This is a genomic window from Actinomycetospora aurantiaca (assembly GCF_037401875.1).
Taxonomy (GTDB): domain Bacteria; phylum Actinomycetota; class Actinomycetes; order Mycobacteriales; family Pseudonocardiaceae; genus Actinomycetospora; species Actinomycetospora aurantiaca.
In genome coordinates, this window is record NZ_JBBEGN010000009.1 from 57,672 (window position 1) to 112,532 (window position 54,861).

Here is a 54,861-nt window from a genome sequence, read left to right on the forward strand (position 1 = left end):
CTGAAGGTCCCGCCCGGCAGCTCCGCGGGCCGCACCCTGCGCGTCCGCGGGCGCGGGGTGAAGCGCAAGGACCGCGGCGCCGGCGACCTGCTGGTCACCCTGGAACTCGCCGTCCCCGCACGGTTGTCGTCGGAGGCGAGCGACGCGCTCGACGCCTACGCCCGCGCCACTGCCGACCACGACCCGCGCGCCCACCTCACCGAGCGGGCCGACCGGTCGCCCACGGACAAGGAAGCGGCGTCATGACCGCGGGGGACGCGGGCTCGGAGCACGCCCGTCGTGCCCCGCGCGCCGACTCGGCGATCCCCGGCCTGCCGCCGTGGGCCGACGAGGACACCCCCGTCTTCGTCATCTCCATCGCGGCCGAGTTCTCCGGCATGCACGCGCAGACGCTGCGCTCCTACGACCGCATCGGGCTCGTCAGCCCCGGTCGGGCCAGCGGCGGCGGGCGACGCTACTCGGTCCGCGACATCGCGCTGCTCCGCGAGGTCCAGCGGCTCTCCCAGGAGGAGGGCGTCAACCTCGCCGGGATCAAGCGGATCATCGAGCTGGAGCGCGAGGTCGACCAGCTCACGGACCGGCTCGCGGAGCTGACCGACGAGCTCGCACGCAGCCAGGCCCGCCTCCAGGCACTCACCGAGCAGGCCGGGCGCCCCGGGGACCTGCTCCCGGCCCGGCGGACGCAGTCGGTGGTGGTGTGGCAGCCGGCGCGCCGTCGGCGCGCGGCGCCCGACGACCCCGACCGGGAGTCATGAGCCGTCGTCGTCGGTGAAGGGGTCGTAGTGGATGCGGTCCAGCGGTGTGCCGTCGGCGAGCAGCGCGGCGACGCTCGCCCGGATCATCGCGGGCGACCCGGCCACGACGACGTCGTGCTCGAGCCAGGGGCCCGAGCGGCTCATCGCGTCGACGACCGAGCCCGGCGCCAGCGCGGTGTCGAACGGGTCGGACTCGCAGGCGCCCACGATCGCGAGCCACGGCTCGCCGCCGGCGAGGTCCGCGAACCGGTCCAGCGTGTGCAGGTCCTCCGGGGTCCGTCCCCCCACCATCACGGTGGTGGGCCGGACGTCGACGCCCGCTGCGGCGTGCCCGACGAGGTCCTCGCAGATCGCCAGGGCGACGGAGGCGCCGGTGCCGCCGACCACGACGAGCAGTTCGCGCTCGGCACCGGGGTCGACCACCGGTCCGCCCTCGGCCGGTCCGATGCGCCAGCGCTCGCCGCTGCGGCTGTGCGCCACGACCGACCGGCTGACCCAGCCGCCCTCGACCGCCCGCACGTGGAACTCGAGGCGGCCGTCCGCGCGCGGCGCACCCGCCGGCGTGAGGCGTCGCCACAGGCACGGCCGCTGCGGGACCTCCACCGACACGGACTGCCCGGCCCGGTGGGCGACCGGGGAGTCCGGTTCCACCTCGACGACCGCGAGGTCCCAGCTCAGGCGCCGGTGCGACACGACCGTGGCGCCGACGACGCCGGGCAGCTCCGCGGCCGCGGCGCGGGCCGGGCCGGCGGCGAGGGAGAACGCCCGCACCCACGCGTCGTCCGCGCCGGGTGCCCACAGGTCGCCGGCGAACTCGCGCACCGCGCCCACGAGCGCGACGCCGAGCGGCTCGTCGGCGGTGTCGTCGAGCTCGAGGGCCCGCAGTTCGCGGGCCAGGGCGGCGACCGCGGCGTCGAGCTCACCGGGCCGGTCGACGGCCGCCATGGCGGCGACCGTGCTGCGCAGCAGGCGTCGGGCGGCCGGGTCGGCCTGCGCCGGGAAGTGGGTGCGCAGGCCCGGCGCGAGGCTGAACAGCAGGGCGCCGAACCAGTGCGCGACCTCGGCCTCGGACGCCGCGAGCCGCGACCACACGGCGCGCACGGCCTCGGCGGCCCGCACGACGACGAGGTCGGCCGCCGGCACGGCCGACAGGGGCGTCGTGGGGGGCGGCACCGTGACCGGGGCGGCCAAGACGGTGGTGGGCGGTGCCGTCGGGGCGGCGGGGATCACGGTGGTGGCCGTGGAGTCTCTGGCGGGCGCCGTGGGTCGGTTCGTGGTGGGCACCAGCCGGAGCAGGCGCCCGGGCCGCGCGCCGCTCGGGCCGATCGGCTCGGCCGGTTCCGCCGACATGCCGACTCCTTCCGTGCCCCCGGCCAGGTCCCGTCCCTCGCCCGGGTCCGGAGCATCATGACAGAGCGTGCCGAGAGGCGGCGAACTGGCGCCGATTCGTCACCGAGTGTGCTGACGGCGCGGGACGAATCGGAGATAGCTCGACAGACTTGAGCGGAATACACTCAAGGTTTCGCCAGGTTGACCTCCACGAGAGTCACGACCACCCGTACCGCTCCTCCCCAGAAAGGCTCCCGATGGACTTCTCGCCGACGACGCGGACCCAGCAGGCGGTGTCCGCCGCGGTCCGCGCCGCCACCGCGTCCGGGCACCCCCAGGTGTCGCCGGCGCACCTCCTCGTCGCCCTGCTCGATCAGACCGACGGCATCACCCTGCCGCTGCTGCGCGCCGTGTCGGCCGACCCGGACGCCGTGCGCGGGGAGTCCGAGCGGCTGATCGCGTCGATGCCGAGCGCCACCGGCTCCGGGGTCTCGGCCCCGCAGTTCGACGGCGACTCGGCCCGGGTCCTCGCGCACGCCCAGCAGCTCGCGGCCGACATGGGCGACGAGTACGTGTCCACCGAGCACCTGCTGGTCGGCATCGCCGCCGCGGGCGGCCGGACGGCGGGCGTCCTCACCCGCCACGGCGCGACGCCGGAGGCGCTGCAGGAGGCGTTCGGCAAGGTCCGGGGCTCGACGCGGATCACCTCGCCCGACCCGGAGGGCACCTTCCAGGCCCTGGAGAAGTACGGCCAGGACCTCACCGAGCGGGCCCGCTCCGGCGCGCTCGACCCCGTCGTCGGCCGCGACGCCGAGATCCGGCGCGTCGTGCAGGTGCTGTCGCGGCGCACGAAGAACAACCCGGTGCTGATCGGCGAACCCGGCGTCGGGAAGACCGCGATCGTCGAGGGCCTGGCGCAGCGCATCGTCGCCGGTGACGTCCCCGAGTCGCTGCGCGACAAGCGCGTCGTCGCGCTGGACCTCGGGTCGATGGTCGCGGGCGCGAAGTACCGCGGCGAGTTCGAGGAGCGGCTCAAGGCCGTCCTCGGCGAGATCACCGACTCCGCGGGTCAGGTGATCACCTTCATCGACGAGCTGCACACGATCGTCGGAGCGGGCGCCACCGGCGAGTCCGCGATGGACGCCGGCAACATGATCAAGCCGATGCTGGCGCGCGGCGAGCTGCGGATGGTCGGCGCCACGACGCTGGACGAGTACCGCAAGCACATCGAGTCCGACCCGGCGCTGGAGCGCCGCTTCCAGCAGGTCCTCGTCGGCGAGCCCTCGGTGGAGGACACCGTCGGCATCCTGCGCGGGCTCAAGGAGCGCTACGAGGTGCACCACGGCGTGCGCATCACCGACGCCGCGCTCGTCGCCGCCGCCGCGCTGTCCGACCGGTACATCACCGCCCGGTTCCTGCCCGACAAGGCGATCGACCTGGTCGACGAGGCCGCCTCGCACCTGCGGATGGAGATCGACTCGCGGCCGGTGGAGATCGACGAGGTGGAGCGCGCGGTCCGCCGCCTCGAGATCGAGGAGATGGCGCTGGCCAAGGAGTCCGACGCCGCGTCCGCCGAGCGGCTCGGTGCCCTGCGCGCCGAGCTCGCCGAGAAGCGCGAGGAGCTGTCCGCGCTCACCGCCCGGTGGCAGGGCGAGAAGGACTCCATCAACTCGATCCGCGACCTCAAGGAGCGGCTGGAGTCGTTGCGCGGCGAGGCCGACCGGGCCGAGCGCGACGGCGACTACGAGACCGTCGCCCGCCTGCGCTACCGGGACATCCCCGCCGTCGAGAAGCAGTTCGCCGAGGCGGAGGCCGCCACGACGGCCGCCGGACCGGTCATGCTCAAGGAGGAGGTCGGACCGGACGACGTCGCGGACGTCGTGTCCGCGTGGACCGGCATCCCGGCGGGCCGCCTGCTCGAGGGCGAGACGGCGAAGCTGCTGCGCATGGAGGACGAGCTCGCCGCCCGGGTCGTCGGGCAGTCCGAGGCCGTCCGGGCGGTGTCGGACGCGGTGCGCCGCACGCGGGCCGGCATCGCCGACCCCGACCGTCCCACCGGCTCGTTCCTGTTCCTCGGTCCCACCGGCGTCGGCAAGACCGAGCTGGCGAAGGCGCTCGCGGCGTTCCTGTTCGACGACGAGCGGGCGATGATCCGCATCGACATGAGCGAGTACGGCGAGAAGCACTCCGTCGCGCGGCTCGTCGGGGCGCCCCCCGGCTACGTCGGCTACGACCAGGGCGGCCAGCTCACCGAGGCCGTGCGGCGCCGCCCGTACGCGGTGGTGCTGCTCGACGAGGTCGAGAAGGCCCACCCGGACGTGTTCGACGTGCTCCTGCAGGTGCTCGACGACGGGCGCCTGACCGACGGCCAGGGCCGGACCGTCGACTTCCGCAACACCATCCTCGTGCTGACCTCCAACCTCGGCTCCGCGGCGCTGATGGACTCCGCGCTCGACGACGCCGGGCGGCGCGAGAAGGTGATGGAGGTCGTCAAGCGGTCGTTCAAGCCGGAGTTCCTCAACCGGCTCGACGACGTGGTGGTGTTCCACGCGCTGTCCACCGAGGAGCTCACCTCCATCGTCGACATCCAGATCCAGCGGCTGGCCACCCGCCTGTCCGGGCGCCGGCTCACGCTGGACGTCACGGACGCCGCGAAGGAGTGGCTGGCCCTGCAGGGATTCGACCCGCTCTACGGCGCCCGGCCGCTGCGCCGGCTGGTGCAGTCCGCGATCGGCGACCAGCTCGCCCAGGAACTGCTGGGCGGCGAGGTCCGCGAGGGCGACACCGTCCGGGTGGACCTCGACAAGGACGCCGAGCACGGGACGGGCGCGCTGACGGTCACGCGGGCCTGACGGCTCGGCCCCGCTGAGCGAAGGGCCTTTTCGGTCGGGTAGACGGGCGAAGGGCGCCCACCGCCGGTCCGGCACCGGATGAGCGAAGGGCCCCTCCGATCGAGTAGATCGACCGGAGGGGCCCTTCGCTCGTTCCCAGGGTCAGGCCGCGACCGGCTCGCCTGCCGGCACCGGCTCGTCGTCGGGGGAGGCGGTGATGGGCGGGACGGAGCGCAGCGCCCAGAGGGCGACCCCGGAGAGGACGAGGAAGACGACGCCGCCGACGCCCGCCGTCGTGGCGAGCCCGACGGTGAAGGCGTCGCGGGCGGCGTCGAGCACGCCCGGGTCGCCGGTGCGCGTCGCGGCCTCGAGGCTCTGGCGGGCGGCGTCCGCCGTCGACGGCGGGACGCCGGCCGGGAGGGTGATGGTCGAGCGGTAGACGACGGCGGCGAGGCTGCCGAGGGTCGCGACGCCGAGCGCGATCCCCATCTCGCCGCTGGTCTCCGACAGGGCCCCGGCGCTGCCGGCCTTCTCCGCGGGCACCGACCCGACGACCAGGTCGGTGCCGAGCGCGGCCGGAGCGGCGACGCCCATCGACGTCACCAGGAACGCGCCGACCAGCAGCCACGGCGAACTGCCCACCTCGAGCGTGGTCAGCGCCAGCAGACCGCACCCGGCCAGGGCCAGCCCGCCCGCGATCACGGTCGCCGGGCGCAGCCGGCCCGCCAGACGAGGGGCGGCGTTGGTCGCGACGATCATCGCGAGCTGCAGCGGCGCCAGGATCAGCCCCGCCTGGAGCACCGTTAGCCCGGCGACCAGCTGGAACCACTGCGTCGCCAGCAGGAACGTCCCCGCCATCACGACCCCGCCGGCGAGATTCAGCCCGAGCGCCCCGGACACCGCGCGGCGGCGGAACAGGCGCAGGTCCAGCAGGGGGTCGTCCAGGCGCAGCTGCCGCCGCACGAACGCCACCCCGACGGCGGTCCCGACGACGAGCGCCGCGAGCGGGCCGGGGGCCGGACCCGCCGTCGCGAACTCCTTGAGGGCGTAGACGACGGGCAGGACCGTCCCGAGCGACAGCGCGACGCTGACCAGGTCGATCCGGCCGGCCCCGTCGTCGCGGGCCTCGGGCAGCAGCAGCGGGCCCGCGACCAGCAGCACCGCCATCACCGGCACCCCGAGCAGGAACGCCGCGCCCCACCAGAACGCCTCGAGCAGCAGCCCCCCGGCCAGCGGACCGACGGTCATGCCGCCCATGAAGCAGCTCATCCAGATCGCGATCGCCGACGCGCGGGCGCGCGGGTCGGGGAACATCGTGCTGATCAGGGCGAGCGTCGAGGGCATCAGCGTCGCCCCGGCGATGCCCAGCACGGCGCGGGCGGCGATCAGCGTGGCGGCGGAGTCGGCGAAGGCCGCGACCACGGAGGCCACCGCGAACGCCGCGCCGCCGATCAGCAGCAGCCGTCGGCGGCCGATGCGGTCGCCGAGGGTGCCCATCGTGACCAGGAACCCGGCGATCATGAAGCCGTAGACGTCCATCGCCCAGAGCTGCTCGGTCGGCCCGAGGTCGAGGTCCGCGCTCATCGCCGGCAGCGCGAGGTAGAGCACGCTCATGTCGAGCGAGAGCAGCAGGGTCGGCAGGGCCAGGACGGCGAGCCCGGTCCACGCTCGTCGGTTCGCCATGGTCCCGAAAACTAACAGACAAGTACTGATTCAGGAACAACGTCGATGAGAGGGCCCTCATCGCGGTCTCCCGGAGCCCTCACCGCCGGTCCCGAGAGTGGTTCTCGAGGGCGGGCGAGGTGCCCGCCCCGATCACCGGGAGACCTGCCATGACCCGCACCCGCCTGCTCGTCCTCGGCGCCGCCGCCGCCGGCGTCGTCCTGCTGTCCGGCTGCGCCGGCGGTGACGACGCCCCGCTGCCGGCCGGCGTCGCCGTCCCGGGCATCACCGAGATGTCCGCGGACACGCCGATCGCGCCGCCGGCCCCCGTGGTGCCGCCGGCCCCGCTCGGGGACGACGACCTGGATGACCGCTGGGACGACGACCGGGACGACGACCGGGACGACGACCGGGACGACCTGGACGACCGCGACGACGACCTGGACGACGACCTGGACGACCGGGACGACGACGCGGACGACCGCTGGGACGACTGACAGCAATGCGTCACTGCTCGCACCCAGTGCCAGGGAAGGCGGCACCGTCACGAGGGGCCGCGACGATGTGGCTTCTCTGGCGTCCAGTGCAAGCAGCGACGCATTGCTGGCATCCGGCGGGTGCCAGGGCCGCTCAGACGAGCCGGTACCCCATCCCGCGGACGGTGGCGATCCGGTCGGCGCCGATCTTGCGGCGCAGGTAGCGGACGTAGACGTCGACGACGTTGGAGCCCGGGTCGAAGTCGTAGCCCCAGACCCGGGAGAGCAGCTGCTCGCGGGAGAGCACCTGCCCGGGGTGGCGCAGGAACGTCTCGGCCAGCACGTACTCGCGCGCCGAGAGGTCCACGGTCACCCCGTCCACCGTCGCCTGCCGCGTCCGCACGTCCAGCGACAGCGAGCCGTGCCGCAGCACCGTCACCTCGCCCGACGAGTCGGCCAGCCGCCGGCGCACCCGCGCCAGCAGCTCCTCGAAGCGGAACGGCTTGGCCATGTAGTCGTCCGCGCCGCCCTCGAGGCCGGCGACCGTGTCGGTGATCGAGTCGCGGGCGGTCAGCACGATCACGGGGAGCCGCGACCCGGAGCCGCGCAGCTCCGACAGCACCCCGAAGCCGTCCATCCCGGGCAGCCCGATGTCGAGGACCAGCAGGTCGAAGTGCCCGGAGAGGGCCTGGTCGCGGGCGGCCACGCCGTCGCCGACGGTCGTGCAGGCGAACCCCGCGCCCCGCAGGCCCTTCTCGACGAACGACGCGATCCGGGGCTCGTCCTCGGCGATCAGGATGCTGCTCACGACCACTCCGCCCGGAACGGGATGACGAGGGTGAAGGTGGCGCCGGGACCGCTCTCGCCGGGCCGGCCCGCGCCGACCCCGTCGGACAGTGCGACGCGGCCGCCGTGCGCCGCGGCGATGGCGCCGACGACGGCGAGGCCGAGTCCCGCGCCCTCGGACCGCCGCGCCCCGCCCCCGCGGGCGAAGCGGGCGAAGATGCGGTCCCGGTCGGCGTCCGCCACCCCGATCCCGGTGTCGGAGACCCGGAGCTCGAGCACTCCGCCGCTCATCGCGGCCCCGAGGACGATGCGGTCGGCCGGCACGGTGTGGGCGACGGCGTTGTCGGCCAGCGCCAGCAGTGCCTGGGTGATCCGCTGCGCGTCGAGGGCCTGGACGAGGCCGCCGACGGACTTCACGACCCCCCAGTGGCGGTCGCCGAGCCCCCGGGCCTTGGCCAGCGTCTCCTCGACCAGTGCGTCGACGTCGGTCGGCTCCGGGCGCACGAAGGCCGGTTGCTCGGCCTTCGCGAGCACGAGGAGGTCGGCGACGATGCGGTTCATCCGCTCCAGCTCGTCGTCGACCAGCGCGAGGGCCTCGCGGACGTCCGCGGGGTCGCCGGGGTCGACGACGTCGAGGTGGCCCCGCACGATCGTGATCGGGGTCCGCAGCTCGTGGCCCGCGTCGTCGACGAAGCGCCGCTGCTCCGTGGCGCCCGCCTCGAGCCGGTCGAGCATCGCGTTGACCGCGCTCACCAGGTCCCCCATCTCGTCGCGGCCGGTCTCGACCCGGATGCGGGCGGACAGGTCGGTCTCGGTGATCGCCCGGGCCGTGCGGGCGACCGAGCGCACCGGCGCCAGGATCCGGCCCGCCACGAACCACGCCCCGCCGGCCGCGAGCAGGGCCGTGACCGCGCCGACCCCGACCATGAGCAGCGCGGCGTCGTCCGCCGCCTCCCGCTCCTGGTCGGCGAAGTACGCGGCCACGAGTACCCCGCGGCCCGGGGCGCCGGTCAGCGTCACGGGGACGGCGAGGTAGCGCACCTCGCCGGCGGCACTGGCGTAGGTACCGGCCGTCGGCTCGGTGACGGGCCCGACGAGCGCGGTGAACGCCGGGTCGGCGGACAGCAGGACCGGGCTCGCCTGCCGGCTCTGGAACCGGAACACCCCGTCGACGTAGCCGAGGAACTTCTCGTTCGGCCGCGCGAGGTTGTAGGTGATCGCGGTCTGCAGGACCGCGTCGACCGTCCCGAACGGCGTTCCCGACGACGGGTCCCGGCCCGAGGCCGTGAGCGCGGTGAACTCGTCGACCTCGGTGCGCAGCGCCGCGTCCATCCGCGTGTCGGTCTCGGCGACGGAGAGCCGCCAGGTCACGAGCGTGACCACCGCGAGGCTCGCCAGCACCACGAGCAGGACCCAGGCGACGATCCGGAGGCGGGCGGAGAGCCGCCCGCCCCGGGACTCAGTTGTCGTCGTCCGGTCCGTCGTCGTCGGGCCCGTCGGGACCGTCGTCATCCTGGTCCTGCCCCGCGGGGGGCGGCGCCACCGTGCCGCTGTCGTCCTCGTCGTCCGCCGGGGCCCCGGGCACCGCCGAGGGCACCGAGACCGGCGCCGGCAGGGGCGGGGCGCTCGAGGTGTCGCACGCGGCGAGCCCGGCGAGCGAGGCGAGCAGCAGGGCGGCGGCGAGGCGGGAGCGCATGGTCGGAATCCTCGGCCTCGTCGATGAGCCCTCGATGACGGGCCGATGAGAGGACTCTCATCCGGAGGTCTCGGTGACCCGGCCCGCCTCGACGTGCCAGTGCCGCGTGGTGCGGACGGTGTCGAGCATCCGGCGGTCGTGGGTGACCAGCAGGACGGTGCCGGGGAACGACTCGAGCGCGGACTCCAGCTGCTCGATCGCCGGGAGGTCGAGGTGGTTGGTGGGCTCGTCGAGGACCAGCAGGTTCACGCCGCGGGCCTGCAGCAGGGCCAGGGCGGCGCGGGTGCGCTCCCCGGGCGAGAGCGAGTCGGCCGGACGGTGCACGTGCTCGGCGCCCAGCCCGAACTTCGCCAGCAGCGTCCGCACCTCGGACGTCGGCCAGCGGTCGACCTCCGGCTCCCGGGAGAACGCGTCGAGCAACGTGCCGGAGGCGAACGAGGAGCGGGCCTGGTCCACCTCCCCGACGACGACCGAGGAGCCCAGCTGCGCCGACCCGGCGTCGGGAACGACCCGGCCGAGCAGCAGGCCGAGCAGGGTGGACTTGCCCGCCCCGTTGGCGCCGGTGACGACGACGCGGTCGGCCTGGTCGAGCTGCAGCGTCACCGGGCCGAGGGTGAAGTCGCCCCGCCGCACGACCGCGTCCGACAGCGACGCCACCACCGTGCCGGAGCGGGGCGCGGTCGCGATCGTCATCCGGAGCTCCCACTCCTTGCGGGGCTCCTCGACGACCTCCAGGCGCTCGATCCTCCGCTGCGACTGCGCGACCTTCGACGCCTGCTTCTCGGTGGACTCCGCGCGGACCTTGCGGGCGTTCTTGTCGTTGTCGGAGCGCCCCGCGCCCTTGCGCCGGGCATTGCGCACGCCGTGCTCGAGCCAGTTGCGCTGGGTCTGCATGCGGCTCTCGAGCGCGGACCGCTTGTCGGCGTACTCCTCGTAGGCCTCGCGGGCGTGCCGGCGGGCCACGGCGCGCTCGGCGAGGTAGGCGTCGTACCCGCCGCCGTATAACGCCACCTGCTGCTGGGCGAGGTCGAGCTCGAGGACGCCGGTGACGGTGCGGGCGAGGAACTCGCGGTCGTGGCTGACCAGCACGGTCGGGGCGCGCAGCTCGGTCACGAAGCGCTCGAGGCGGGTGAGCCCCGCGAGGTCGAGGTCGTTCGTGGGCTCGTCGAGCAGGAACACGTCGAAGCGGGCGAGCAGCAGCGCGGCGAGGTTGACCCGGGCGGCCTGGCCACCGGAGAGCGTCGTCATCGGGGTGTCCAGCCCGAGCGCGAGCCCGAGGTCGTCGGCCACCTCGGGCACCCGGTCGGCCAGGTCGGCGGCGCCCAGGTCGAGCCAGCGTTCGAGAGCCACGGAGTAGCGCTCGCCGTCACCACCGGCCTCGAGCTCCGCCGTGGCCGCGTCCAGCTCGGCCTGCGCGGCGGCGACCCCGGTCCGGCGGGCGAGGAACCCCTCGACGGTCTCGCCCGCCCGGGGTGCGGGTTCCTGGGGCAGGTGACCGACGGTGGCGGTGGGCGGGGAGAGCTCGACCGTCCCGGCGTCCGGCGTCTCGAGCCCGGCGAGGACGCGCAGGAGCGTGGACTTGCCGGCGCCGTTCGCCCCGACGAGCCCGACGACCTCGCCCGCGGAGACGGTGAGGTCGGCGCCGGCGAACACGGTGCGCGCGCCGTGGACGGCCGAGACGTCGCGCGCGACGAGGGTGGCGTGCACCGAGCCGAGCCTAGCCCCGAGAAAGGCCCGGTCACTCCGAGTGTCCTCCCCCATCGGGGTGGGGCACGGGCCTACGCTCGGCGGGTGCCTGCCTGGATCTGGTTCGTCGTGGCGCTGGTCGCCGCAGCCGGCGGTGCGCTGCTGCTCTGGTACGACCGCGCCCGCCCGGAACGCCGGGGGAACGACCGGCAGGAGTGGGCGGCGTCCAAGGGCTGGGAGTTCACCGACGCGCTGTCCTCGCCCCCGCACGCGTGGCGCTACGGGACGCTGCGCGGCGACGGGCCGCGCCAGGCCTACGACGTCGCGAAGGGCGCCGTGCCCGGTCCCGGCGGGCGCCGGCTGGGCTGCATCTTCGACCAGGAGCAGGACGGGCGGACCGTGGCGACGATCGCCGCGGTGCGCGGCACCGTCGCGGTGCCGGTCGCGATCGAGCTGCGGCTGCCGGAGTCGCCCCGCCCGGACGACGACGAGCTCGACAACCTCGGGCAGGTCGGGCGCCGCTACGCGTTCGTCTCGAACGCGATGGAGGGCCGGCGGCTGCTGACCCGCGGGGTCACCGACGCCGCGGACCGGGTCGGCGCCGACGTGCCGCTGGTGTGGGCCGAGGACACCTGGGTGCTCGCGTCGATCGAGCCGGAGGCCGACCCGGACCGGGTCGAGGGGCTGATCGAGTCGCTCGTCGAGGTGTCGGCGGCGATCAAGGAGGCCGTCGAGGGCAGGGACAGCGGAGTCGGCGGAGTCGGCGGTCCGGGCGGAGCGGGCGGCACCGGCCGGCCGGAGCCCGAGCAGGACGACGCCCCCACCACCGTCGTCGGGTCCCGGGAGTCCGGGCGGCGCGAGCCGGAGCGGGCGGTCCCGCCGGTCGGCAGCCCCGCGGACGAGTCCCGCACCGAGACCGTCGAGCGCGAGGACGACGACGCGCCGACCACCGTGGTCGGGCGGCCGGGAGCCGGGCGCCGCGACACGGACCGCCCGGACCGCCCCGACGCTTCTGACGACGATCTCGACGAGGACTTCGACGAGGACCTCGAGCGCTTCGCCGCGGGCGACGACGACACGAGCCCGTACACCCGGTCCGGCGCCGCGACCCACCGCGACCGGCCCGCCGACATCCCGTACGACCTGGAGAGCGACGACCCGGAACCCGACCGGGGCCCCGGCCGGGACGAGCCGCGCTCCTCGCAGGGGAGCACGTGGCGCAGCGGGAAGTTCCGCGGGCGGTGAGCGGCACCGCCCTCGTGACCGGGGCGAGCTCGGGCCTGGGCGCCGAGTTCGCCGTCCAGCTCGCCGCCGCGGGCTACGACCTCGTGCTGGTGGCCCGCGACGAGGCCCGGCTGCAGGCGCTGGCCGACCGCCTCGGCGGCGCGGAGGTGCTGGTCGCCGACCTCGCCGACCCGGCGTCGCGGCTCGCCGTGGAGCAGCGGCTGGCCGCGGACGAGCGCCCGGTGGACCTGCTGGTGAACAACGCCGGCTACGGGACCGCGGGCGAGTTCGTCGACACCGACCTCGACGTGCTCGCAGCGAACCACGAGGTCAACGTGACCACCGTGCTCCGCCTGACGCGGGTCGCCCTGCCCGGGATGATCGCGCGCGGGAGGGGCGGCGTCCTCAACGTCTCCAGCGTCGCGGGCTTCCTGCCCGGCCGCGGCTCGGTGTACGGCGCGGGCAAGGCGTACGTGACGACGCTGTCGCAGAGCCTCGCGCGCACGGTCGCGGGCACCGGGGTGCACGTCATGGCGCTCTGTCCGGGTTACGTGAAGACCGAGTTCCACCAGCGCTTCGGGCAGGCCCGGACCGGGCCGGCGTTCGCGTGGATGGAGCCGGACTACGTCGTCCGCGTCGCGCTCGCGGACTTCGCCGCCGCGCGCGCCGTGTCGATCCCGCACCCGCTCTACAAGGGCATCGTGGCACTCGCCCGGGTGGCGCCGCTCGGCCTGGTGCGCCGCATCGCGCGGCGCAGCGCGTCCGGCCGCGGCTGAGAACCGGACGTCGGGGACGGACCCGGACGAACCGGTCGCGGGCGTTTGACCAGCGCGTTCGTGCTGGACAGGATGCGCCGGTGAACGCGACGGGGGCCGGCCGGACGCCCCGGGTGTCGGTGGTCGTCCCGCTGTACCAGAAGGAGCGGTACATCGGACGGACCGTCGCGAGCGTCCTCGCGCAGACGTTCGCCGACCTCGAGCTGGTGGTCCTCGACAACGCCTGCACGGACGGGTCGGCCGACGTCGTCCGGTCGTTCGACGACCCGCGGGTGCGCCTGGAGCGCAACGCCGCGACCGTGCCCGCCCCGGAGAACTTCCGGCGCGCGGTGGCCCTCGCGCGGGCGCCGCTGGTCAAGGTGGTCAACGCGGACGACCTGATCTACCCGTCCGCCCTCGCCGAGCAGGTCGCGGTGCTCGACGCCGAGCCGGACGTCCCGCTCGTGTCGTGCCGGCACGACCTGGTGGACGACGACGACGTCGTCCTGTCCCGCGACCGCGCGCTGCGGACCCCCGACCTCGTCGGGCGGCAGGACGCGACCACGGTCGTCCGGCGGATCGTCCGGCACCGCGGCAGTCCCCTGGGCGTCCCCGGCAACATGCTGTTCCGGCGGGCGGCGTACGACGCGGTCGGCGGTTTCCCGGACAACCCGTACGCGCTCGACGTCGCCCTGGCCGCCCGGCTGGTCGAGCAGGGCGGGTTCTACGGGCTGCCGCGCACGCTCTCGGCGTTCCGCCTGGCCACCGGGTCGGTCACCTCGACGGCGTTCCGGCGCAACATCGCTCTGCAGCACGCGTTCCTGCGGGAGCTGCGGGCCCGGCACGCGGACGTGATCCGGCCCCGGGACGTCGCGCTCGGGCTGCTGCGCGAGCCGGTGACGACGCTGCGGCAGCGCCTCATGGCCGCGGCCTCGTCGGACCCCTCCAGCCGCACCCACCGGTGGATGCGCCACGCGGTGGACCCGCGTGGCCCCGCGGTGCGGACCTGAGAGCCACGACCACAATGGCGGGCATGTCGTCGTCGCACGCCCCGCTGCCCGGAGCCCCCGCCGACCGCGCCGTCGCCACCGTCGGGGGCGGCCCCGACGTCGACGGGCCGGCCCGGGCCCGGCTCGCCGGGCTCGCGCGCGAGCTCGCCGTCGTGCACGGGCGGGTGGTGCTGTCGTCGGGCCGCGAGGCCGACTACTACGTCGACATGCGGCGGATCAGCCTCCACCACGAGGCCGCGCCGCTGATCGGGCGCCTGCTGCGGGAGATGACCGCGGACTGGACCTACGACGCCGCGGGCGGGCTGACGATGGGCGCCGACCCCGTCGGGGCCGCGATCATGCATGCGCCGGGCCGCCCGATCGACGCCTTCGTGGTCCGCAAGGAGGCCAAGGGCCACGGCATGCAGCGGCGCGTCGAGGGCCCGGACGTCGCCGGCCGGCGGGTGCTGGTCGTCGAGGACACCTCGACCACGGGCGGCAGCCCGGTGACCGCGCTGGACGCGCTGCGGGAGGCCGGCGCGGAGGTGGTCGGCGTCGCGACGATCGTCGACCGGGCCACCGGCGCGGCCGAGGTGATCCAGGCGCGCGGCGTGCCCTACCGTGCGCTGCTCGGGCTCGCGGACCTGGGCCTGGAGTGACCGGGCCGGGTCCCGACGACGACGGGCCCGGCCCGACCGAGTGGACGGCGGGCGCCCCGGAGGTGGGGGTCGGGCCGTGGGAGGGACCGTGGCCGACCGACCCGCACTACGACCCGGAGCTACTCGAGCACGGCGACCGCCGCAACGTCGTCGACCGCTACCGCTACTGGCGGCGGGAGGCGGTCGTCGCGGACCTCGACACCCGCCGGCACCCGTTCCACGTGGCCATCGAGAACCTCCGCCACGACGCGAACATCGGGACGATCGTGCGCACGGCGAACGCGTTCCTGGCCGCCGCGGTGCACGTCGTCGGCCGGCGACGGTGGAACCGGCGGGGAGCGATGGTCACCGACCGGTACCAGCACATCGTGCACCACCCGGACGTCGACGACCTCGTGACGTGGGCCCGCGGTGAGAGCCTCGTCGTCGTGGCGGTGGACAACGGTCCGGGCGCGGAGCCCCTCGAGTCCACACGGCTGCCACGCGCCTGCGTCCTGCTGTTCGGGCAGGAGGGCACCGGGCTGTCCGCCGAGGCGGTCGCGGGCGCCGACCTGGTCGTCTCGATCGCCCAGTTCGGCTCCACCCGCTCGATCAACGCGGGCGTCGCCGCCGGGATCGCGATGCACGCGTGGATCCGCGAGCACGCGACCTGACGTCAGGCGCCGGGACGGCGGATCTGCTGGGTGGGGGCGTCCTCGTTCGCGCCGTCGAGGGTCTGCTCCGCGAGCCCCTGGGCGCCCAGCTTCTTCTCCCGCCGGGCCTGGATCAGCTCGACCAGGATCGGGATCAGCGAGATCACGACGACGAGGATCAGCATCGCCTCGATGTTGTCCTTGACGAACTCGAACTGCCCGAGCACCGCGCCGAGCAGGGTCACCCCGGCGGCCCACAGCACGGCGCCGATCGCCGAGAAGGTCATGAACCGCTTCGCGTCCATCCGCCCGACGCCGGCCATGACCGTGATGAACGTGCGGACGATCGGCACGAAGCGGCCGAGCACGATGGCCCGGTTGCCGTACTTGTCGAAGAACTTCTGCGTGCGGTCGACGTTCTCCCGCTTGAACAGCCGCGAGTCGGGCTTGTCGAAGATGGCGGGCCCGGCCTTGTGGCCGATCCCGTACCCGACGACGTTGCCCGCGAAGGCCGCCACCACGAGCACCACGCAGACCAGCCACAGCGGGGTGTCGATCAACCCGGTGGTCACGGCGAGGCCGGTGATGAACAGCAGCGAGTCACCCGGCAGGAAGAACCCGATCAGCAGGCCGCACTCGGCGAAGAGGATCAGCGCCACGCCCAGCAGGGCCCACGGCCCGAGGCTGGAGATGATGTACTGCGGATCCAGCCACTGCGGGCCCAGGGCGACGACCGTGGTCGCGTCGGCGAGCGTCACGCCTCATCACGGTACTGGGCGCGCCCCGGCGATTCGTGTGCACCCGGGCGATCCGCCCACCGGTGTCACGGACGATGACGCACGGTGCCCGGCCGGTCAGGCCGGGAGCAGCAGGGAGAGCACCCCGATCGCGGCGCCGACCGACCCGCCGGCCAGCAGCGACACGACCGCCCACCAGGTCACGGTGGCGGCGCTCCAGGTGCCCGGTCCGTCCACGGGCGGGGCCGCCACGGGGGCGGGGCGCGGGCCCTGCGGGTACGCGGAGTAGGCGGCGTGGGCGGAGAAGGGTCCCGACGGCGGGCCGGGCCGGGCCCCGGCCGGCCCCTGCGGGGGGTACGCCGGGCGCGGGGGGCCGGGCCGGGCGCCGGGCGGGGGGAACGCGGTGCTGCCCGACCGCGGTGCCGGGACGTCCGCCCGGACCGGGGAGCGGGTGGTCGGGGGGTCGGCGGGCGCGTCCTGGTGCTTCCGGCGGCCGAGCGGGCGGAACCGGCGCGAGCGGCCGCCCGCGGGGTCGGCGGGGGCCTGGCCGGGGGACTCCGACGTCGGCGGGACGGCGCGCGGCGTCGACACGCCGCCCGCCGCGTGGGCCCGCAGCGCCTCGGACAGCAGCCGCTCGTCATCCATCGCGGGCGATCGTAACCATGCGCTCCGGCCCGGCCCCAGGGGTCGACACCCCTGGGCGCGGCGGGCGGCCCGCCTCAGGGCGGGGTCAGGGGGCCCCGCCCACGATCTTCGAGATCGCGTCCAGGCCGCGGCTGGCGGTGGACTTCACGGTGCCGCGGCTGATCCCGGTGGCCTCGGCGATCTCGGCCTCGGAGAGCCCGCCGTAGTAGCGCAGGACCAGGACCTCGCGCTGGCGGCGCGGGAGCTGCCCCAGCGCCGAGACCACGGCCTGGTGCTCCGCGGAGAGCATCGCCAGCGACTCCGCCGACCGCGCGTCGGCGGTGTGGGGCGGGGTGTACTCCCGCGCGGTGCGCCGCCGGCGCAGCACCGAGCGCGACCCGTTGACGACCGCGGTGCGCAGGTAGCCCAGCGCCGCGTTCTCGTCGCGCAGCCGGGTCCAGTGCCGGTGCAGGCCCGTGAACGCCTCCTGGACGACGTCCTCCGCGGTCGCCGGGTCGTCCACCAGCAGGATCGCGAGCCGCACGAACCGCATCCGGTGCTCGCGGTAGAGGTCCTCGAGGGTGCGCGGGCCGTCGGCGGCGGGCTCGGAGGGCGGGGGCGCGGCCGGGAGGAGACCGGGGGGCGGTGGGCCCGGCGCGGGGCGCGGGGCGGGCGGGTGCGTCGGCCCGGGCGGACCGATCGGCGGGCGGGAGCCGGCGCGCGTCTGCTCGCCGCGGGCGGGCGGGGCGGCGGGGTGCACGACCGACGCCTCGGCCCCGGTCATGGCGTCGAGCGCCCGCAGGCTGCCCAGTGTGCGTTCGATCGCACTCTCGACCGGCTCGACCACGCCTCCGACGATAGACCAGCCCTCCGACACCCCGTCCCGGTCCCGCACCCGGAAAACGGGACACCACATCCGCTTCGACCGGGGCACCGCCGAACGGGGGAGATCGGTCACGTCCGGCGCGGACCTCGGGAGGCAGCGGACACCCGAGGTGGACGGGCATACTGCGGGCCGCGAGCGGGGTCCCCAGTACCGCCGACGACACGAACCGCACCAGGGAGCCACCTCATGCCGATCGCGACCCCCGAGGTCTACACCGAGATGCTCGACCGGGCGAAGGCGAACCGCTTCGCGTACCCGGCGATCAACTGCACCTCGTCGGAGACGATCAACGCCGCGCTGCGCGGGTTCGCGGAGGCCGAGAGCGACGGCATCATCCAGTTCTCCACCGGCGGGTCGGAGTTCGGGTCCGGGCAGTCGGTCAAGGACATGGTGGTGGGCGCGAGCGCGCTGGCCGAGTTCGCCCACGTCGTCGCCGAGCAGTACTCGATCAACGTCGCGCTGCACACCGACCACTGCCCGAAGGACAAGCTGGACGGCTTCGTGCGCCCGCTGATCGCCCTCTCGCAGGAGCGCGTGGACGCCGGGCGGAACCCGCTGTTCCAGTCGCACATGTGGGACGGCTCCGCGGTCGAGCTGCACGAGAACCTCGAGATCGCCCAGGAGCTCCTGGAGAAGGCCGCCAAGGCGAAGATCATCCTGGAGATCGAGATCGGCGTGGTCGGCGGCGAGGAGGACGGCGTCGCCAACGACATCAACGACAAGCTCTACACCGCCCCCGGCGACTACGAGCACACCGTCGACGCGCTCGGCGCCGGCGAGAAGGGCCGCTACCTGCTCGCGGCGACCTTCGGCAACGTGCACGGCGTCTACAAGCCGGGCAACGTCAAGCTCCGCCCGTCGGTGCTCAAGGAGGGCCAGGAGGTCGCGGCGCGCAAGCTCGGGCTCTCCGAGGACTCGAAGCCGTTCGACCTGGTCTTCCACGGCGGCTCGGGCTCGCTGCTCGAGGAGATCCACGAGGCGCTGGACTACGGCGTGGTCAAGATGAACGTCGACACCGACACCCAGTACGCCTTCACCCGCCCGATCGCCGGGCACATGTTCTCGAACTACGAGGGCGTGCTGAAGGTCGACGGCGAGGTCGGGGACAAGAAGGTCTACGACCCGCGCTCCTACCTCAAGGCGGCCGAGAAGGGCATGGCCGAGCGCGTCGTCACCGCGTGCGAGAACCTCCGCTCGACGGGGCAGTCGCTGGCGAAGTAGGCCCCCTCCCGGTGTCAGCAGTGCGGCCATGCTGACACCGGACGTCACATTCGTGGGTGGTACGACGGCGGGCGGGGCGGGCTCGGGGGCGGCGGGGACAATCGGGGTCATGACGATCCCGACCGGTCCCTCCGCCGGGCACGGCCACAACCTGCTCGGTCCCCAGCCCACGCTCCTGCCCGCCGACCCCGGCCCGGACGACCGGCTCGCCGCCGGGGAGGACCCGGCCGCCGTCGCCGCGGACCACCCGACGTCGAGCGCGGCGTGGGCCACGCTGGGCGAGCAGGCGCTGGCCGAGGGCCGGACGATCGCCGCGTACGCCTACGCGCGCACCGGCTACCACCGCGGGCTGGACCAGCTCCGCCGCAACGGGTGGAAGGGCTTCGGCCCGGTGCCGTGGGACCACCGGCCCAACCAGGGCTTCCTGCGTGCCGTCGCCGTGCTCGCCCGGGCGGCGGCGACGATCGGCGAGGTGGACGAGGCCGCGCGGTGCCGCGACCTGCTCGACGACTGCGACCCGGAGGCGGCGCCCGCCCTGGGCGTCGAGTAGACGCCGCCGTGACCGGGACGGACGGGTCGTTCGTGCATGTCGAGGCCACGAACGGGTCGTTCGTCCCGGGCAGGGGGCCCGCGTGAGCCGGATCCGCGACCTCGTCGAGACCCGGCGACGGCGGCTGCGCGACGCGGCGCTCCCGGTCGTGCAGTGCGCCCTCGCCGCCGGGGCGGCGTTCGCGATCGCGCGGCACGTGGTCGGCCACGAGCTGCCGTTCTTCGCCCCGATCGCCTGCGTGCTCGTCCTCGGCATCTCGGTGACCAACCGGCTGCGCCGCAGCGTGGAGCTGGCCCTCGGGGTGTCGGTCGGGGTCGGCGTGGGCGACGGGATCGTGCTCGTCATCGGCAGCGGCTGGTGGCAGATCGCGGTGGTGGTCGCGCTGGCCCTGCTGGTCGCGCTGCTGTTCGACGTGGGTGCGCTGCTGCTCAACCAGGCCGCGGTGTCGGCGGTGCTCGTGGCGACGCTGCAGCCGCCCGGGACCTCGGCCGCCTTCTCCCGGTGGATCGACACCCTGGTCGGGGCGGCGCTCGGCCTGGCGGTCGCCGCGCTCCTGCCGTCGAACCCGCTGACCGCCGCGCGCCGCACCGTCGACACCCTGCTCGCGGAGCTGGAGGAGGCCCTGCGCGGGGCGGCCGAGAGCATCGAGGCGGCCGACCCGGCGACCGGCGCGCGGGTGCTGGAGCGGATCCGCGCGAGCCAGCGGGCGGTCGACGCGTTCGACAGCGCCGTCGACGCCGGCTACGAGATCACCGTGATCGCCCCCGGACGGCGGCGGCACCGCGGCGAGCTCTCCCGGCTGCGCACGGCGACCGGCCCACTGGATCTGGCCGTGCGCAACGCCCGGGTGCTGGTGCGCCGGGCGGTGTCGGCCGTGACCGACGGCGAGGAGGTGTCCACGACGGTTGCGCCCACGCTGAGGTCGCTGGCCGACGCGGTCGGTCTGCTGCGGGTCGACCTGGCGGGCGGGCACCCGCTCGGTGCGGCCGAGGTGGCGGTGCTCGACGTCGCGGCCCGGCTCCCGCGCCGCGGCGGCGGGTTCTCCGCGGACGTGGTGGTCGCGCAGATGCGCTCGATCGTCACGGACCTGCTGTGCGGCGTCGGGATGGACCGCGAGTCCGCACGGTCCGCGGCGTCCGCCAGCCGGCGCTGAGCGCTACGACGCCTTCGGCAGCGGGCGGTCGACCACGTCGACGACGTCGACGACGTCGGCGGGGGTGAGGTCGACGACCAGCGGCTCGACCGCCTTCAGGTGACGCTCCGCGACGGGGCGTGACTCGAGGCGCAGCGGCGGACGCACCGGACGGCGTCGCGCGCCGACGTCGAGGACGCGGGACTCGAAGCGCTCCAGGAGGACGGCCGCGACCAGCAGGAGCAGGGGGATGAGCACCGCGACCAGCATGAACAGACCGTACCCCCCGCGTGAGTGACCTGAACCTGATCCATTCCAGGTCGGTCCGAACGTCGTACTCACCGCTACGGCAGGTGTGCCACAGCTCACGGCGGACGCCCACCGACGACGCCGCACGTTTCCCGGACGTTCACCGACCGTCACCGGCGGACGAGGTGGAAGTCCTCGGTGTGCCGGTACCAGCTCCGCCGTTCCAGGGGCCGCGCGTCGTCCACGCCGTCCCGGGAGGCCGCCGCCGCGGTGCCCGGGCGGATGCCCACGGTCGCCGCGCGGCCGAACGTGACGCGCTCCTCCGGTCGCCGCAGCCGGCGACGGCGCGTCACCGTCACCGCCACCCCGCCGCCCCCGGGTCCGAGGCCCCCGCGGGTCGCCGCGTCCGCGTCCGGCCGCACCGCCAACCCGGCGGCCTCCCCGCGGACGAGTTCGTGCTCGTCGCAGTAGGCGACCCCGGAGAACGGACCGACGCGGTGCACGCCCGCGACCACGCCGCCGCGGTCGTCGCGGATCAGCGGGGCGGGCCCGGCGTCACCGTCGAGGGCGAGCTCGAGGGCCGAGGTGCCGGTCGGCAGCCCCCATACGTCCGCGGCCGCCGAGGACGGGGCCGGCACGAACCCGACCGGGAGGTCCAGCCGCTCCCGGCGCAGCAGGCGCACGAGGACGGCGGCGAGGTCGGCGTCGGTCCCGGCGACCACGAGCCGAGCGGCGTCGTCGAGCAGCGGGTCGACCTCCGCGCGGGTCGGCGGGCCGGCGCAGGCGACCACGGCCGCCGTCGGGAAGGGGCCCGGGAGCACGGCGTCGCCGCAGGTCAGTACCACGATGCCGTCCGGGGGTGCGCGGCGGTCGGACATCGACGACTACCCTTCCGGTGCACGGGGCGGACTCGTGCGGGAACCAGCACGCGACCCCAGGGAGTCTCACATGCCCGCGATCGTCCTCATCGGTGCCCAGTGGGGTGACGAGGGCAAGGGCAAGGCCACCGACATCCTCGGCGGCGAGGTCGACTGGGTGGTCCGCTACCAGGGCGGCAACAATGCGGGCCACACCGTCGTGCTCCCGGACGGCCAGAAGTTCGCGCTGCACCTGATCCCGAGCGGCATCCTCAGCCCGGGCGTGACCAACGTGATCGGCAACGGCGTGGTGGTCGACCCGGCCGTGCTGCTCGAGGAGCTCGCCGGGCTCGAGGCCACCGGCGTGGACACCTCGAAGCTGCTGATCTCGACCGACGCGCACTTGATCATGCCGTACCACGTGGCCATGGACAAGGTCACCGAGCGCTTCCTGGGCAAGTCGAAGATCGGGACGACGGGACGCGGGATCGGGCCCGCCTACCAGGACAAGGTCGCCCGCGTCGGTGTGCGCGTGCAGGACCTGCTGGACGAGAAGATCCTCCGGCAGAAGGTCGAGGCGGCGCTGGACCTGAAGAACCAGGTCCTGGTGAAGGTCTACAACCGCCGCGCGCTCGACCCCGACGAGGTCGCCGACCAGGTGCTCGCCTGGTCCGAGGGCTTCTCCCACCGCATCGCCGACACCCGCCTCGCCCTGAACCAGGCGCTCGAGCGCGGGGAGACGGTGCTGCTCGAGGGCTCGCAGGGGACGCTGCTCGACGTCGACCACGGCACCTATCCGTACGTGACCTCGTCGAACCCGACGGCGGGCGGCGCCTCCGCCGGCTCGGGCATCGGGCCGACCCGCATCGACCGCGTGATCGGGATCCTCAAGGCCTACACCACCCGCGTCGGGTCCGGCCCGTTCCCGACGGAGCTGCACGACGCCGACGGCGAGTACCTGCGCAAGCAGGGCGGGGAGTTCGGGGTGACGACGGGTCGGTCGCGGCGCTGCGGCTGGTTCGACGCGGTGATCGCCCGCTACGCGACCCGGGTCAACGGCCTCACCGACATCTTCCTGACGAAGCTGGACGTCCTGTCGAGCCTGCCCGAGGTGCCGATCTGCGTCGGCTACGAGATCGACGGGCAGCGGGTCGACGACATGCCGATGACGCAGTCCGACCTGCACCACGCGAAGCCGGTGTACGAGCGCATGCCCGGGTGGTTCGAGGACATCTCGGCGTGCCGGGACTTCGCCGACCTGCCGCAGGCCGCGCGGGACTACGTCGAGCGGATCGAGGAGCTCTCCCTGGCGCCGGTGTCGGCGATCGGGGTCGGGCCGGGTCGCGACGAGACGATCACGCGACGTACTTCGGTGGTGTGACGCGCTCACGTAGCCTGGTCAGGTGGGCGCCTGTGAACACCTCATCGCATCGAAGGACCTCGACGCGCCGGTGCCGCAGGTCGAACGGGGCACGCCCGGCCTGATCTGCCCGGACTGCCGCGACGCCGGGTACGAGGTCTGGGCGCACCTGCGCATGTGCCTGACCTGCGGGCACGTCGGGTGCTGCGACTCCAGCCCCTACCGGCACGCCTCGTCGCACTTCACCGAGTCCGGGCACGCCGTCATGGAGTCGTTCGAGCCGGGCGAGTCGTGGCGCTGGTGCTACCTGGACCGCCGGCTCCTCCCTTAGGGAGTCAGGTCACGGGCGCACGGCGCCCATCGCGGCCAGCATCGTGGCGAGGTTGTCCTCGAGGTGCGCGCGGACCGCGGCGCGGACGCGCTCCGGGTCGCGTGAGCGGGCGGCGTCGACCAGCTCGTCGTGGGCGTGGGCCCGGTGGCGCGCGAACGACTCCGGCGCCTCGACGGGGTCGAAGACGAGCCGGGTGTACCGCTCCGAGGCGTCCCAGAGCGGGGTGAGCGTCCGCCGGTCCCAGGCGCTCGCCGCCGGCTCGATGAGGGCCGCGTGGAAGTCGCGGTGCGGCTGCCAGAACGCCTCGGAGGGCACCTGGCCGAACGTCGCGCGCACCATGCGGGCGAGCGCGTCGACCTCGTCGTCGGTGCGGTCGGGCGCCGAGAGCGCGGCCAGCTCCGGCTCGAGTGTGGTGCGCAGGCGGTAGATCGCGCGGAGGTCGTCCGGGTCGAGCGGCGTCACGATGGCGCTGCGCGAGGGGCTCAGGACGATGAGCCCCTGGGCCTCGAGCTGGCGCAGGGCCTCGCGGACGGGGACGTGACTGACGCCGAGTTGCTCGGTGAGCGCGGGGACGGTGAACGGCTGCCCGGGCGGGAGCTCGCCGCTGAGGATCGACCGCCGGATCTCGTGCAGCACGAGGTCCACCGCGGACGCCTTGCGCGAGGCCACCGACTGCACGCCGCGCACCGGTCCGGTCCCCCTGGTCACCGTCACGGGGCTACGGTAACGCACATTGACATCTTATAACTTAGCCTTCTACGTTCGTGGTGCCGGTCACGTCGACGTGACCAGAGAGGACACCTGACGTGCGCATCGCCAACCGGGCCGGTCGGCTCGTCCTGCTCGATCCCGCGGCCTCCCCGGAGGAGCCCCGCGGCGTCGACGTCGAGCAGGCGAGCGCGGGCCGCTTCACCGCCGATCCCCAGGCCGTCTACCCCCGCTGGTCGGAGTTCCGCGCGTGGGCCGCCACGGCGTCCTTCGCCGGGGCCGAGCCGGTGGACGCGGACGCGCTCGACGCCGTCGTCCCGCGGCCGCCGCAGGTCTTCGCGGTCGGGCTGAACTACCGCGACCACGCGGCCGAGTCCGGCATGGACCTGCCGACCCGGCCGCTGGTCTTCACCAAGTACGCCTCGAGCTTCACCGGCCCGCGCGGGGACATCGCGCTCCCGGACGGGAAGGTCGACTGGGAGGTCGAGCTGGTCGCCGTGATCGGGACCGGGGGACGGCACGTCCCGGCCGCCCAGGGGTGGGACCACGTCGCCGGCCTCGCCGTCGGGCAGGACGTCTCCGAGCGGGTCACGCAGTTCGCGGTCCCGCCCGCGCAGTTCGGGATGGGCAAGTCGTTCCCCGGCTTCTCCCCGGTCGGGCCGGAGCTCGTCACCGTCGACGAGGTGCGGGCCGCCGGCCTCGACCCCGACGACCTCGAGCTGGGCTGCCTCGTCAACGGCGAGAGCATGCAGAAGGGCCGCACCGGCGAGATGGTGTTCTCCGTCCCGGCCCTGATCGCGGAGCTCTCCGCGATCGTGACCCTGCTCCCCGGCGACGTCGTCTTCACCGGGACCCCGGCCGGCATCGGGGCCGGCATGACCCCGCCGCGGTTCCTCGCCGACGGCGACGAACTGGACACCTGGTGCACCGGCATCGGCCGGATGCACCACCGCTTCGTGGCCGGGGAGGCCCGGTCATGACGATCCTCGAGGCGGCCGACCGGGCGGGGACCTTCGTCGGCCACGCGTTCGCCGAGCACACCGTGGACCTCGGCGAGGTCCGGATGAACTACGCGGTGGCGGGCGAGGCGTCGTCACCGGCGCTGCTGCTGATCCCGGGGCAGTCCGAGTCGTGGTGGGGCTACGAGGCCGCGATGGAGCTGCTCGCCCCGCACTTCCACGTGCACGCCGTCGACCTGCGCGGTCAGGGACGCTCGACGTGGACGCCGGGCCGGTACACGCTCGACCTGTTCGGCTCGGACCTCGTCCGGTTCATCGACCTCGTGATCGGCCGCGCGACGATCGTCAGCGGGATGTCGTCGGGCGGGGTCCTGTCGGCGTGGCTGTCGGCGTACGCGAAGCCGGGCCAGGTCCGGGCCGCGGTCTGGGAGGACCCGCCGCTGTTCGCGAGCGAGGTCGCACCCGCCGTCGGGCCGGGGATCGGCGAGGCGATCGGGCCGGTGTTCGCCGCGTGGAACGCCTGGCTGGGCGACCAGTGGTCGATCGGGGACTGGCCCGGGCTGCTCGCCGCGATGCCGACGGCGGTCCCCGTCGAGATCCTGCGCCACCTCGCCACCATGATCCCGCCCGACCCGGACGCCGACCCCGCGGCCGGGCCGCCGCAGAACCTGCGCGAGTACGACCCGGAGTGGGGCCGGGCCTTCGTCTCCGGCACCGCCACCGCGTCGTGCGACCACGTGACGATGCTGGAGCAGGTCCGCGTCCCCGTGCTGTTCACCCACCACTTCCGCACCGTCGAGGCCGGACGGCTGGTGGGGGCCTCCTCCGACGACCAGGCGCGCCGGGCGCGCGAGATCGTCGAGGCCGCCGGCGGGCGGATCGACTACCGCTCCTTCCCGGACACGCCGCACTCGATGCACGAGCACGCCCCGAAGCAGTACCTCGAGACCGTCCTCGACTGGGTCGCGTCTCTCGACCGCCAGGAGAAGCCATGACCGACCACCGCGGCGTCCCGATCATCCCGCCGAAGCTGCACCACGCGACCTTCCTGACCCTCAAGCTCGACGAGATGGTCCGCTGGTACGGGCTGGTCTGCGGCCTCCAGCCGGTGCACTACGCCGAGACCGCGGCGTGGCTGACCAACGACGAGGCGAACCACCGCATCGCCCTCATCGCGCACCCCGCCATCACCCGCCCCGAGAACAAGTCGACCAGCGCCGGGCTGCACCACACCGCGTTCGAGTACGCGACGTTCGGGCAGTGGCTGGACAACTACGTCCGGCTGCGCGACCACGGCGTCACCCCGTTCATGTGCCTGGACCACGGCCTGACGATGTCGATGTACTACGCCGACCCCGAGGGCAACGGCGTGGAGATCCAGTACGACTGCTTCGGCGACTGGGCCGCCTCCAAGGAGTGGATGTGGTCGGCCCGCGAGTTCGCCGAGAACCCGATCGGGGAGTGGTTCGACGCCGACAAGATCGTCGAGGCGCGGGCCCAGGGGCTGTCGGCGGAGGAGATCCACGAGGGTGCGCGGGCCGGCAAGTACCGGCCCGAGAACCCGCCGGCGGACGTGCTGCTGCCCGAGGCCTACTGAATGCCCTCGACGCAGGTGCTCGTGGCGGGCGGCGGGCCGGTCGGGCTCTGCGCCGCGATCGAGCTGGGTCGACGCGGCATCCGGTGCGTCGTGGTCGAACCCCGCGCGACGGTGTCGCACGCCCGCCCCCGGTGCAAGACCGTCAACGTCCGCACCATGGAGCACCTGCGGCGGTGGGGCGTGGCCGACCGGCTGCGTGCCCGCGCCCCGCTCTCGCCCGCGTTCTCCACCGACGTCGTGTTCTGCACCTCGCTGGTCGGCCACGAGCTGTCCCGCTTCACCGGCGTCCTCGGCCTGGCCCCGCAGGGCGACCGGTTCCCGGAGGTCGGGCAGCAGGCCCCGCAGTTCGTCCTCGAGGAACTGCTGCGCGAGATCGTCGACGAGCTCGACGGCGTCGAGCTGCTCACCGACCGCCGCGTCGTCGACGTGGAGCAGACGCCCGACGCGGTGACCGTGCAGGTCGCGGACCCGGCCGGCGCGACGGTGGCGGTCACCGCGGACTTCGTCGTCGGCTGCGACGGCCCGCGCAGCGTGGTGCGCGACCGGATCGGGGCGGCCTACGTCGGCGAGCGGGCGCTGCGGCCGAACTACGGGATGGTGTTCCGGGCGCCCGGGCTCTCCGCGCGGGTGCGGCACGGGCCGGCGGTGCAGTACTGGACGGTGAACGCGGACGCCCCCGCGCTCCTCGGCCCGCTCGACCGGGACGACACCTGGTGGATGATCGCCTTCGGCGTCGACCGGGAGACCGGCGAGCGGGCGGGCCCGGCCCTCGTCGACGCGGCCGTCGGGGCGCCGGTCGGCGCCACGGTGCTCTCGACCGACCCGTGGACCGCGCGGATGCAGCTGGTCGACGCCCTGCGCGTCGGCCGCGTGTTCCTGGCCGGCGACGCCGCGCACCTGAACCCGCCCTTCGGCGGGCACGGCCTCAACACCGGCATCGGGGACTCCGTCGACCTGGGGTGGAAGCTGGCCGCCGTGCTGCAGGGCTGGGGCGGGCCGGACCTGCTCGCGAGCTACGAGGCCGAGCGCCGCCCGGTGCAGGAGCGGGTGATCCGCGCTGCGGAGGACAACATGCGCACCCTCTCCACGGACCTCCTCGCCGACGACCTCGACGCGTCGACCCCGGCCGGCGAGGACGCCCGCCGGGCCGCCCACGAGCGCATCCAGGCGACCAAGCACGCCGAGTTCCACGCCCTCGACCTGGTCCTGAACCTCGACCACCGCGGCTCCCCGGTGATTGCCGGGGGTCCGCACGCCGGCAAGCGCCTGCCCCACGCCTGGCTGCCCGACGGCCGTTCCGTCTACGACGTACTCGGCCCCGGCCTCACCCTGCTGACGCGGCCCGGGGACGACGCGACCGAGCTGGAGAAGGTCTGCGCGCGGCGCGGTGTCCCGCTGGTCGTCGCGCCGCTGCTCGACGACGACCTGGCCGCCCGCTACGGCGCCGGCGCGGTGCTCGTGCGGCCGGACCAGCACGTCGCGTGGGCCGGGGCCGCGCCGCCGGGCGAACCCGCCGTCGTGATCGACCGGGTGACGGGGCAGGGGTGACGGTGCTCGGGCTCAACTCCGTACGAATCGCCGCGTCTGACGTATAGTCGGTCTCAGTTGGGCACCGTGGGTGCCTCAGCGAGTCGCAAGGCCGTGTGACCTGGGGCAGACCGGGAGCACGGCCTTACGCATGTCTGGGGCGGCTGAGTCGATCAGCACGGTACGTCGATGATCTCCACGAGCGCGCCGAGCAGCTCACGGTGGTCGTCGACGCCATGCCGACCGGCGCGGACGGCGCCGGCGACGATGTCGGCCACCCAGAGCAGTGGCTCGTCCGCGCCACGCTGGTGATCCACCCGAAGACGAGTGCCCTTCGGAAGGTCGTTGCGAGTCGCTGTCACGAGTGTGACGTCCCGGCGGTCGAGTACCTGCTGACGGCTCTCGATGACGATGCGGGTCACGCCCATCCCGTGCAGCTCGTAGGTCAGGCGTCGCAGCGTCAGCCGCCGAGCTCGTTCCTGTCGCCTCGGCGGTACCGGCGCCCCGACGACGACCACGTGGACTCCGTCGAGGCCGGCCACGGTGGCCGTCGCGGTGCGACGTTGGTCGGCGTCCATCTCGTTCCAGTGCAGCTTGGCTGTGGCTCGCGCCGCGCGGAGTCCGAGCATGGCCGCGCGCGCATGCTCGGGATCGGGGCCCGTGAAGATCGCTGCGGCCAACACGTAGAAGCCCTCGCTGGGGTGCTCGTGGAACGACTCGTCCACGTAAGCGACAGCCCCAGACCCCATCCGATCAGGCTAGGAGCCCGACACACCGTCGAAGACGCGTTCAGTTCCACGCGGCGATCGCGGTGTCCGGGTTGTCGCTGAACAGACCCTCGATCCCGAGCGCGCGGTACTGGGCGTACTCGCCGAACGCGTCGCCGTAGGTCGACTTCGGTGCCCCCGGGGCGGTGCGCTGCAGCGGCGGCGGGAGGAACTCGTTCTCGTTGCGGAACGTGTACGGCATGGTGCGCAGCCCGGCGGCGCGGGCGTCGCCCGCCAACGTCGTCGGGACCCCGCTCGGAGCCACCACCCGCTCCTTGGACGGGCCCAGCCAGGTCGCGTAGGTGGCGACCTCCTGCAGCCCGGTGGCGGTGACCAGGTCGTCGAACGTGCGCCGGTCGCCCGCTGCGACGAAGTCGGCCGGGGCCTTGCCCGCCGAGTCGACGAGCTGCAGCAGCGGGCAGGCGATCTGGCCCTTGAGCGCCCGGAGGTTCGCCACCTCGAACGACTGCACGATCACCTGCGGGTCCTCCGCCAGGCCCCGCCGCCGCAGGACCTCGACGAGCGCGGGCTCCACCGGCAGCCCGACCGATGCGTGCCACGTCGAGTGCTTGACCTCCGGAAGGACCCCGACCCGTCGGCCCAGCTCCCGCGACAGGCCGTCGAGGAGGTCGAGGACCTCGTCGAACGTCAGCAGCGGGTCGCGGCCGTCGTAGAGGGTGTTGTGCGGGCGGGTCGCCGGGATGCGCTCGACGGCCCGGAGGGTCTTCAGCTCCGCGAGGGTGAAGTCCGTGGTGAACCAGCCGTCGTAGGACGTGCCGTCGATGACCACCGTGCGGCGGCGGTTCGCGAACTCCGGTCGCCGCCCGACGTCGGTGGTGCCGCCGATCTCCGGCTCGTGGCGGGCGACGAGGCGCCCGTCCCGCGTCATGCAGAGGTCGACGTCGACCGCGTCCGCCCCCATCCGCGCGGCCAGCGAGTAGGCCGAGGCGGTGTGCTCCGGTCGGTACCCCGACGCGCCCCGGTGCCCGACGATCGTCACCTGCCCCCGTCCCGGTGCGGGCTGCCCGGGCGCGGGCGTTCCGGCCGGTGCCGGGGTCGACCCGGCGGTCGGCTGCGCCGCCGGCGCCCCGTCCGAGCACGCGGCGAGCCCGGCGGCGGCCGCCAGTCCCCCGGCGGTGGCGAGCGCGACACGGCGTGAGAGCGGCATGGCGCCGATGCTTTCCCGACGGCGGGTCGCGTCGCCACCCGGGGTGGGTGAACAAGCGGTGCGTGCGCCGCCCGCCGCACCGGCCCGTAGGGTCTCGCGGCGTGCGCGTCCTGGTCGTCGGGTCCGGAGCCCGCGAACACGCTCTGCTGCTCGCCCTCGCGGCCGACCCCGCCGTGACGGCGCTCGCCGCGGCCCCCGGCAACGCCGGCACCGCGAACGTGGCGGAGCACCCGGGCCTCGCCGACCCGTCCTCGGGAACGGCCGTGGTGGACCTCGCCCGGCGCTGGCGGGCCGACCTCGTCGTCGTCGGGCCCGAGGCACCGCTGGTCGCGGGCGTGGGGGACGCGCTGCGCGAGGCCGGGATCCCGTGCTTCGGGCCCTCGGCGGCGGCGGCCCGGATCGAGGGGTCGAAGGCGTTCGCGAAAGACGTCATGGCCGCGGCCGGGGTGCCGACCGCGCGCTCCGAGGTCGTCGACACCCCGGCCCGGCTGGACGCCCTGCTCGCGCGGTTCGACCCGCCGTGGGTGGTCAAGGACGACGGTCTCGCGGCCGGGAAGGGCGTGCTGGTCACCTCCGAGTACGACGACGCCCGCGCGCACGCCATGGCGGTGCTCGAGGCGGGGCACCCGGTGCTGCTGGAGTCGTACCTCGACGGGCCGGAGGTGTCGCTGTTCTGCTGCGTCGACGGCACGGACGTGGTGCCGCTGGTGCCCGCGCAGGACTCGAAGCGGCTCGGCGACGGCGACGTCGGCCCGAACACCGGCGGCATGGGCGCCTACGCCCCGCTGCCGTGGGCGCCGGAGGGGCTGGTCGACGACGTGGTGTCGACGATCGTGCGGCCCGTCGCGGCGGAGATGGCGGCGCGCGGGACGCCGTTCTCCGGGCTGCTCTACGCGGGATTGGCGCTGACGTCGTCGGGACCGCAGGTCGTGGAGTTCAACTGCCGGTTCGGCGACCCGGAGACGCAGGCGGTGCTGGCGCTGCTGCGGTCGTCGCTCTCGTCGCTGCTGCTCGCGACGGCGACCGGGAAGCTGGGTGCCGAACCCGCCCCGACGTGGGCGGACGGGTACGCGGTGACCGTGGTCGTCGCGGCCGAGGGGTACCCGGCGGCGGTGCGCACCGGCGAGGTCATCACCGGGTCCGACGGCGACGGCGTGCTGCACGCCGGCACGCGGCGCCGCGACGACGGGGCGGTGGTCTCGGCGGGGGGCCGGGTCCTGTCGGTGGTCGGCACCGGGGCGACGCTCGAGGGTGCCCGCGCCGACGCCTACCGCCGCCTCGACGGCATCCGCCTGCCCGGGGCGCACTGGCGCACCGACATCGGGCTCGGCGCGGTGTCCTGAGCGGTGTCAGCAGTGCGGCCATGCTGACGCTGGACGTCACAATCGTGGGTGGTACGGCACCGTCCCCGACGGCGGGCGGCGCGAGATCTCGCGAACGGCCACCAGCACGTCCGGCGTCGACCTAACCTCCTGCGCATGCCCGACGTCGTCTACGGCACCGCCGCCATCGAGCAGGCGCGCCTGGAGGTGGCCACCCACGCCCGCCGGCTGCCGGCGTTGGCGGATCTGCTGGGGCCGGCGGGGCAGTCGTCGGGGCTCGGCGGGCTGGAGTCGGCGGCGCAGCTCGCCGGGGCGTTGGCCGACTGCCGGGCCGCCCTCGAGGCCGACCTGACCGCGGGCGGGGCCCGCCTCGGCGAGACCGACCGGGCGCTCGATGCGACCCTGCGGTCGATGCAGGCCGCCGACACCGACACCGCCGGGTCCCTGGGCACCCGCTCGTTCGCCTCGACGCGGGGCTTCGCGGTGCTCGGGTAGGCGCTCCGTGGCCGGGTGGGGGTACGACGTGCTGGGCGCGCTCGACGCGACGCCCGGCACCGAGGGGCTCCGGGAGGTGGTCGCCCGGGTGGACCGGGTCGACACCGGAGCGCTCGCGGACGTCGCCCGGCGCTACGCCTCGGTGGCGGAGGGCACGGAGGCCTCGGTGCGGGCCGTCGCCGACCGTGGGGACGGGGTGGCGCAGGCCTGGCAGGGTCCCGGCGCCGACGCGTTCGCCCGCTACACCGCCGACGTCGCCCGCGCCGGCTCCCGGACCGGCGACGCCACCCGCCGCATCCAGGGCGAGCTCGCCGACCTCGGCCGCACCCTCGCGGGCCTGCGGGAGGAGGTCGCCGGGCACGTCTCCGACGCCCTGGACCTCGCCCGCGCCCGCCCCGACGACGTCCGGGCCGCCGTCGCCGACCCGACCGCCCGCGCCCGGGCGGCGCTGGACCGCGCCGAGGTGGAGGTCGCCGAGTGCGCCCGACGGCTCCGGGCGGTTGCGGACGGGGTCACCGGGTTCTCACGGCTGCGCTCGCCCGACGCCGGGGTGATGTCCGCGTCCTCCGGGGCCGCCGCGCGCTGGACCGACCGGCAGGGCGCCACGATCGGCGCCGACGAGCCGGTCCGGGCTGCTCGCATTCTCGACGGCGGGTCGGGCTCGGACGGCGGGTCGGGCTCGGACGGCGGGTCGGGCTCGGACGGCGGGTCGGGCTCGGACGGCGGGTCGGGAGATCGAGACGAGACCACCGTGGCGGAGGACGACGTGGCCGGGGACGACGTGGCCGGGGACGACGTGGCCGGGGACGACGGGGACGCCCGGGGCTCCCGGGCCGACGCCGCCGATCCCGGCAACGGCGGGCGCTACGACTCGGGCGTCGACAGCACGACGGGAACCGAGTCCGATGGACGCGGTTCCGGGGAAGACGACGACGCACGCGACGAGACCGAGTCCGGTGGACGCGGTTCCGGCGAGGACGACGGGGCCGAGGACGGCGCGGCGGAGGACACCTCGGAAACCGAGTCCGGCGGAAGCGGTTCTGGTGGGGGTGACGAGGCTGAGGAGGGTGCGGCGGACGACGACGCCGGCACCGCCCCGTCGTCGGGAACGGGTGGCGTGCAGGACTGGATCCGCGAGGCGACCGCGATCCTCGCCGAGAACGGCGTCGACCCCGACAAGATGAAGGCCGACGACATCGCGACGATCATCGAGCACGAGTCCGGCGGCGACCCGGACGCGGTGAACGACTGGGACTCGAACGCCGACAAGGGCACGCCGTCGAAGGGCCTGATGCAGACGATCGGCCCGACGTTCGAGGCGAACAAGCTCCCCGGGCACGACGACATCACCGATCCCGTCGACAACATCATCGCCGCGGTCCGGTACGCGATCCGGCGCTACGGGTCGGTGAGCGAGGTGCCGGGCGTCGAGGCGGTCGCACGCGGGGACTCGTACGTGGGGTACTGATGGCGGGGTGACCACCATGCGCCGCCCGTCCGCCCGCGCCCAGGTCCCGCCGTTCCACGTGATGGACGTGTGGGCGGCCGCCACGGAGCGTGCCCGCACCCACGGCGACCTGGTCAACCTCTCCGCCGGACAGCCCTCGACGCCGGCGCCGGTGGACGTCCGGCAGGCGGCGAACGACGCGCTGGCGAACCACATCCTCGGCTACTCCGGCTCGCTGGGGACCCCCGAGCTGCGTGCGGCGATCGCGGGACACCACCGCCGCCGGTACGGCGACCCGGACGTCACCGCGGACGACGTCGTCGTCACCACCGGCGGCTCCGGCGGCTTCCTGCTCGCCTTCATGGCCGCGTTCGACCCCGGCGACACCGTGGTCCTCGCCCGGCCCGGCTACCCCTGCTACCGCAACATCCTGGCGAGCCTGGGCTGCGAGGTCGTCGAGCTGTCGTGCGGGGAGGAGACCCGGTTCCAGCCCAGCGTCGCGATGCTGGACGCCCTGGACGAGCCGCCGGCCGGGCTGATCGTCGCCAGTCCCGCCAACCCCACCGGCAGCGTCATCGAGCCCGAGGAGCTCGCCGCCCTGGCCCGCTGGTGCGACGAGCACAGCACGCAGCTGATCAGCGACGAGATCTACCACGGCATCGAGTACGGGACCGGCCCCGCGACGGCCTCCGCGTGGAGCACCAGCCACGAGTCGCTCGTCGTCACCAGCTTCTCGAAGTACTGGTCGATGACGGGATGGCGGCTGGGCTGGTTGCTGGTCCCCGAGCGGCTGCGCCGCGCCGTCGACGTCATCTCCGGGAACTTCACCGTCTGCGCCCCGGTGCCTGCCCAGCTCGCCGCGCTCGGCGCGTTCACCGACGCCGCGTACGCCGAGGCGGACGCCCACGTCGAGCGGTACGCGATCAACCGCCAGCTGCTGATCGAGGGGCTGCCGCGCCTCGGCATCACACGCCTCGCCCCCGCCGACGGCGCGTTCTACGTCTACGCCGACGTCGGGCACCTGACGCACGACACGCTCGCCTTCGGGCAGCGCATCCTGGCCGAGACCGGGGTGGCGGTCGCCCCCGGCATCGACTTCGACCCGGTCGACGGCCACACCTGGATCCGGCTCTCGTTCGCCGGGTCGACGGACACGGTCCGGGAGGCCCTCGACCGCCTCGGGAGCTGGATCCCGACGCTCTAGGAACTTCCCGCGGAGTGGACCTACGCTGCGCCGATGTCAGAAGAGCCCGACGAGCCGCGGGTCGAGGCCTGGGAGCGGCGGACGGACGCGGCGCTCACCGTCGTCGGCCTGAGCTACCTCGCCGTCTACGCGGTCCAGGTCCTCGCCTTCCGCGGGCCCGACCCCGAGTGGTTCGCGCTCGACGTCGTGCTCTGGGTGATCTGGGGCGTGTTCGTCGTCGACTTCGTCGGGCGTCTCGTGCTGGCCCGCCGCAAGTGGCGCTTCATCGCGCGGCACCCGTTCGACCTGCTCGTCGTGGCCGCGCCATTCTTCCGCTTCCTGCGGCTGCTACGGCTGGTCGCCGTGGTCTCGTCGCTGGCGCGGGTGCTGCGCGATGACTTCCGCGGCCGGGTCGGGAGCTACCTCCTCGTGTCGGTGTCGCTGATCGGCTTCGTCGCGGCCCTGGCCGTGTACGAGGTGGAGCGGGACGCCCCGGAGGCGTCGATCACCACCTTCGGCGAGGCCGTCTGGTGGGTCCTGACGACGATCACGACGGTCGGCTATGGCGACCGCTACCCCGTCACGACCGAAGGCCGCTTCGTGGCCGCGGGCCTGATGCTGGGCGGGATCGCGATCCTCGGCACCGTCACCGCCGCGATCGCCACGTGGTTCCTCGAGCAGGTCGGCGCGAAGGACGCCTCCGAGGCCCTGCACCCGGCGGGGCCGACCGAGACCGAGCTGCTGATCGCCGAGGTCCGGGCGCTGCGGGCGCGGATCGACGAGCTCGAGGGCACCCCTGGTGCCAGCAGTGCGTCACTACTGTCATTGGACGCCAGGAACGCCGCACGCTCAGACTAGACGCGCGGAGGAGGGCGGACTGGCCGATTGGCCAGCCGCACGGCCCGCCGTCGACGACGCTCGGAGCGCGTCGCGCCCCGGTGGCGATGGCAACGAGGACGACTTTTCTGAGTAGCTAAGTTCGACCGTGTGGCGCAGCGCTTCTGGATCGCGGAGATTCGGATCAGCCCGGCCATGGAGACGAAGATCAGGACCAGGCGGTTCGTGACAGGCGACCAGGTCCGCGAGGCATGCGTACCCGACCACTACGAGCGTGCAGGCTGGGACGATGACCCCGTTCATGGCCGCAGGCTCGCCGTCCGTTGCACGACTGTGGACGGGGTTCGCCTCACGGTGCTGTTGCAACCCGTGGACGTCGAGGAAGGGATCTGGCGGCTTCGGACTGTGTTGAGGAGGATGGGCTGATGGACGCAGAGCGCGGCGCAGACGATGAGTTCGCCGAGTTCGATCTCGACGAAGCGCAGCTGGACGCGATCATGGACCGTGCGGAGCCTGCAGAACTCGTACGTAGACCTCAGGCAGCTGTCACCAAGAGCTTCGGGTACGGGTCGGCGGCGGTGACCCGCATGGCTTCGACGGGTACGTCTGCCGAGAACAGGACCATGGGCAACCTTGCGGTCATCCCGAATTGATGGCGTCTCCCGTTCAAGCTTCGTTGATTCTCTGCGATGCAGCCACCGCCGAACCGACGTCAGGCAAGGTCAACATGCTCGGCGCGGGCTGGTCAGTCACCTCGTCGCCCACAGGCCCTCAGGCCGTCGCTGTCCTGATCAAGATTCCGTGGGATCGGACCAATCAGCAGATTCCTCTTCGGCTGCAGCTCATGACCACCGATGGGGCACCGGTACGTCTGGAGCAGGCCGAGGGAGATGGCCGCGTGGGCGCGGAGGCGCACGTGGAAGCCGGCCGGCCTCCCGGTACGGCTCCGGGAAGTCACATCAGCGCCGCGTTCGTCCTCAATGTGGCTCCGCTCCCGCTGCCGGCGGGGCGCTATGAATGGCGGCTCGAGATCGACGGTGACACCGTTGCAGTGGCGGACTTCACGGCGCTCGCCTAGGGCGAGCCCGGAGTGGTGGCGGGGCAGCGCACGCTGAGTCTTCACGCTACGTGGGCCCCCCGACCCGACTAGCTAGGGCACCGGCAGCCCGGCGGTGCGCTCCAGGACCGTCTCGACGTCGGCCCGCGAGACGTCCCGGTGGGTCACGAACCGCACGCCCGGCCCGAACGGCACCGCGGCCACCCCGACGTCCGCGAGCTTCCCGACGACGGGTCCCGGCTCGGTCGTCGTCACCAGCACGATGTTCGTGTCCGGGGTCGACACCGGCCACCCCTGCTCCCGCAGGCCGTCCGCGAGCAGCGTCGCGTGCTCGTGGTCGGCGGCCAGGTCGGCGATCTGCTCCAGGGCGACGAGCCCCGCCGCCCCGACCACGCCGCCCTGCCGGATGCCGCCGCCGAGCATCTTGCGCAGCCGCCACGCCGCAGCGACGAACTCCGCCGAACCCGCCACCACCGAGCCCATCGGCGCGCCGAGCCCCTTCGACAGGCAGACGCTCACCGTGTCCACGTCCCCGACCAGCGCCGACGGCTCCACGCCCAGCGCCACCGCCGCGTGCCAGATCCGTGCACCGTCCAGGTGCACCCGCAGCCCGGCCGAGCGGGCCGCCTCCACCAGCGCGGTGTGCTCCCCGACCCCGGTCACCGCGCCCCCGCCGGCGTTGTGCGTGTTCTCCAGGCACAGCAGCCGCGAGCGCAGGCCGAAGTAGGGCGACGCCCCGCCCGCGGCGCGCAGCACGTCCGCCGGGTCCGGCCGCACCGGCAACGGGGTCGGCAGCCCGCCCGCGAGCCACGCCGACGTGCCCAGCTCCGCCTCCAGCACGTGCGCCCCGGCCGGCGCGAGGAACCGGTCGCCGCGCTCCAGGTGGTACATCAGGGCGATCGCGTTGGCCATGCAGCCGGTGGGGGTCCACAACGCGGCCTCGACGCCCAGGATCGCGGCCACCCGGGCCTGCAGCTCGGCCAGGGTGGGGTCGCCGTCCAGGACGTCGTCCCCGACGTCGGCGGCGGCCAGCGAGGACATCGCCTCCCGCATGGCGTCGGACGGCTTCGTCACGGTGTCGGAGCGCAGATCGAGCACGACCTATCCTGGACCACCGTGATCCCCAACGTCCTCGCCGCCCGGTACGCCTCACCCGCGCTGCGGGACCTGTGGTCGCTCGAGCGCAAGGTCGTCCTGGAGCGCGAGCTGTGGCTGGCGGTGCTCACCGCCCAGCGGGACCTGGGGATCGACGTCCCGGACGGCGTGCTCGACGACTACCGCCGCGTCGTCGACTCCGTCGACCTCGACTCCATCGCGGCCCGCGAGCGGACCACCCGGCACGACGTCAAGGCCCGCATCGAGGAGTTCGACGACCTCGCCGGGCACCAGCACGTGCACAAGGGCATGACCAGCCGCGACCTCACCGAGAACGTCGAGCAGCTGCAGATCCGGGACTCGCTGCGGCTGGTCGCGGACAAGACGGTCGCGGTGCTCGCCCGGCTCGCCCGGCGCGCGACCGAGTACACCGACACCGTCATGGCCGGCCGCAGCCACAACGTCGCCGCCCAGGCCACGACCCTCGGGAAGCGCTTCGCGAGCGCGGCCGACGAGACGCTGGTCGCGCACCGGCGCCTGGTCGAGCTGATCGCCCGCTACCCGCTGCGCGGGATCAAGGGCCCGGTCGGCACCGCGCAGGACATGCTCGGCCTGCTCGACGGCGACGCCACGAAACTGGCCGACCTGGAGCGGCGGGTCGCGGCGCACCTCGGGTTCGACGAGGTCCTGACCAGCGTCGGCCAGGTCTACCCGCGCTCGCTGGACCACGACGTGGTCTCCGCGCTCGTCCAGCTCGCGGCCGGGCCGTCGAGCCTCGCGACGACGATCCGGCTGATGGCCGGCCAGGAGCTCGTCACCGAGGGGTTCCAGGCCGGGCAGGTCGGGTCCAGCGCGATGCCGCACAAGATGAACACGCGCTCGTGCGAGCGGATCAACGGCTTCGCGATCGTGCTGCGCGGCAACGCGGCGATGGTCGCCGAGCTCGCCGGCCACCAGTGGAACGAGGGCGACGTCTCCGACTCGGTCGTCCGCCGGGTCGCGCTGCCCGACGCCTTCTTCGCGATCGACGGCCTGCTCGAGACCTTCCTGACGGTGCTCGACGAGTTCGGTGCCTACCCTGCCGTCATCGCCCGCGAGCTCGACCGCTACCTGCCCTTCCTCGGGACGACGGCCGTGCTCATGGCCGCGGTCCGCGCCGGCGTCGGCCGCGAGACCGGCCACGAGATCATCGGCGAGCACGCCCGCGCGGTGGCCCTGGACATGCGGGAGAAGGGCATCGAGCGCAACGACCTCCTCGCGCGGCTCGCGGGCGACTCCCGGCTCGGGGTCTCCGAGACCGACCTGGACGCCGCCGTCGCCGACCCGGCCGCGTTCGTCGGGGCGGCCGGCGCGCAGGTCGCCGCGGTCGCCGACCAGGTCGCGCGGATCGTGGCCGACGCCCCCGAGGCGGCGGCGTACACCCCGGGACGCATCCTCTAGCGTTGCCGCCCGTGGTGAGCCTTTCCGACTACCCGCACCTGGCGTCCGGGAAGGTCCGCGACCTCTACGAGGTCGACGACGAGACGCTGCTGCTGGTGGCCTCGGACCGGATCTCGGCCTACGACCACGTGCTCGACACCCCGATCCCGGACAAGGGCCGGGTGCTGACGGCGATGTCGGTGTTCTGGTTCGGGCTGCTCGGCGGCGCGGACGCCGCAGCACCGCCGGTGGCCCACCACCTCGTGGCGGCGCGCGACGAGCGCATCCCCGAGGAGGTCCGCGGCCGGGCCCTGCTGGTCCGGCGGCTCGAGATGGTCCCGGTCGAGTGCGTGGCCCGCGGCTACCTCGCCGGCTCGGGGACGACGGACTACCGGGCCACCGGCGCGGTCTGCGGGGTGGAGCTGCCGGACGGGCTGACCGAGGCCTCGATGCTGCCGCGCCCGATCTTCACCCCGGCGACGAAGGCCGCGGTCGGCGAGCACGACGAGAACGTCAGCTTCGAGGTCGTGGCCGAGCAGGTCGGCCGCGATCTCGCCGGGGCGCTGCGCGACGCGACGCTGTCGGTGTACGCCCGCGGGTCGGCCTACGCGGCGAGCCGCGGGATCATCCTCGCCGACACCAAGCTGGAGTTCGGCCGCGACAGCACCGGCGCGCTGGTGCTCGGCGACGAGGTGCTCACGCCCGACTCGTCGCGGTTCTGGCCGGCCGAGGACTACGAGCCGGGCCACCCGCAGCCCAGCTTCGACAAGCAGTACGTCCGCGACTGGTTGACCTCGCCCGACTCCGGGTGGGACCGGCACTCCGGCGAGGCGCCGCCCCCGCTGCCGGACGAGGTCGTGCAGGCGACGCGGGACCGGTACGTCGAGGCCTACACCCGCATCACCGGCCAGCAGTGGCCCCCGGCTCTTTGATCCGACTGCACACGGAGTTCACCTGCCCACAACGTCGGTGGGGCTTGATGGTGGCGTGCAGCCACAGCGTCACGGGTCGAGCTCCCCTATCGGCGTGCTCCCTTCCCATGCGCGTCTCCTCGTCTCGGTCACCGGCCTCGCCCCCGGAGCCCCGCTCGGCGCCGCGGTCGGTCTCTGCGACGCGCTCGACGCCCGCCGGGTGCCCCTGACCCTGCTGGTCGGGCCGCGCCCGCACCCCGAGGTCACCGCCTTCGCCGCCGCGCGACGCCGCGCGGGCGACGCGGTCCTGCTGCACGGTTTCCGCTCGGTGCACGACGACGCACGCCCCTACCGCCGCCTGCCCCTGCTGGAGGCGCGGCTGCGCCTCGCCGGGGCGTCGCGCTCGTCCGAGGCGCTCGGGCTCGCCGTGGACGGCTTCGCCGCCCCGGGCTGGACGGCCTCGCCCGGCACCCGCCGGGCGCTCGCCGAGACGGGCCTGGACCTGCTGCTCGACGACGCGGGCGTCCACCGCCTGGGCCCGCTCGGGGTCCCGACGACGAGCGTCGCCGGTCCCGTCACCGAGCCCGGCCGCACCGAGCGGTCGTCGCTGCGGACCCGCCTGACCCGGACCCGCCGTCCGGAACCGGCCGCGGCGCTGCTGCACCTCACGCTCGGCGCCGTGCAGGACCCGGGCGCCCTCCTGGCCGCCGTCGACGCGGCCCTCGCCGCCGGGGCGCTGCCCACCGCGGCCACGGACCTCGTCGGACGCCGCGCGAACCGGCGGACCGCGGACGGCTCCGTCGACCCGGAGCTCTGGTCGACCACCGCGTGATGTGCGCTCCGCGCACGTGAGCACTTCTCCGTGCCCGGACACGGACAACTGCTCACCTGAGCGGAGCTCCCACCCCCCGCGGCAGCACCCGGACGTCCGTGCCCTCCGGGGAGAGCGAGTCGAACAGGCCGTAGTGCAGGTCGGGGTTCGCCAGCACCGCCTCGTGGATCGGCACCGCGATCGGCGGGGCGACCGCGCGCAGGTAGTCCACGGCCTCGGAGACCTTGAGCCACGGCGCGCCGGTCGGCAGGAGCAGCACGTCGACGCCCGCCGGAGCCGGGACGTAGGCGTCCCCGGGGTGCATCACGGTGCCCCCCTCGGCGCGCAGCACGTAGCCGTTGTTCGGGATCACCGGGACGTCCGGGTGGATCACCGCGTGCTCGCCCCGCTCGGCGCCCACGACCTCGATCGACGTGCCCGCGACCTCGAACGTCTCGCCCGGCTCGCGCCGGGTGTGGTCGATCCCCCGCTCCCGGAGCACCCCCGCGGTGCCCTCGTCGACGACCAGCTCGGCGCCCGGGTTCTGCTCGAGCAGCGCGGGGAGCCGCTCGACGTCGAGGTGGTCGAAGTGCTGGTGCGTGACCAGGATCGCGTCGAGGCCCTCCAGGGTCTGCCAGCCCTCGGAGAACACGCCGGGGTCGAGCAGGACACGGGCGGAACCGGTGTCGACGACGACGCACGCGTGGCCGAGATGGACGAGTTCGGTGGCGCTCACGATCCCGGACTTCCCCCGGGGCGGCCACCGGCAACCCGGTACGGTTGACCCGTGCCCCGCGTGATCGTCGACGTCCTGCCGAAAGCCGAGATCCTCGACCCGCAGGGCCAGGCCGTGGCCCGCGCGATGGGCCGGCTGGGCGTCTCCGGGGTCGCGGACGTCCGGCAGGGCAAGCACTTCGTGCTCGACGTGGACGACTCGGTGGACGACGCCGAGCTGGAGCGCATCGCCGAGACCCTGCTGGCGAACCCGGTGATGGAGGAGTGGGTCGTGCGGCGCGAGGGGAACGGCGGGCAATGAGCGCGCGGATCGGGGTCATCACCTTCCCCGGCACCCTCGACGACGTCGACGCGGCCCGCGCCGTGCGGTACGCGGGCGCCGAGGCGGTGTCGCTGTGGCACCGGGACACCGACCTGCAGTCGGTGGACGCGGTCGTCGTGCCCGGCGGGTTCTCCTATGGCGACTACCTGCGGGCGGGCGCGATCGCCGCGCGGTCGCCGGTGATGGGGCCCGTCGTGGACGCCGCCCGGGCCGGACTGCCCGTGCTCGGCATCTGCAACGGCTTCCAGATCCTGTGCGAGGCGGGCCTGCTGCCGGGCGCGCTCGTGCGCAACACCGGGCTGCGGTTCATCTGCCGCGAGGTCCGGCTGCGAGTCGAGGCGGACACCGCCTGGACGGCCGGGTTCGAGCAGGGCTCGGCGATCACCGTCCCGCTGAAGTCCGGCGAGGGCCGCTTCGTGGCCGACGACGACACCCTGGACCGGCTCGAGGGCGACGGCCGCGTGGTGTTCCGCTACGCCGAGCCCGCGCCCAACGGAGCACTGCGCGACATCGCCGGCGTCTGCTCGGCCGACGGCCGCGTCGTCGGGCTGATGCCGCACCCGGAGCACGCGATCGACCCGCTGACCGGTCCCGGGGCGGACGGCCTCGGGCTGTTCACGTCCGTGCTCACCCGGCTCACGGCAGCAGCGTGACCCGCAGCTCCCACAGGTCGGCGTAGATCATCAGCATCCGCCCGCCGAGGTGGAGCACGACGCCGCGCATCTCGTCGGGGCGTTCCACGTGCGACACCACGCGGTCGACGTCCTCGAGGGCGTCCCCGAGGACCTCGTCGAACGGCGCGTGCCGCCCGACCGGGAGGCCCTCGTCGCCGTCGAACGGCGCCGGCAGCACGGGGACGACCGTGTCGCCCCGCGAGCCCGGGGCCACGGCGAGCACGATCTGCTCGCCGCCGTCGCCGGCGAAGACGAACTCGAGCATGCCCTGCGACGGGTCGACGTAGCGCGCGACCCCGGCCGGGACGCGCCCCTCGACGTCGAGCCGGTGGCGGCGGACCGCGACGAGTTCGCGGTCGAGCACCAGGGGGAGGGCGGCGAGCGGGTCGGTGCGGGGGGCGTCCGCCGGCTCGGCGGCGAGTACGGGCACGGTGGTCTCCGCGACGTCGGTGGACGTCGAGGGGAGCCACTGCGCCCGCACGGCGGCGGCCCGCTGTGCGGAGGCACTCACGGATGCTGCGGTCATGCGGCACATCATGAACGGGGGGTCCGACAGTCACGCGGATTGCGCGACACGCCACGCGGCAGACTCGCCGAGACGTCGTACTCGGGCCGTGAGCGGCCACCCGAACGACGGACACGGCGAGCGACCGGGATGTGCGGTCGGTGACGTACGACGAGTGACCGGTCGAACACGCGGCGACCCACTATTCAGCCGTCCGGGCCGTTTCGTTCGTCGCATCCGTGGGCACGATCACGGGCGCGGCGGCCGGACCGGCGCGTCAGTAGGGTCGAAGCCGTGACCGTTGCGGACCAGGCGGGCAGGACCACCCTCGACACGGTCGCGAACGCCGCCGCGACCCCGGAGCACCCCCAGCCCTTCGCCGCCCTCGGGCTGCGCGACGAGGAGTACGCCCGGATCCGCGAGATCCTCGGCCGCCGCCCGACCGACGCCGAGCTCGCCATGTACTCCGTGATGTGGTCCGAGCACTGCTCCTACAAGTCCTCCAAGGTGCACCTGCGCCGCTTCGGCGAGACCACCACCGACGAGATGCGCCGCCACCTGCTCGCCGGCATCGGCGAGAACGCGGGCGTCGTCGACGTCGGTGACGGCTGGGCGGTCACCTTCAAGATCGAGTCGCACAACCACCCGTCCTACGTCGAGCCCCACCAGGGCGCGGCCACGGGCGTCGGCGGCATCGTCCGCGACATCATGGCCATGGGCGCCCGGCCGGTCGCCGTCATGGACGGCCTGCGGGTCGGCCCGCTCGACGCCCCCGACACCGCCCGGGTGCTCCCCGGCGTCGTCTCGGGCGTGGGCTTCTACGGCAACTGCCTCGGCCTCCCCAACCTCGGCGGCGAGGTCGTCTTCGACCCCACCTACGCGGGCAACCCCCTGGTCAACGCCCTGTGCGCCGGGGTGCTCCGGGTCGAGGACCTGCACCTGGCCTTCGCCTCCGGCGTCGGCAACAAGATCGTGCTGTTCGGCGCCCGCACCGGGCTGGACGGCATCGGTGGCGTGTCCGTGCTGGCGAGCGAGACCTTCGGGGAGGGGACCGGCCGCAAGAAGCTCCCGAGCGTCCAGGTCGGCGACCCGTTCGCCGAGAAGGTCCTGATCGAGTGCTGTCTGGAGCTCTACCACGCCGGGCTCGTCGTCGGGATCCAGGACCTCGGCGGCGCCGGTCTCTCGTGCGCCACCAGCGAGCTCGCCAGTGCGGGCGACGGCGGGATGGAGATCGACCTCGACCAGGTGCACCTGCGCGCCGAGGGCATGACCCCGGCGGAGATCCTCTCCTCGGAGTCCCAGGAGCGGATGTGCGCGGTCGTCACGCCGGAGAACGTGGACGCCTTCCTCGCGGTCTGCGAGCGCTGGGACGTGACCGCCCGCGTGATCGGTGAGGTCACCGACGGCGAGAACCTGCGGATCACCGCCGGCGGCGAGGTCGTCGTCGACGTCCCGCCGCGCACCGTCGCCCACGACGGCCCGGTCTACTCCCGCCCCTACGCCCGCCCCGCCTCCCAGGACGAGCTCCAGGCGTTCACGACGGCGGGTCTGGCCCGGCCGTCGTCCGCGGCCGAGCTCGCCGAGCAGATCGTGCGCCTGGCCTCCTCGCCGCAGCTCGCCTCGCGGGAGTGGGTCACCGACCAGTACGACCGCTACGTCCGCGGCAACACCGCCGCCGCCACCCCGGCGGACGCCGGCGTGCTGCGCCTGGACGACTCGAGCGATCGCGGGATCGCGCTCGCCATCGACTGCAACGCCCGCTTCTGCCTGCTCGACCCCCGGGAGGGGGCCCGGCTCGCGCTCGCCGAGGCCGTGCGCAACGTCGCCTCGTCCGGCGCGCGCCCCGTCGCGGTGTCGGACTGCCTGAACTTCGGCTCGCCCGAGGACCCGGGCGTGATGTGGCAGTTCGCGGAGGCGGTCGAGGGGCTCGCGCAGGGCTGCGTGGAGCTCGGCGTCCCCGTCACCGGCGGCAACGTCAGCTTCTACAACCAGACCGCGACGACGGCGATCCTCCCGACCCCCGTCGTCGGGGTCCTGGGGCTGGTCGACGACGTGCACCGGGCGGTCCCGGCCGGCTTCGGCGCGCCCGGCGACGCGGTGTGGCTGCTCGGCGAGACCGCCGACGAGCTCGACGGCTCGGCGTGGGCCGGCGTCGTCCACGACCACCTCGGCGGACGCCCACCGCGCTGCGATCTCGCCGCCGAGTCCCGCCTGGCGTCGGTCATGGCCCAGGGCGCGGCGCAGGGGCTGTTCTCCGGCTCGCACGACCTCTCCGACGGCGGCCTCGCCCAGGCGCTGGTGGAGTGCGCGGTCGGCTCCCGGGTCGGCGCGGCCGTGACCCTGCCGCCCGGCGACCTCGACCCCGCGGCCGCCCTGTTCTCGGAGTCGGCCGCCCGGATGCTGGTCTCGGTGCCCGCCGAGGCCGAGGCCGACCTCGCCCGGCTCTGCGTCGACACGGCCCAGCCCGCGGCCCGCCTGGGGGAGGTCGGCGGCGACGTCCTCGCGATCGCCGGGGTCGACCCGCTCGACGTCGCCGAGCTCGTCATCGCCCACGCCGCGACGCTGCCCGCGGTCCTGGACGCCTGACCCTCCTCCGGCGTCAGCACTGCGGCCATGCTGACGCCGGACGTCACATCCGCCGCCACGACGACCGAAGCGGATCAGTCGAGCGCGGCGATCCACGCCCGGGCGTGGCGCCGGTAGCCCAGGCGGTTCGGGTGCGCGAGGTCCGGGCCGAACTGCCACGGCCACATCCGGTGCGTGGCCGCCTCCAGCTCGACCAGCCGCAGCCCCGGGAACCCGGCGACGACCTCGCGCGCGACGGCCGCGAGCTCGACGCCGGCCCGGCGGGCGGAGCCACGCTGCAGGTCGGGGACGTCGGCCACCAGGGAACCGTCGGGCAGCGCCGCGCAGAGCTCGGTGAACGTCTCCCGGTACTCCTCCGGCGACACCCCCTGCGCCGCGTCGTTGGTCCCGACGCCGAGGGCGACGAGATCGGCGGGCGGCAGGTCCGGGATCTGGTCGCGCAGCACGTCGGCCGCCGTCGCGCCGACCACCCCGAGACAGACCACCCGCACCCTGACCAAGGGTCGAGCTCCGCTGCGCTGCGTCTCCGGCCGTCGCGAACGCTCCTCCCAGGCCGCCGCCAACCGCCCCGCCCACGACGACGACGGGTCCGTCGACCCCATCCCCTGCGCCAGGGAGTCGCCGAGCGCCACCAGCGTCAGCGACCCGGGGGAGCGTCGCCGTCGGCGCCAGTAGGCCGCGTGGTCGGCCTCCATCGTCTGCGCGGCCACCAGACCGCGCCCCCACGCCACGAGCACCCCGAGGACCAGCACTCCGAGCACGCGGCGGACCACCACGGTCCGAGCTCGGCCCCGCTCCGTCTCCCGGTCCACGGCGCCTACATTCACACACGATGCCGAGCCGCCGCCCACCCGAGCCCGCCGAGGTCCGCGCCGCCCTGCTGGCCGTCGCCGACTGGGTCGACGACCCGGCCGCCCCGGACCCGCCCCGCCCGGACCGGGCCGCGGCGGTCCGGCTGTCACTCGCCGCGCTCGAACAGGTAGCACCGGGTCGCAGCGTCGAGGTGCGTATACCTCCATTCGGAGCAGTACACTGCGTCCATGGCCCCCGTCACACGCGTGGGACTCCACCCAACGTGGTGGAGACCGATCCGCGGACGTGGTGTGCCCTCGCCCTCGGCCGCCTCCGCTTCGACGAGGCCCTCGCGGCCGGACGGCTCACGGCCTCCGGCCACCGGGCCGGGCAGGTGGCCGCATCGCTGCCGCTCGTGGACCCGTCGTGAGGCGCTCGTCCGGTCGAGCGACGCCGTCCGCAGGCGCGTCGCGATCCGTATGCTCGCCCCGACGGAGGATGGTGACGGGGTGACGCGACCGGCTTGGGCTCCGCGGGAGGTCGACATCGACCGCCCCAGTGCCGCGCGCGTCTACGACTACTACCTCGGCGGCAGCCACAACTTCGCGGTCGACCGCGAGATGGCGCGCCAGGCCATCGCCGACTGGCCCGACCTCCCGCGGATCATGCAGGGCAACCGGGCCTTCATGCGCCGCGCGGTCCGCTACTGCTCGGCGCAGGGCATCGACCAGTTCCTCGACATCGGCTCCGGCATCCCCACCGCGGGCAACGTGCACGAGGTCGCCCGGGAGGAGAACCCGGAGGCCCGCGTCGTCTACGTCGACGTCGACCCCGTCGCGGTCGCCCACGCCCGGGCCCTGCTCGAGGGCGACGAGCGCACCGGCGTGGTCCGGGCCGACCTGTGCGACGTCGACGCCGTGCTCGACGACGCCGCCGTCCGCGCGGTCCTCGACCTCGACCGGCCGGTCGCCCTGCTGGCCGTGGCGCTGCTGCACTTCGTCGGCGACGACCGCCGGCCCGCGGAGGTCCTGGCCCGCTACCGCGACGCCCTCGCGCCCGGCAGCCACCTGGTCCTCAGCCACGCCACCGCGGACGGCGTTCCGGAGCGCGTCGACGACCACGTCGCCCTCTACCGCCGGACCGACACCCCCATGTCGATGCGCTCGCACGCGGAGGTGCTGCGCTTCTTCGACGGGTTCTCCCTGGTCGAGCCCGGGCTCGTGTACTTCGCGCTGTGGCGTCCGGACGACCCGGTCGGGGACCGCCCGGAGCGCTCCCCCGGCTACGCGGGCGTGGGCCGCCGTGACTGAGATCCGGACGTTCTCCGCCACCGGCGCGGTCGTCACGGCCGCCGACGCCAACGCCGTCGACGTCCTCGCGCGGGAGTGGGCGGCCGAGGTCGAGGGCACGAGCTACGTGCCCATGGGCTCCGACGAGCTCGTCGAGTACCTGACCGAGATCACCGCCGACCTGGTCGCGGCGCTGCGGGCGCGGCCGATCCGCACCGAGGTCGGGCACGACGCGGGCCGCCGGCTGGTGCACGCGCACTTCACCGGGCCCTCCACCGTCGAGCGGACGCTGATGCTGCTCGCGGCCCGGATCCCGGACCTGCTCGGTGAGGCGGTGCGCGCGGACGTCCTGGCCCTCGTCGGGGCCCTCGCGGCCGGCTACGCGACGACGCTGCGCGACCGCACGCTCGACGAGCAGGAGGCGATCCGCCGCGCGGTGATCGTCGCCCGACACCAGACCGAGCAGGCGCTGCACGCCAGCGAGGCCCGGTTCCGGGCGATGTTCTACGAGGCCGCGATCGGCATCGGGCTCGGCGACATGCAGGGCCGGATCGTCGAGGTGAACCCGGCGCTGACCCAGATGTTCGGCTACACCGCCCAGGAGATGCGGCGGCTGACCGTCGGGGAGATGGCGCACCCGGAGGACCTGCCGTCGGTCTGGGTGCTCTACGAGCGGCTGCTCGCCGGCGAGGTGGACAACTTCCGCGTCGAGAAGCGGTTCTACCGCAAGGACGGCGAGGAGATCATCTGCAACCTGACGTGCTCGCTGGTGCGCGACGAGCGCGGGCGGCCCTCCTACCAGGTCGCGATGCTCGAGGACGTCACCGAGCGGCACGAGCTGCAGTCCCACCTCGAGTACCAGGCCTACCACGACACCCTGACGACGCTGCCCAACCGCGCGCTGTTCTCCGACCGCGTCGACCGCATCTTCGCGACGACGCCGCCGGGCTCGACCCGGCGGGTCGGGCTGTGCTTCCTGGACCTCGACGGCTTCAAGGCGGTCAACGACTCGCTCGGGCACGAGGTCGGGGACTCCATGCTGCAGGCGGTGGCCGACCGGCTCGCCGAGCAGGCCGCCGACGGTGAGCTCGTGGCGCGCATGGGCGGCGACGAGTTCGTGGTGCTGGTGGAGAACTCGCGCGGCGTGGAGCAGCTGATCGCGCTCGCGGAGCGGATCCTCGCCGCACTCGCGGTGCCCCTCGAGCTCGCCGGCCAGGAGCTCACGGTGTCGGCGAGCATCGGGATCGTCGAACGGCCCGTCGTCGGCGGGGACCCCTCGGAGCTGATGCGCGCCGCCGACATCACGCTCTACTCGGCGAAGGCCGACGGCCGCGGGCGGTGGGCCCTGCACGACCCCCACCGCGACGAGGCCGAGATCACCCGCTTCGCGCTCTCGGCGGCCATGCCGGCGGCCATCGAGCGCGAGGAGTTCTTCGTGCTCTACCAGCCGCTGGTGTCCATGGCCGACCACGGGATGCGCGGCGTCGAGGCCCTGGTCCGCTGGCACCACCCGCGCCTGGGCGTGCTCGGCCCGGGCCGGTTCATCGGGCTGGCCGAGGAGACCGGCGCGATCGTCCCGCTCGGGCACTGGGTCCTCGCCCGCGCGTGCCGGGACGCGCGGCGCTGGTACGACGAGTTCGGCGAGGACGCCCCGTTCGTCTCGGTCAACGTCGCGCCGCGCCAGCTGCACGAACCGTCCCTGCTCGCGGACGTCGAGCAGGTCCTGGCCGAGACCGGGCTCCCCGCGCGCCTGCTGCAGATCGAACTGACCGAGCGGGCGCTGACCACCGACGAGGGCGCCCCGCTCAAGACGCTCGACGGGCTGCGGGCGCTCGGCGTGCGGATCGCGATCGACGACTTCGGCACCGGCTACTCGAGCCTGTCCTACCTGCGCACGCTCCCCGTCGACGTCATCAAGCTCGACGGGTCCTTCGGCGAGCGGCTTCGTGCGGAGGAGGTCTCCGACACCGTCGACGAGCGCATCGTCGCGACCCTGGTCGACCTCGGACACGCGCTGGGCATGACGGTGTGCGCCGAGGGCGTGGAGACCTCGGCGCAGGCCGGGCGGCTGCGCCGGCTCGGGTGCGACGAGGGCCAGGGCTGGCTCTTCGCCGCGGCCCTGCCCCGGGAGGACATCGGGGACGTCCTGCGCGATCCGGACGCGCCGTCGTGGCCCGGGCCCGCCGAACCCGACGCGGACCGGGCGTCGTCGTCCTCCTCGTGAACGGCAGGTGTCGCCGGACTCACGGCGCGGCGGGCGCCGAGGCCCCGCCGGGGCCCGTCTCCCACGTAGTCTGGGGGCGCGTCCCGCCCCCGTCTCGAGGAGCCCCTCGGTGGTCGTAGCCGATCCCGGTCCGTCGGCAGACACAGCCCCCCGCGACGACGTCCCGCACGAGGAGTGCGGCGTCTTCGGCGTCTGGGCCCCGGGCGAGGAGGTCTCGAAGCTCACCTACTTCGGCCTGTTCGCCCTGCAGCACCGCGGTCAGGAGGCAGCGGGCATCGCGGTGTCCGACGGGCGCCAGATCGTGGTCTTCAAGGACCTCGGTCTGGTCAGCCAGGTGTTCGACGAGCAGACGCTGTCCTCGTTGCGCGGACACATGGCGGTCGGCCACACCCGCTACTCGACGACCGGCTCGACGACCTGGGAGAACGCGCAGCCGACCTTCCGGACGACGCCCGCGGGCACCGGGATCGCGCTGGGCCACAACGGCAACCTGGTGAACACCGCCGAGCTGGTGGCCCGCCGGGGCGAGACCGTGCCGTCGCGTGGCCGGATCAGCGCCACGACCGACTCCGACGTCGTCACGGGCCTGCTCGCCGAGTCGGCCGCCGACCTCGGGGTCGAGGAGGCGGCGCTGCGGCTGCTGCCCGACCTGCAGGGTGCGTTCAGCCTGGCGTTCTGCGACGAGACCACCCTCTACGCCGCCCGCGACCGGCACGGCGTGCGCCCGCTGGTGCTGGGCCGCCTGGACCGCGGGTGGGTGGTGGCCTCCGAGACCGCCGCCCTCGACATCGTCGGCGCCTCCTTCGTGCGCGAGGTCGAGCCCGGCGAGCTGCTCGCGATCGATGACGACGGGCTGCGCTCGTCGAGGTTCGCGGCGCCGGAGCCCAAGGGCTGCGTCTTCGAGTACGTCTACCTCGCCCGGCCGGACACCTCGATCAGCGGGCGCGGGGTGCACTCCACCCGCGTGGAGATCGGCCGCAAGCTCGCGCGGGAGCACCCGGCCGAGGCCGACCTGGTGATCCCGGTCCCGGAGTCCGGCACCCCCGCCGCCGTCGGCTACGCGGAGGCCTCCGGCATCCCCTACGGCATGGGCCTGGTGAAGAACGCCTACGTGGGCCGCACCTTCATCCAGCCGTCGCAGACGATCCGCCAGCTCGGGATCCGGCTCAAGCTCAACCCCCTGCGCGAGGTCATCCGCGGCAAGCGCCTGGTGGTCGTCGACGACTCGATCGTGCGCGGCAACACCCAGCGGTCGCTCGTGCGGATGCTGCGCGAGGCGGGTGCGGTGGAGGTCCACGTGCGGATCGCCTCGCCGCCGGTCCGCTGGCCGTGCTTCTACGGCATCGACTTCGCCTCGCGGGCCGAGCTGATCGCGAACGGCCTCGACAACGAGGGCATCCGTCGCTCGGTCGGCGCCGACAGCCTGGGCTACGTCTCCTCGGAGGGCCTGATCGCGGCCACCGAGCAGCCGCGGTCCCGCCTGTGCACGGCCTGCTTCTCCGGTGAGTACCCGATCCCCCTGCCCGAGGAGGCGATGGTGGGCAAGCACCTGCTCGAGGACGTGGCGGGCACCGCCTGCGGCGATTCGGGCAACGTCGTCCACCAGAACGGCACCCGGGCGGGCGTCCCCGTACCCGACACCGCGGACGGGGCGCCGTTGCGTCTCCCGCTCTCGCGGACCGCACACGGCTACGGCGCCGAGGACGCCCTCTCGCGTCCGTGAGCGCGGCGGGGAACGGCCCGGCCAGCTACGCCGAGGCCGGGGTCGACGTCGCCGCCGGCGAGCGGGCCGTGGAGCGGATCAAGCCGCTCGCCGCGGCCACCCGGCGTCCGGAGGTGATGGGCGGGATCGGCGGGTTCGCCGGCCTGTTCGCCCTCAAGACCGGCCGGTACACCGAGCCGCTGCTCGCGGCCTCCACCGACGGGGTCGGCACCAAGATCGCGGTGGCCCAGGCGGCCGACAAGCACGACACGGTCGGACTCGACCTCGTCGCGATGGTCGTGGACGACCTGGTGGTGTGCGGGGCCGAGCCGCTGTTCCTGCAGGACTACCTGGCGATCGGCAAGCTCGACCCCGCGAAGGTCGAGGCGATCGTGTCCGGCATCGCGCACGGCTGCCGCATCGCGGGCTGCGCGCTGCTGGGTGGTGAGACCGCCGAGCACCCCGGGGTGATGGAGCCGCACCACTACGACCTCTCCGCCACCGGCGTCGGGGTCGTCGAGGCCGACCGCGTGCTCGGTCCGGAGCGGGTGCGGGCCGGCGACCAGGTCATCGCGATGGCGTCGTCGGGCCTGCACTCCAACGGCTACTCGCTGGCCCGGCGGGTGCTGCTGGACATCGGGCGGATGTCCCTGGACGGGCACGTGGAGGAGTTCGGCCACACCCTCGGCGAGGAGCTGCTCGTCCCGACCCGCATCTACGCGCGCGACTGCCTCGCGCTGGCGGCGGAGACCGACGTGCGGACGTTCGCGCACGTCACCGGCGGCGGGCTGACCGCGAACCTGGCGCGCGTCATCCCCAAGGGGCTGCACGCCGACCTGGACCGCACCACGTGGAACCCGGCGCCGGTGTTCAAGCTCATCGCCGGCCGCGGCCGAGTGGAGCGCGCCGAGATGGAGGCGACGTTCAACATGGGCGTCGGGATGGTCGCGATCGTCCCACCGGACGACGTCGACCGGGCGCTCGCGGTGCTGACCGCGAAGCACGTGCCCGCCTGGGTGCTCGGCGAGGTCGTCCGCGGCGAGATCCCGGGCGCGACGCTCTACGGCGACCACCCGCGCTTCTGAGCCTTCGCGACGACGGGTCCGCGTGGCGGACCCGTCGTCGCGAAGCCCTCAGCCGCTCTTGAGCTCGCTGTGGAGCTTGAGCACCTTCTGCCCGTCGTCCTGCTTCAGCACGTACGCCGGGTTGTCGTCGGTGCCGTTGCGCGTCTGCTTCTTGCCGTCGATCTGGCGCTCGACGCGCTCGGTGTGGACCTCGGCGACCTCTGCCTCGCCCTCACCGTTGCCCCAGTTCCACTTCACGTGGTCACCCTTGCTGAACGCCTTCGTCATCCCCGTCTCCCGTCCGATCTCCGGGCGCGCGCGATCACGCCCCGCCCGCGACCCCGGTGTGGGGTGACGGACGGGGCGGGATGCCCGGGCGTCCGGGAGATCAAGCGCGGGGTGGGGGACCCACCCGGGGTGTTCAGCGCTCGTCGTAGCTGTATTCGGAGTACCGCGAGTCGACTTGATCGTCGTCGTCGACCGTCCTCCGCGAGAACGGGTCGCCGCTTGCCAGCTCCTGCTGCAAGGCGTCGAAGTCGGTGCTGGGGGAGCTGTACTTGAGCTCGCGAGCGACCTTCGTCTGCTTCGCCTTGGCTCGTCCGCGTCCCATGGGCAATGACCCCCTAGACCAGGGCGGGGGGCGGCCGGTGGTCCCGGCGGCCCCCCTCATCTCATAGCAATGCTCGTGACACCACCATACCGTGTGTCCGAACGCGCGTGCGACGTGACGTGGCACCATCGCGCCCGTGCCCGCCCCCTTCGTCTGCTACCTGCGCGTCTACGAACCGTTGGGGTCGCTCCCGGGACCGTTGGCCCAGCGTGTGCGGGCCGGGCTGGCGCGCGGAGCGATCCCCGTCACCCAGGCGGGGGTGCGCGAACGGGACGTGTGTCTCAGGGCACAGCTCGGTGTCCCGGAGCGTCTGCTGCCCGGGGAGCGCGGCGACGGCACGCCCGCCGAGGGTCCCGCCGACGTCCTGCTGGCCGACGGCGCGGACGCCCCGACGGCCTCCGAGGGCTCCCCGGCGCCGACCCGGTTCGGCCCGACGACGCTCGTGTGCCCCCTCGACACCCGGCCCCGCGCCGCGGCGGCCCTGGTCGGCTTCCTGTCCACCGAGGCGCCCGTCCTGCGCACCGCGGCCCTGCACCACGAGGAGTCCGCCGTGCGCTCGCGGGCGGAGGCGGTCGTCGCCGAGCTGGGGGAGGGCGCCACGCACGTCGTCTCGGCCACCTGGACGGTGCCGCTGCCGTGGTTCGTGCTCGTCGAGGCGGCCGACCGCGTGCTCGTCCTGGACCACGACGACGCCGCGACCGCGGACGGGCCGGGGCTGCGGCGCCGGTGCTACTGGCGGGTGCCGATGGCGGACGCCCTGGCCCGGGCCGACTCCGCGGCGGAGCTCCTGGGCTCGACGCTCGGCGAGGGCGGCCCGGCCGAGGTGCTGCGCGACACGGCGCGCTGGCTGCGGCACTTCGACGGCGGGTCGGTGGTGGAGCTGGACTACGGCGGCCTGGTCCAGCTGGTCGACGACGAGACCCTGGCCGCGGACACCTCGGCCGAGGACGTCACCGCCGCGCTGGCGGCCCTGCGCGAGGGGGACGCGGAGAAGGCGATGGACAGCTACCGCCGGCTGCGGGACTTCTGGGCGCGCCGGGCGATCCGGGAGCGGGCCAATTAGGTGGCCTGCGGCCACGTGAGCACTAACAGGGGCTATAGTCCCCGAAAGTGCTCACACACGCCGTGTCGCGGGGGTCGTCGCCCTCGAGGGTCCGCGGGCTTGTGAGCACTTTCTGGGGCTATAGCCCCTATTAGTGCTCACGAGCCGTCAGGCACCTAGGCACCTTCGCGTTCTCGGCGCAGCAGCTCGTCGATGCTCGCGGAGCCGTCGCGGTAGCGGCGGCCGATCTCGTCGTTGCACGCGTCCATGACCTGCTGCACGCGGATGCGGTGGTCGGAGACCGACCCCTCCTCGGCGGCGTAGGCCTCCGCGGACTCGGTGAGCTCGGCGTCGGAGAGGGTCGCGACGTCGGAGAGGCCGGTGTCGGCCAGCAGCGCCTCGACGTGGCGGCGGTGCGACTCGGCCCGCGACGGCTGCACGGTCTGGTGCCGGCCGCGGCCGGCGGCCGGGCCGATCGCGTTGTCGGCGAGGATCCGGGGCAGGGCCTCGACCAGCGAGGACTCCGCGGACCCGTCGGGATGCGCCCGGCGCTGCTCCTCGAACCGCACGATGTCGATGCGGGCGT

General features: G+C 74.3%; 59 protein-coding genes (2 of these 59 running past the window's edge). 38 read left to right on the forward strand and 21 right to left on the reverse strand.

Features of this window, described 5'->3' with window-relative positions; all coding sequences use genetic code 11:
- Together WCD74_RS18350 and WCD74_RS18355 are read left to right on the forward strand one after the other, a co-directional pair.
- On the forward strand, window positions 1-246 hold the end of the coding sequence (locus WCD74_RS18350; protein ID WP_337696313.1) for a DnaJ C-terminal domain-containing protein. 1,011 nt of this gene lie to the left of the window's left edge; 246 of the gene's 1,257 nt are visible here — the last part of the coding sequence; the start codon falls outside the window, past its left edge; it ends in the stop codon at window positions 244-246.
- Entirely contained in the window at window positions 243-755 is a 513-nt protein-coding gene (locus tag WCD74_RS18355) for a heat shock protein transcriptional repressor HspR (RefSeq protein WP_337696314.1), read from the forward strand. Before WCD74_RS18350 ends, WCD74_RS18355 begins: the two co-directional genes overlap by 4 nt.
- On the opposite strand, the gene WCD74_RS18360 is transcribed toward WCD74_RS18355, so the two are convergent.
- The gene (locus WCD74_RS18360) at window positions 750-2,105 is read right to left on the reverse strand and encodes an FAD-binding oxidoreductase (protein ID WP_337696315.1); all 1,356 of its coding nucleotides are present in this window, start codon (window positions 2,103-2,105) and stop codon (window positions 750-752) included. The two genes, WCD74_RS18355 and WCD74_RS18360, sit on opposite strands and share 6 nt — an antisense overlap.
- A 236-nt stretch (window positions 2,106-2,341) precedes the next feature.
- Here WCD74_RS18360 and clpB point away from each other — a divergent pair, with 236 nt between their 5' ends.
- On the forward strand, window positions 2,342-4,936 hold the full coding sequence (clpB, locus tag WCD74_RS18365; RefSeq protein ID WP_337696316.1) for an ATP-dependent chaperone ClpB: 2,595 nt from the start codon (window positions 2,342-2,344) through the stop codon (window positions 4,934-4,936).
- A 141-nt stretch (window positions 4,937-5,077) separates the two neighbouring features.
- Here clpB and WCD74_RS18370 read toward each other — a convergent pair whose 3' ends face one another.
- Window positions 5,078-6,598, reverse strand: a complete 1,521-nt coding sequence (locus WCD74_RS18370; RefSeq protein ID WP_337696317.1) for an MFS transporter — start codon at window positions 6,596-6,598, stop codon at window positions 5,078-5,080.
- Window positions 6,599-6,747: 149 nt separating this feature from the next.
- On the opposite strand from WCD74_RS18370, the gene WCD74_RS18375 reads away from it, so the two are divergent.
- Complete coding sequence (locus WCD74_RS18375; protein ID WP_337696318.1) at window positions 6,748-7,074, forward strand: hypothetical protein; 327 nt, start codon at window positions 6,748-6,750, stop codon at window positions 7,072-7,074.
- A gap of 133 nt (window positions 7,075-7,207) precedes the next feature.
- Here WCD74_RS18375 and WCD74_RS18380 read toward each other — a convergent pair whose 3' ends face one another.
- Genes WCD74_RS18380 through WCD74_RS18395 form a run of 4 tightly spaced genes read right to left on the reverse strand, consistent with a single transcriptional unit; the run spans window position 7,208 to window position 11,242 of the window.
- Window positions 7,208-7,861: a response regulator transcription factor gene (locus WCD74_RS18380; protein WP_337696319.1), complete on the reverse strand. Its 654-nt coding sequence runs from the start codon at window positions 7,859-7,861 to the stop codon at window positions 7,208-7,210.
- Window positions 7,858-9,351, reverse strand: a complete 1,494-nt coding sequence (locus tag WCD74_RS18385; RefSeq protein ID WP_337696320.1) for a sensor histidine kinase — start codon at window positions 9,349-9,351, stop codon at window positions 7,858-7,860. Before WCD74_RS18385 ends, WCD74_RS18380 begins: the two co-directional genes overlap by 4 nt.
- The gene (locus WCD74_RS18390; RefSeq protein ID WP_337696321.1) at window positions 9,299-9,535 is read right to left on the reverse strand and encodes a hypothetical protein; all 237 of its coding nucleotides are present in this window, start codon (window positions 9,533-9,535) and stop codon (window positions 9,299-9,301) included. Before WCD74_RS18390 ends, WCD74_RS18385 begins: the two co-directional genes overlap by 53 nt.
- Window positions 9,536-9,592: 57 nt before the next feature.
- Window positions 9,593-11,242, reverse strand: coding sequence for an ABC-F family ATP-binding cassette domain-containing protein (locus tag WCD74_RS18395; protein WP_337696322.1), 1,650 nt, complete (start codon window positions 11,240-11,242; stop codon window positions 9,593-9,595).
- Between the two features lie 84 nt (window positions 11,243-11,326).
- Here WCD74_RS18395 and WCD74_RS18400 point away from each other — a divergent pair, with 84 nt between their 5' ends.
- The 5 genes from WCD74_RS18400 to WCD74_RS18420 all read left to right on the forward strand — a co-directional run bounded on the left by WCD74_RS18400 (window position 11,327) and on the right by WCD74_RS18420 (window position 15,501).
- Window positions 11,327-12,466 (forward strand): TtfA family protein, encoded by a 1,140-nt coding sequence (locus WCD74_RS18400; protein WP_337696323.1) that lies wholly within the window; start codon window positions 11,327-11,329, stop codon window positions 12,464-12,466.
- Window positions 12,463-13,221 (forward strand): SDR family NAD(P)-dependent oxidoreductase, encoded by a 759-nt coding sequence (locus tag WCD74_RS18405; protein WP_337696324.1) that lies wholly within the window; start codon window positions 12,463-12,465, stop codon window positions 13,219-13,221. The genes WCD74_RS18400 and WCD74_RS18405 overlap by 4 nt, the downstream gene beginning before the upstream one ends.
- A gap of 80 nt (window positions 13,222-13,301) precedes the next feature.
- Window positions 13,302-14,210 carry a glycosyltransferase family 2 protein gene (locus WCD74_RS18410; RefSeq protein ID WP_337696325.1) on the forward strand — a complete coding sequence of 303 codons (909 nt, stop codon included), beginning with the start codon at window positions 13,302-13,304 and terminating at the stop codon, window positions 14,208-14,210.
- Window positions 14,211-14,233: 23 nt separating this feature from the next.
- Window positions 14,234-14,848 (forward strand): orotate phosphoribosyltransferase, encoded by a 615-nt coding sequence (pyrE, locus tag WCD74_RS18415; protein WP_337696326.1) that lies wholly within the window; start codon window positions 14,234-14,236, stop codon window positions 14,846-14,848.
- Window positions 14,845-15,501: a TrmH family RNA methyltransferase gene (locus WCD74_RS18420; protein WP_337696327.1), complete on the forward strand. Its 657-nt coding sequence runs from the start codon at window positions 14,845-14,847 to the stop codon at window positions 15,499-15,501. Before pyrE ends, WCD74_RS18420 begins: the two co-directional genes overlap by 4 nt.
- A 2-nt stretch (window positions 15,502-15,503) precedes the next feature.
- On the opposite strand, the gene WCD74_RS18425 is transcribed toward WCD74_RS18420, so the two are convergent.
- The 3 genes from WCD74_RS18425 to WCD74_RS18435 all read right to left on the reverse strand — a co-directional run bounded on the left by WCD74_RS18425 (window position 15,504) and on the right by WCD74_RS18435 (window position 17,601).
- On the reverse strand, window positions 15,504-16,238 hold the full coding sequence (locus WCD74_RS18425) for a DedA family protein (protein ID WP_337696328.1): 735 nt from the start codon (window positions 16,236-16,238) through the stop codon (window positions 15,504-15,506).
- 96 nt (window positions 16,239-16,334) lie between these two features.
- Window positions 16,335-16,862 (reverse strand): flagellar biosynthesis protein FlhF, encoded by a 528-nt coding sequence (locus tag WCD74_RS18430; protein ID WP_337696329.1) that lies wholly within the window; start codon window positions 16,860-16,862, stop codon window positions 16,335-16,337.
- A gap of 85 nt (window positions 16,863-16,947) precedes the next feature.
- Complete coding sequence (locus tag WCD74_RS18435) at window positions 16,948-17,601, reverse strand: SigE family RNA polymerase sigma factor (RefSeq protein WP_373696101.1); 654 nt, start codon at window positions 17,599-17,601, stop codon at window positions 16,948-16,950.
- A 312-nt stretch (window positions 17,602-17,913) separates the two neighbouring features.
- On the opposite strand from WCD74_RS18435, the gene fbaA reads away from it, so the two are divergent.
- The 3 genes from fbaA (at window position 17,914) to WCD74_RS18450 (ending at window position 20,651) form a co-directional block, all read left to right on the forward strand.
- Complete coding sequence (gene fbaA / locus WCD74_RS18440) at window positions 17,914-18,948, forward strand: class II fructose-bisphosphate aldolase (protein WP_337696331.1); 1,035 nt, start codon at window positions 17,914-17,916, stop codon at window positions 18,946-18,948.
- A 109-nt stretch (window positions 18,949-19,057) separates the two neighbouring features.
- The gene (locus WCD74_RS18445; protein ID WP_337696332.1) at window positions 19,058-19,498 is read left to right on the forward strand and encodes a DUF3151 domain-containing protein; all 441 of its coding nucleotides are present in this window, start codon (window positions 19,058-19,060) and stop codon (window positions 19,496-19,498) included.
- A gap of 82 nt (window positions 19,499-19,580) precedes the next feature.
- Entirely contained in the window at window positions 19,581-20,651 is a 1,071-nt protein-coding gene (locus WCD74_RS18450) for an FUSC family protein (RefSeq protein ID WP_337696333.1), read from the forward strand.
- Window positions 20,652-20,654: 3 nt separating this feature from the next.
- Here the strand turns inward: WCD74_RS18450 and WCD74_RS18455 are convergent, their stop codons facing one another.
- Together WCD74_RS18455 and WCD74_RS18460 are read right to left on the reverse strand one after the other, a co-directional pair.
- Window positions 20,655-20,900 carry a hypothetical protein gene (locus WCD74_RS18455; protein WP_337696334.1) on the reverse strand — a complete coding sequence of 82 codons (246 nt, stop codon included), beginning with the start codon at window positions 20,898-20,900 and terminating at the stop codon, window positions 20,655-20,657.
- A gap of 149 nt (window positions 20,901-21,049) precedes the next feature.
- On the reverse strand, window positions 21,050-21,757 hold the full coding sequence (locus WCD74_RS18460; RefSeq protein WP_337696335.1) for a hypothetical protein: 708 nt from the start codon (window positions 21,755-21,757) through the stop codon (window positions 21,050-21,052).
- Between the two features lie 70 nt (window positions 21,758-21,827).
- On the opposite strand from WCD74_RS18460, the gene WCD74_RS18465 reads away from it, so the two are divergent.
- Together WCD74_RS18465 and WCD74_RS18470 are read left to right on the forward strand one after the other, a co-directional pair.
- Entirely contained in the window at window positions 21,828-23,117 is a 1,290-nt protein-coding gene (locus WCD74_RS18465) for an adenylosuccinate synthase (RefSeq protein WP_337696336.1), read from the forward strand.
- 22 nt (window positions 23,118-23,139) lie between these two features.
- Window positions 23,140-23,427, forward strand: a complete 288-nt coding sequence (locus WCD74_RS18470) for a UBP-type zinc finger domain-containing protein (RefSeq protein WP_337696337.1) — start codon at window positions 23,140-23,142, stop codon at window positions 23,425-23,427.
- 9 nt (window positions 23,428-23,436) lie between these two features.
- Here WCD74_RS18470 and WCD74_RS18475 read toward each other — a convergent pair whose 3' ends face one another.
- Window positions 23,437-24,141: a GntR family transcriptional regulator gene (locus WCD74_RS18475; protein ID WP_337696338.1), complete on the reverse strand. Its 705-nt coding sequence runs from the start codon at window positions 24,139-24,141 to the stop codon at window positions 23,437-23,439.
- 92 nt (window positions 24,142-24,233) lie between these two features.
- Here WCD74_RS18475 and WCD74_RS18480 point away from each other — a divergent pair, with 92 nt between their 5' ends.
- From WCD74_RS18480 to WCD74_RS18495, 4 genes are read left to right on the forward strand one after another with little or no spacing between them, the layout of a single operon-like run.
- A complete protein-coding gene (locus tag WCD74_RS18480; protein ID WP_337696339.1) occupies window positions 24,234-25,115 on the forward strand; it encodes a fumarylacetoacetate hydrolase family protein in 882 nt (293 codons plus the stop codon).
- Window positions 25,112-26,089, forward strand: a complete 978-nt coding sequence (locus WCD74_RS18485; RefSeq protein WP_337696340.1) for an alpha/beta fold hydrolase — start codon at window positions 25,112-25,114, stop codon at window positions 26,087-26,089. The genes WCD74_RS18480 and WCD74_RS18485 overlap by 4 nt, the downstream gene beginning before the upstream one ends.
- Complete coding sequence (locus tag WCD74_RS18490; protein ID WP_337696341.1) at window positions 26,086-26,691, forward strand: VOC family protein; 606 nt, start codon at window positions 26,086-26,088, stop codon at window positions 26,689-26,691. The genes WCD74_RS18485 and WCD74_RS18490 overlap by 4 nt, the downstream gene beginning before the upstream one ends.
- Window positions 26,692-28,239, forward strand: a complete 1,548-nt coding sequence (locus WCD74_RS18495; protein WP_337696342.1) for an FAD-dependent monooxygenase — start codon at window positions 26,692-26,694, stop codon at window positions 28,237-28,239. It begins immediately after the preceding gene.
- Between the two features lie 152 nt (window positions 28,240-28,391).
- Here WCD74_RS18495 and WCD74_RS18500 read toward each other — a convergent pair whose 3' ends face one another.
- Window positions 28,392-28,943: a DUF3800 domain-containing protein gene (locus tag WCD74_RS18500; RefSeq protein WP_337696343.1), complete on the reverse strand. Its 552-nt coding sequence runs from the start codon at window positions 28,941-28,943 to the stop codon at window positions 28,392-28,394.
- A 64-nt stretch (window positions 28,944-29,007) separates the two neighbouring features.
- Complete coding sequence (locus WCD74_RS18505; protein ID WP_337696344.1) at window positions 29,008-30,153, reverse strand: glycerophosphodiester phosphodiesterase family protein; 1,146 nt, start codon at window positions 30,151-30,153, stop codon at window positions 29,008-29,010.
- Between the two features lie 101 nt (window positions 30,154-30,254).
- On the opposite strand from WCD74_RS18505, the gene purD reads away from it, so the two are divergent.
- The 8 genes from purD (at window position 30,255) to WCD74_RS18545 (ending at window position 36,515) form a co-directional block, all read left to right on the forward strand.
- The gene (gene purD / locus WCD74_RS18510; protein WP_337696345.1) at window positions 30,255-31,496 is read left to right on the forward strand and encodes a phosphoribosylamine--glycine ligase; all 1,242 of its coding nucleotides are present in this window, start codon (window positions 30,255-30,257) and stop codon (window positions 31,494-31,496) included.
- A gap of 135 nt (window positions 31,497-31,631) precedes the next feature.
- Window positions 31,632-31,970, forward strand: a complete 339-nt coding sequence (locus tag WCD74_RS18515) for a hypothetical protein (RefSeq protein ID WP_337696346.1) — start codon at window positions 31,632-31,634, stop codon at window positions 31,968-31,970.
- 7 nt (window positions 31,971-31,977) lie between these two features.
- Window positions 31,978-33,438, forward strand: coding sequence for a transglycosylase SLT domain-containing protein (locus WCD74_RS18520; protein ID WP_337696347.1), 1,461 nt, complete (start codon window positions 31,978-31,980; stop codon window positions 33,436-33,438).
- A 16-nt stretch (window positions 33,439-33,454) separates the two neighbouring features.
- Window positions 33,455-34,621 carry a pyridoxal phosphate-dependent aminotransferase gene (locus WCD74_RS18525; RefSeq protein WP_337696348.1) on the forward strand — a complete coding sequence of 389 codons (1,167 nt, stop codon included), beginning with the start codon at window positions 33,455-33,457 and terminating at the stop codon, window positions 34,619-34,621.
- 33 nt (window positions 34,622-34,654) lie between these two features.
- Window positions 34,655-35,458: a potassium channel family protein gene (locus tag WCD74_RS18530; protein ID WP_337696349.1), complete on the forward strand. Its 804-nt coding sequence runs from the start codon at window positions 34,655-34,657 to the stop codon at window positions 35,456-35,458.
- A gap of 129 nt (window positions 35,459-35,587) precedes the next feature.
- Window positions 35,588-35,863 carry a hypothetical protein gene (locus WCD74_RS18535; protein WP_337696350.1) on the forward strand — a complete coding sequence of 92 codons (276 nt, stop codon included), beginning with the start codon at window positions 35,588-35,590 and terminating at the stop codon, window positions 35,861-35,863.
- On the forward strand, window positions 35,863-36,090 hold the full coding sequence (locus tag WCD74_RS18540; RefSeq protein WP_337696351.1) for a hypothetical protein: 228 nt from the start codon (window positions 35,863-35,865) through the stop codon (window positions 36,088-36,090). Before WCD74_RS18535 ends, WCD74_RS18540 begins: the two co-directional genes overlap by 1 nt.
- Window positions 36,090-36,515 carry a DUF6941 family protein gene (locus tag WCD74_RS18545; protein WP_337696352.1) on the forward strand — a complete coding sequence of 142 codons (426 nt, stop codon included), beginning with the start codon at window positions 36,090-36,092 and terminating at the stop codon, window positions 36,513-36,515. Before WCD74_RS18540 ends, WCD74_RS18545 begins: the two co-directional genes overlap by 1 nt.
- A 72-nt stretch (window positions 36,516-36,587) precedes the next feature.
- Here the strand turns inward: WCD74_RS18545 and WCD74_RS18550 are convergent, their stop codons facing one another.
- Window positions 36,588-37,592, reverse strand: a complete 1,005-nt coding sequence (locus WCD74_RS18550) for a threonine aldolase family protein (RefSeq protein ID WP_337696353.1) — start codon at window positions 37,590-37,592, stop codon at window positions 36,588-36,590.
- An 18-nt stretch (window positions 37,593-37,610) separates the two neighbouring features.
- Here WCD74_RS18550 and purB point away from each other — a divergent pair, with 18 nt between their 5' ends.
- The 3 genes from purB to WCD74_RS18565 all read left to right on the forward strand — a co-directional run bounded on the left by purB (window position 37,611) and on the right by WCD74_RS18565 (window position 40,751).
- Window positions 37,611-39,029 (forward strand): adenylosuccinate lyase, encoded by a 1,419-nt coding sequence (gene purB / locus WCD74_RS18555; RefSeq protein ID WP_337696354.1) that lies wholly within the window; start codon window positions 37,611-37,613, stop codon window positions 39,027-39,029.
- A gap of 11 nt (window positions 39,030-39,040) precedes the next feature.
- The gene (locus WCD74_RS18560) at window positions 39,041-39,940 is read left to right on the forward strand and encodes a phosphoribosylaminoimidazolesuccinocarboxamide synthase (RefSeq protein WP_337696355.1); all 900 of its coding nucleotides are present in this window, start codon (window positions 39,041-39,043) and stop codon (window positions 39,938-39,940) included.
- A gap of 94 nt (window positions 39,941-40,034) precedes the next feature.
- On the forward strand, window positions 40,035-40,751 hold the full coding sequence (locus tag WCD74_RS18565) for a DUF2334 domain-containing protein (RefSeq protein ID WP_337696356.1): 717 nt from the start codon (window positions 40,035-40,037) through the stop codon (window positions 40,749-40,751).
- 52 nt (window positions 40,752-40,803) lie between these two features.
- Here the strand turns inward: WCD74_RS18565 and WCD74_RS18570 are convergent, their stop codons facing one another.
- Window positions 40,804-41,466, reverse strand: coding sequence for an MBL fold metallo-hydrolase (locus WCD74_RS18570; protein WP_337696357.1), 663 nt, complete (start codon window positions 41,464-41,466; stop codon window positions 40,804-40,806).
- Window positions 41,467-41,517: 51 nt separating this feature from the next.
- On the opposite strand from WCD74_RS18570, the gene purS reads away from it, so the two are divergent.
- On the forward strand, window positions 41,518-41,766 hold the full coding sequence (gene purS, locus WCD74_RS18575; RefSeq protein WP_337696358.1) for a phosphoribosylformylglycinamidine synthase subunit PurS: 249 nt from the start codon (window positions 41,518-41,520) through the stop codon (window positions 41,764-41,766).
- A complete protein-coding gene (gene purQ, locus WCD74_RS18580) occupies window positions 41,763-42,440 on the forward strand; it encodes a phosphoribosylformylglycinamidine synthase subunit PurQ (protein ID WP_337696359.1) in 678 nt (225 codons plus the stop codon). Before purS ends, purQ begins: the two co-directional genes overlap by 4 nt.
- Here the strand turns inward: purQ and WCD74_RS18585 are convergent.
- Entirely contained in the window at window positions 42,424-42,987 is a 564-nt protein-coding gene (locus tag WCD74_RS18585) for a hypothetical protein (RefSeq protein ID WP_337696360.1), read from the reverse strand. The two genes, purQ and WCD74_RS18585, sit on opposite strands and share 17 nt — an antisense overlap.
- Before the next feature lie 273 nt (window positions 42,988-43,260).
- On the opposite strand from WCD74_RS18585, the gene purL reads away from it, so the two are divergent.
- Complete coding sequence (purL, locus tag WCD74_RS18590) at window positions 43,261-45,552, forward strand: phosphoribosylformylglycinamidine synthase subunit PurL (protein WP_337696361.1); 2,292 nt, start codon at window positions 43,261-43,263, stop codon at window positions 45,550-45,552.
- 74 nt (window positions 45,553-45,626) lie between these two features.
- Here purL and WCD74_RS18595 read toward each other — a convergent pair whose 3' ends face one another.
- On the reverse strand, window positions 45,627-46,364 hold the full coding sequence (locus WCD74_RS18595; RefSeq protein ID WP_337696362.1) for an SGNH/GDSL hydrolase family protein: 738 nt from the start codon (window positions 46,362-46,364) through the stop codon (window positions 45,627-45,629).
- Between the two features lie 20 nt (window positions 46,365-46,384).
- Between WCD74_RS18595 and WCD74_RS18600 the strand changes: the two genes are divergently transcribed.
- The 5 genes from WCD74_RS18600 (at window position 46,385) to purM (ending at window position 52,644) form a co-directional block, all read left to right on the forward strand.
- Window positions 46,385-46,774 (forward strand): sterol carrier family protein, encoded by a 390-nt coding sequence (locus tag WCD74_RS18600; protein ID WP_337696363.1) that lies wholly within the window; start codon window positions 46,385-46,387, stop codon window positions 46,772-46,774.
- 79 nt (window positions 46,775-46,853) lie between these two features.
- Entirely contained in the window at window positions 46,854-47,654 is an 801-nt protein-coding gene (locus tag WCD74_RS18605; protein WP_337696364.1) for an SAM-dependent methyltransferase, read from the forward strand.
- The gene (locus WCD74_RS18610) at window positions 47,647-49,857 is read left to right on the forward strand and encodes a putative bifunctional diguanylate cyclase/phosphodiesterase (protein ID WP_337696365.1); all 2,211 of its coding nucleotides are present in this window, start codon (window positions 47,647-47,649) and stop codon (window positions 49,855-49,857) included. Before WCD74_RS18605 ends, WCD74_RS18610 begins: the two co-directional genes overlap by 8 nt.
- A gap of 109 nt (window positions 49,858-49,966) precedes the next feature.
- Window positions 49,967-51,580: an amidophosphoribosyltransferase gene (gene purF, locus WCD74_RS18615; protein WP_337696366.1), complete on the forward strand. Its 1,614-nt coding sequence runs from the start codon at window positions 49,967-49,969 to the stop codon at window positions 51,578-51,580.
- The gene (gene purM, locus WCD74_RS18620; protein ID WP_337696367.1) at window positions 51,577-52,644 is read left to right on the forward strand and encodes a phosphoribosylformylglycinamidine cyclo-ligase; all 1,068 of its coding nucleotides are present in this window, start codon (window positions 51,577-51,579) and stop codon (window positions 52,642-52,644) included. Before purF ends, purM begins: the two co-directional genes overlap by 4 nt.
- Window positions 52,645-52,692: 48 nt before the next feature.
- On the opposite strand, the gene WCD74_RS18625 is transcribed toward purM, so the two are convergent.
- Together WCD74_RS18625 and WCD74_RS18630 are read right to left on the reverse strand one after the other, a co-directional pair.
- Window positions 52,693-52,911 carry a hypervirulence associated TUDOR domain-containing protein gene (locus tag WCD74_RS18625; protein ID WP_337696368.1) on the reverse strand — a complete coding sequence of 73 codons (219 nt, stop codon included), beginning with the start codon at window positions 52,909-52,911 and terminating at the stop codon, window positions 52,693-52,695.
- Window positions 52,912-53,044: 133 nt separating this feature from the next.
- A complete protein-coding gene (locus WCD74_RS18630) occupies window positions 53,045-53,233 on the reverse strand; it encodes a DUF3073 domain-containing protein (RefSeq protein WP_337696369.1) in 189 nt (62 codons plus the stop codon).
- Between the two features lie 136 nt (window positions 53,234-53,369).
- Here WCD74_RS18630 and WCD74_RS18635 point away from each other — a divergent pair, with 136 nt between their 5' ends.
- Complete coding sequence (locus WCD74_RS18635; protein ID WP_337696370.1) at window positions 53,370-54,296, forward strand: DUF8083 family protein; 927 nt, start codon at window positions 53,370-53,372, stop codon at window positions 54,294-54,296.
- 155 nt (window positions 54,297-54,451) lie between these two features.
- Here WCD74_RS18635 and WCD74_RS18640 read toward each other — a convergent pair whose 3' ends face one another.
- Window positions 54,452-54,861, reverse strand: the 3' portion of a protein-coding gene (locus WCD74_RS18640; RefSeq protein WP_337696371.1) for an RsiG family protein. 160 nt of this gene lie beyond the right edge of the window; only the last 410 of its 570 coding nucleotides appear in the window; its start codon lies off the right edge, out of view — the gene reads right to left on this strand; it ends in the stop codon at window positions 54,452-54,454.

What these genes read in the sequence shown, in the direction of transcription:
- WCD74_RS18355 (WP_337696314.1), top strand. Translation starts at nt 243, where the DNA reads ATGACCGCGGGGGACGCGGGCTCGGAGCACGCCCGTCGTGCCCCGCGC.
- WCD74_RS18360 (WP_337696315.1), bottom strand. Translation starts at nt 2,105, where the DNA reads ATGTCGGCGGAACCGGCCGAGCCGATCGGCCCGAGCGGCGCGCGGCCC.
- clpB (WP_337696316.1), top strand. Translation starts at nt 2,342, where the DNA reads ATGGACTTCTCGCCGACGACGCGGACCCAGCAGGCGGTGTCCGCCGCG.
- WCD74_RS18370 (WP_337696317.1), bottom strand. Translation starts at nt 6,598, where the DNA reads ATGGCGAACCGACGAGCGTGGACCGGGCTCGCCGTCCTGGCCCTGCCG.
- WCD74_RS18375 (WP_337696318.1), top strand. Translation starts at nt 6,748, where the DNA reads ATGACCCGCACCCGCCTGCTCGTCCTCGGCGCCGCCGCCGCCGGCGTC.
- WCD74_RS18385 (WP_337696320.1), bottom strand. Translation starts at nt 9,351, where the DNA reads ATGACGACGGTCCCGACGGGCCCGACGACGACGGACCGGACGACGACA.
- WCD74_RS18390 (WP_337696321.1), bottom strand. Translation starts at nt 9,535, where the DNA reads ATGCGCTCCCGCCTCGCCGCCGCCCTGCTGCTCGCCTCGCTCGCCGGG.
- pyrE (WP_337696326.1), top strand. Translation starts at nt 14,234, where the DNA reads ATGTCGTCGTCGCACGCCCCGCTGCCCGGAGCCCCCGCCGACCGCGCC.
- WCD74_RS18430 (WP_337696329.1), bottom strand. Translation starts at nt 16,862, where the DNA reads ATGGATGACGAGCGGCTGCTGTCCGAGGCGCTGCGGGCCCACGCGGCG.
- fbaA (WP_337696331.1), top strand. Translation starts at nt 17,914, where the DNA reads ATGCCGATCGCGACCCCCGAGGTCTACACCGAGATGCTCGACCGGGCG.
- WCD74_RS18445 (WP_337696332.1), top strand. Translation starts at nt 19,058, where the DNA reads ATGACGATCCCGACCGGTCCCTCCGCCGGGCACGGCCACAACCTGCTC.
- WCD74_RS18455 (WP_337696334.1), bottom strand. Translation starts at nt 20,900, where the DNA reads ATGCTGGTCGCGGTGCTCATCCCCCTGCTCCTGCTGGTCGCGGCCGTC.
- WCD74_RS18460 (WP_337696335.1), bottom strand. Translation starts at nt 21,757, where the DNA reads ATGTCCGACCGCCGCGCACCCCCGGACGGCATCGTGGTACTGACCTGC.
- WCD74_RS18465 (WP_337696336.1), top strand. Translation starts at nt 21,828, where the DNA reads ATGCCCGCGATCGTCCTCATCGGTGCCCAGTGGGGTGACGAGGGCAAG.
- WCD74_RS18485 (WP_337696340.1), top strand. Translation starts at nt 25,112, where the DNA reads ATGACGATCCTCGAGGCGGCCGACCGGGCGGGGACCTTCGTCGGCCAC.
- WCD74_RS18490 (WP_337696341.1), top strand. Translation starts at nt 26,086, where the DNA reads ATGACCGACCACCGCGGCGTCCCGATCATCCCGCCGAAGCTGCACCAC.
- WCD74_RS18495 (WP_337696342.1), top strand. Translation starts at nt 26,692, where the DNA reads ATGCCCTCGACGCAGGTGCTCGTGGCGGGCGGCGGGCCGGTCGGGCTC.
- WCD74_RS18505 (WP_337696344.1), bottom strand. Translation starts at nt 30,153, where the DNA reads ATGCCGCTCTCACGCCGTGTCGCGCTCGCCACCGCCGGGGGACTGGCG.
- WCD74_RS18515 (WP_337696346.1), top strand. Translation starts at nt 31,632, where the DNA reads ATGCCCGACGTCGTCTACGGCACCGCCGCCATCGAGCAGGCGCGCCTG.
- WCD74_RS18525 (WP_337696348.1), top strand. Translation starts at nt 33,455, where the DNA reads ATGCGCCGCCCGTCCGCCCGCGCCCAGGTCCCGCCGTTCCACGTGATG.
- WCD74_RS18530 (WP_337696349.1), top strand. Translation starts at nt 34,655, where the DNA reads ATGTCAGAAGAGCCCGACGAGCCGCGGGTCGAGGCCTGGGAGCGGCGG.
- WCD74_RS18540 (WP_337696351.1), top strand. Translation starts at nt 35,863, where the DNA reads ATGGACGCAGAGCGCGGCGCAGACGATGAGTTCGCCGAGTTCGATCTC.
- WCD74_RS18545 (WP_337696352.1), top strand. Translation starts at nt 36,090, where the DNA reads ATGGCGTCTCCCGTTCAAGCTTCGTTGATTCTCTGCGATGCAGCCACC.
- purQ (WP_337696359.1), top strand. Translation starts at nt 41,763, where the DNA reads ATGAGCGCGCGGATCGGGGTCATCACCTTCCCCGGCACCCTCGACGAC.
- WCD74_RS18585 (WP_337696360.1), bottom strand. Translation starts at nt 42,987, where the DNA reads ATGACCGCAGCATCCGTGAGTGCCTCCGCACAGCGGGCCGCCGCCGTG.
- WCD74_RS18600 (WP_337696363.1), top strand. Translation starts at nt 46,385, where the DNA reads ATGCCGAGCCGCCGCCCACCCGAGCCCGCCGAGGTCCGCGCCGCCCTG.
- WCD74_RS18625 (WP_337696368.1), bottom strand. Translation starts at nt 52,911, where the DNA reads ATGACGAAGGCGTTCAGCAAGGGTGACCACGTGAAGTGGAACTGGGGC.
- WCD74_RS18630 (WP_337696369.1), bottom strand. Translation starts at nt 53,233, where the DNA reads ATGGGACGCGGACGAGCCAAGGCGAAGCAGACGAAGGTCGCTCGCGAG.